The following is a 56,967-nucleotide window of genomic DNA, read 5'->3' on the forward strand; positions in this document are numbered from 1 at the left end:
CTATGGCGGGCCTTTCCAGACCTCTTCATCTACCTCGTTCTTTTGTAACTCCGTACAGAGTGTCCTACAACCCCAAGAGGCAAGCCTCTTGGTTTGGGCTAATCCGTTTCGCTCGCCGCTACTCAGGGAATCGCATTTGCTTTCTCTTCCTCCGGGTACTTAGATGTTTCAGTTCCCCGGGTCTGCCTTCTCATATCCTATGAATTCAGATATGGATACTGCTCCATTACGAGCAGTGGGTTTCCCCATTCGGAAATCTCCGGATCAAAGCTTGCTTACAGCTCCCCGAAGCATATCGGTGTTCGTCCCGTCCTTCATCGGCTCCTAGTGCCAAGGCATCCACCGTGCGCCCTTTCTAACTTAACCGTTAAAAAGAATCACTACGTGATATCTTGCATTACAATTGAATGTGAATGTCTACTTTCGTTATCTAGTTTTCAAAGAACAACGCATAGGACATGCTAACACATGCGTTACCACAGGATGTGGCGCATTTAGCAGGTGCTCCTATGTCTGAAGGAATGATCCTTCAAAACTAAACAAGATCTAAACGCACCTGTCTATAAGACCGCAAGGTCTTATATTCCGTATAATATCCTTAGAAAGGAGGTGATCCAGCCGCACCTTCCGATACGGCTACCTTGTTACGACTTCACCCCAATCATCTGTCCCACCTTCGGCGGCTGGCTCCAAAAGGTTACCTCACCGACTTCGGGTGTTACAAACTCTCGTGGTGTGACGGGCGGTGTGTACAAGGCCCGGGAACGTATTCACCGCGGCATGCTGATCCGCGATTACTAGCGATTCCAGCTTCACGCAGTCGAGTTGCAGACTGCGATCCGAACTGAGAACAGATTTGTGGGATTGGCTTAGCCTCGCGGCTTCGCTGCCCTTTGTTCTGCCCATTGTAGCACGTGTGTAGCCCAGGTCATAAGGGCATGATGATTTGACGTCATCCCCACCTTCCTCCGGTTTGTCACCGGCAGTCACCTTAGAGTGCCCAACTGAATGCTGGCAACTAAGATCAAGGGTTGCGCTCGTTGCGGGACTTAACCCAACATCTCACGACACGAGCTGACGACAACCATGCACCACCTGTCACTCTGCCCCCGAAGGGGAAGCCCTATCTCTAGGGTTGTCAGAGGATGTCAAGACCTGGTAAGGTTCTTCGCGTTGCTTCGAATTAAACCACATGCTCCACCGCTTGTGCGGGCCCCCGTCAATTCCTTTGAGTTTCAGTCTTGCGACCGTACTCCCCAGGCGGAGTGCTTAATGCGTTTGCTGCAGCACTAAAGGGCGGAAACCCTCTAACACTTAGCACTCATCGTTTACGGCGTGGACTACCAGGGTATCTAATCCTGTTCGCTCCCCACGCTTTCGCGCCTCAGCGTCAGTTACAGACCAGAGAGTCGCCTTCGCCACTGGTGTTCCTCCACATCTCTACGCATTTCACCGCTACACGTGGAATTCCACTCTCCTCTTCTGCACTCAAGTTCCCCAGTTTCCAATGACCCTCCCCGGTTGAGCCGGGGGCTTTCACATCAGACTTAAGAAACCGCCTGCGCGCGCTTTACGCCCAATAATTCCGGACAACGCTTGCCACCTACGTATTACCGCGGCTGCTGGCACGTAGTTAGCCGTGGCTTTCTGGTTAGGTACCGTCAAGGTACCGCCCTATTCGAACGGTACTTGTTCTTCCCTAACAACAGAGTTTTACGATCCGAAAACCTTCATCACTCACGCGGCGTTGCTCCGTCAGACTTTCGTCCATTGCGGAAGATTCCCTACTGCTGCCTCCCGTAGGAGTCTGGGCCGTGTCTCAGTCCCAGTGTGGCCGATCACCCTCTCAGGTCGGCTACGCATCGTTGCCTTGGTGAGCCGTTACCTCACCAACTAGCTAATGCGCCGCGGGTCCATCTGTAAGTGGTAGCTAAAAGCCACCTTTTATAATTGAACCATGCGGTTCAATTAAGCATCCGGTATTAGCCCCGGTTTCCCGGAGTTATCCCAGTCTTACAGGCAGGTTACCCACGTGTTACTCACCCGTCCGCCGCTAACCTAAGGGAGCAAGCTCCCATCGGTCCGCTCGACTTGCATGTATTAGGCACGCCGCCAGCGTTCGTCCTGAGCCAGGATCAAACTCTCCATGAAGTTTGATAATGACTACGCACACTCAAATGTGCGATTTATTCAATGAATTAACAGGTACGTTTTGTCTTGTTTAGTTTTCAAAGATCATTTCCGCTCCTGTCCGAAGCGACTTTATTAGTATAACATTTTCAACAAGGAGTGTCAAATGTTTTTTTGTTTTTTCGTCGCTGCTGCTTTCAGTTCAAAAACCGTTCCGCTAACAGCGACGCTTAATAATATATCACCGTTATAAATTAGTGTCAACACTTTTTTTAATAAAATATCCTCGATGAAAAATCTTTTGGCCCTTTGTCTCAATCGGCTTTACTCCGACTAAATCCTTTTCAGCCAAGAACTCCAGTATGACTCCCAGATCTGCCGTGAAATACTTGAGATCCGGATGCTTGAGAAGATCGGCAAATTGCCAAACCGCTTTTTCATCCATGACATTGAGAATATGGGCGGCCCCGATTTCGGCTTTTGAATGAATGAGAAAATCACTTGCGAGGAATAATAACTCCAGTCGTTTTTGCAAGCTTTCATTGCTCTCAATTAATTCCTTATACAATTTATATACCTGAGGTTCCATGTGGCGGACTTGGTTCCATACCGTAACTTCAGGGTGAAAACCTTTATCGATCACTTCAATTCTGGCCAAATGATGGAGGGCGTGTACGATGGAATTGTAGGCGTCCAAAAATTGACCATCTTCAAAAAACGATTTTCCTTCTATATATCTTCTGATTAATTTCCCGTATTCAAGTCCAATTTTTAGTTTTCTTTCTGAAAACGGAAACGTATTGAGCTGCTCAATCAGTTTGGCGATAAATTCGTTTCGGTCGAAAAGCACCTTTCCGTTGAGGACCCAGTCTATGATTCTTCTATTTGTTCCGAGCAAAATCCATTCCTGAAGCTGTTCAACAGAAATAATATGAAGAGAAGCCGTTTTTCCATCGAACTCATAATGCTTCACAAATACAGGGTCTTCAGCCTTATTAACAATTATCAACAATGCCGCATCAAAATTATCTGTGGCAGATGAGGTTTGATTTCTCCTCTCAATCAGCATGACAGCGAGTGTGTCAGGGCGGCTTGCTCTTTCTTGGTAAATCGGACGGAGAAGATTTTCCATCACCATTCCTCCAATACGATGTAAATACGTTGCTTAAAAGCTTCTCTCTTGTTTCTACCTATTTCTACGAGCCAATAAAAACTCCTTTATTTTGAAAACACATTGAATTATTATAATCAATTTCCCCAAAACTCTCTATAGAAATTTTCCAATTGATTCGTTTTAATTAAAGAATAACACATCTTTGATATGCTATATTAGAGACAGGGGGATGGATATGGCCAAATACTCTAGTAAAATCAACAAAATCAGAACGTTTGCGTTGAGCCTTGTATTTATAGGCTTCATTATTATGTATGTCGGGATCTTTTTTAGGTCCTCGATCCTCTTGATGTCGGTGTTTATGATCTTGGGGGTATTGTCTATCTTGTTGAGTACAGCGGTTTATTTTTGGATCGGCATGCTTTCAACGAAAGCGGTTCAAGTTATCTGTCCAAACTGTGAAAAACCGACCAAGATTTTAGGCCGGGTTGATATGTGCATGCATTGCAGGGAGCCTCTGACACTGGACAAAAACCTCGAAGGAAAAGAGTTTAACGAATCGTATAATAGAAAGTCTCAGTAAATGCTGCAACAAAAATAAGCTGACCGTTAAAAAAGCGGCCAGCTCTTTTTAATGGCTTTCTTTTTTGTCGCATTCCTGACATAAACCGTATATCTCCAGTCTATGGTGACTGACTTTGAATCCTGTCACATGTGAAGCAAGCTGCTCCACTTCGTCGAGGCCGGGATAATGAAAGTCGACGATTTTCCCACAGCGTTCGCAAATTGCGTGATAATGCTCGGAAGTCACGAAGTCAAACCGGCTGGAGGAATCTCCGTACGTTAATTCCTTAACGAGCCCTGATTCCTTAAAAACCCGCAAATTGTTGTAGACCGTTGCTACGCTCATGTTTGGAAATTTCCCTTCCAGAGCTTTATATATATCATCTGCAGTTGGATGAGACATAGAATTCACGAGAAATTCCAGAATGGCATGACGTTGAGGAGTAATTCGCACCCCGGTTTCCTTCAACGCTTCCAACGCTTCTTTCAGGTTATGTTCTGCCATCGTCATGCACCTCTCTTCTAAAAAAAATTCTTACATTATAACGTTTATAATTAGTGTAACTCCTGATCAGAATCTTTGTCAATTCCAATCCCTGTGAAAAAGCTATTTTCAAGGCGAAAAAGGCCGCTATGATCAGCATGGCCGATCAGACAGACGAATATGAGCGTAAAAAGAGACCAAACTAAAATACAGTCCGGCCTCCCCCCAGAGCTTTATGCTTCCGCGATTTCTTTTACTGCTTGAAGCGCTTCTGCGACATGGTCTTTTACCTTTACTTTCCGCCACTCTTTCACAAGACGGCCTTCTTTATCAATCAGGAATGTCGACCGTTCGACACCCATGTATTCCTTGCCGAAATTCTTCTTCAGCTTCCATACGTCAAAGCTTTCAGCGAGCTTGTGTTCATCATCGACGAGCAGCAGAAACGGCAGATCGTGTTTTTGCTTGAATTTTTCATGTCTTGCCTGATCGTCAGGGCTGACTCCGATGATGACGGCATCAAGTTCAGCAAAGCTTTCATGGCGATCTCTGAAATCGCACGCTTCCGTTGTGCACCCCGGCGTCATATCTTTCGGGTAAAAATAGAGCACGACATACTTTCCTTCAAAATCCGACAGCTTTACTTTTTCTCCGTGATCGCCCAGCAGTTCAATATCAGGCACCTTTTGTCCAATTTCAACAGTCATTGTTTTGCCTCCTGTTATGTTTAATCGCTTGCTTTCCCCCATTATAAAAAACAGCGCCCTCTTGTTCAAATGTTCGGCGGCTTCTTTTTTGCGCTCTGTCCACCTCGTGTTACAATATAGAAATAGATAAAAGGTGCAGAAATGAGGAGGATATTATGCAGCATACTCAATCTGAAAAGCTTCATGAAGAAGCTCTTCAACATATAGTCGGAGGCGTCAACAGCCCCTCAAGGTCTTACAAAGCTGTCGGAGGAGGTTCTCCAGTCGCGATGGAAAGGGGAAGCGGCGCTTATTTTTGGGATGTGGACGGCAACAAATACATAGACTACCTTGCCGCATACGGACCTATTATTACGGGTCACGCCCACCCGCATATCACGAAAGCTATTCAAACAGCTGCTGAGAACGGGGTGCTTTACGGTACGCCGACAAAGCATGAAGTGACATTTGCCAAGATGCTTAAGGAAGCGATTCCTGCCCTGGATAAAGTGAGATTCGTCAATTCGGGAACGGAAGCCGTGATGACGACGATTCGCGTCGCCCGGGCCTATACAGGCAGAACGAAAATCATCAAGTTCGCTGGCTGCTACCACGGCCATTCCGATCTTGTGCTGGTGGCGGCTGGTTCAGGACCGTCAACGCTCGGCACACCTGATTCCGCCGGTGTTCCAAAAAGCATCGCAAACGAGGTGATTACCGTTCCTTTCAATGATATCGACAGCTACAAAGAAGCGCTCGATAAATGGGGGGACGATATTGCGGCAGTTCTCGTTGAACCGATTGTCGGAAACTTCGGGATCGTTGAACCGAAAAGCGGATTTCTCGAACAGGTCAATGAACTGACCCATAAAGCAGGAGCGCTTGTCATCTACGATGAAGTCATTACCGCTTTCCGCTTTATGTACGGCGGCGCCCAGGATCTTCTTGGCGTCAAACCTGATTTGACGGCGCTCGGCAAAATCATCGGCGGCGGCTTGCCGATCGGCGCCTACGGAGGCAAAAAAGAGATTATGGAACAAGTCGCACCGCTCGGACCTGCTTATCAAGCGGGTACGATGGCGGGGAATCCGGCTTCCATCCTCTCAGGCATCGCCTGCCTTGAAGTGCTGAAAGAAAAAGGCACATACGAAAAACTTGACCGCCTCGGCGCCATGCTTGAAGAAGGCATCCTGGGGCATGCCGAAACCCATGGCATCAATATCACTGTCAACCGTCTTAAAGGCGCGCTCACCGTATACTTCACGAACGAAAAAGTCGAAAACTATGAGCAAGCCGAAAATACGGACGGAGAAATGTTCGCGGCCTTTTTCAAACTGATGCTTGAGCGCGGAATCAATCTTGCGCCTTCAAAATATGAAGCATGGTTTATCACCACCGCGCACACAGAAGAGGACATTAAAGCCACGCTTAATGCCGTGGATGACTCATTTAAACAATTGAAACAGCGCATGTAAAAAGAGAGCGGGTCCGCTCTCTTTTTTATCAAATGCGGAGCACTTTGGAAACACGGTGAACAGGCACTTTCCGCCGGCTTGTTTTTCTTTTTTGTCAATGATTTGTTTTTTCTTAAAAATGGGTTGAATATTTCGGAAGATCGCTGTATATTACTTTATTGTTTGGCAAATTAACAGAGAGGGAATGTTCAATACAATTCATTTTCTGTAAGGAACGAATTTTATTATAGAAAGGGATGCAAGTACAGCCTAATGAAACTTGGTGCCCGTATTTTCAAAACAGGCATTGCCATTACGCTTGCGCTTTACCTAGCGTCTTGGCTCGGCCTTCCGACTCCTGTCTTCGCGGGAATCGCAGCTATCTTCGCGATACAGCCTTCGATCTATCGTTCATTTTTGACGATTGTCGATCAAGTGCAGGCGAACATTATCGGAGCTGCCACAGCCATTATTTTTGGACTTATTTTTGAACCCAGTCCGATCATCATCGGATTGACAGCAGTAATCGTCATTACGATCAACTTGAAGCTGAAGATCGAGAATACAATTTCGATCGCTCTTGTCACCGTTATTGCGATATTGGAGAGCTCCGGCGACAACTTTTTATGGTTTGCCTTGGTGAGAACCGGAACGGTTATTTTAGGCGTATTGTCTGCGTTCTTGGTCAACCTGGTTTTTCTGCCGCCTAAATATGAAACGAAGCTCGTCAGCCATATTGTTGAAAACACAGATGAAGTCATTAAATGGATCAGATTGTTGACGCGAAAGACAACGGAACATTCCATGCTGAAAGAAGACATTGAAAAACTAAAAGAAAAAATGATGAAGGTCGACCACCTTTACTTGCTTTACAAAGAAGAAAGAAGCTATTTAAAACGGTCCACCTATGTAAAACAGCGAAAGCTCGTACTGTTCAGACAGGCGATCATTGCATCCAACCGTGCGCTTGATGCTCTGAAAAAGCTGCACCGGCTTGAAAACGAGTTTTATCACATGCCTGAAGAATTTCAAGAAACGCTGGTCGAAGAGCTTGATTATCTTCTCCATTGGCATGAGCGAATTTTAATGAGATTCGTCGGCAGGATCAAAACGCAGGATCACGTCGATCTTCACGAAGAAGGAGACGTTTACAAACAGCACTTGACCGAATCATTCCTGAAAAACCAGGACAAATTAAAAGAAGAACTGTTGGACTACAATATGCTGACCATTATGGCGAGCACTGTAGAATACCGAGAACAGCTTGAGCATTTGGAAACCTTGCTCTCAAGCTTTCAGACGTACCACAAAGAAGACAGCGAACTTGAGGTTGAGGAAGAGTAAACCGGTTAACGAATATGTTAACCGGTTTTTTATTTTCCTTCCTTCATTTTCGGATCAAGGGTGTCGCGCAGGCCGTCTCCCATCAGATTAAAGCCGAGGACAGTCAGCATGATCGCAAATCCCGGAAAAAATAATGTCCATGGGGCCTGCGCCAAATAAGGCCTGGCATCTGCAAGCATTTTTCCCCACTCGGGGTTCGGCGCCTGCGCCCCCAACCCTAAAAATCCGAGCGCCGCCGCTTCTATAATCGCCGTTCCAATATTCAGTGTCGCTTGAACGATTACTGGTGCCATGCTATTGGGAAGAATGTGTTTAAACATCATCCTCATATTGGACATCCCGACAGCTCGCGCTGATAAGATATACTCCTCCTGCCTGATGCTGAGCACTTTTGAACGAACGAGCCTGCCAAACGTCGGAACGTTGATGATGGCGATGGCAATCAGGGCATTTTCAAGGGAAGGCCCGAGAATCGCAACAATGGCGATCGCCAGCAGAATGCTGGGAAACGCGAGCATGATATCAAACAGCCGTGAAATCAATGCATCAGCCCATCTGCCGTAAAAACCGGCGATCAGCCCTAACAGCGTCCCCACCAAGGCCGATGCCAGACAGGAGAAAAAGCCGACCCATAAAGACAGCCTCGCACCGTACAGCACCCTTGAAAAAATATCCCTGCCAAAGTCATCTGTTCCAAAAAGGTGTTCCGCAGACGGAGCGGCAAGCCTGTCTGACAGTGACTGGTCGTTTATTCCGTAGGGTGCGATAAGCGGCGCGAAGATGGCCAGCAGGATAAACAGCGCGACTAAAATCGTGCCGGCGGCCGCCAGTTTATGCTCAAAGAACCGCCGAATATGTTCAGCCAAAGGCGAACGCACCTTCACGTCCTCCCTCTGCTGTTCATTTTGAAGCACAACCACATTTCCCGCCTCCTAATATTTAATTCTCGGATCGATGACGGCGTACAGCAGATCAACGATGAAGTTAATCATGACGAAGATGAAGGCGATCACGAGGATGCCCGATTGGATAACCGGGTAGTCGCGGTAGCTGATCGCATCATAAATGTACCGGCCGATACCGGGCCAGGCAAAAATCGTCTCCGTTAAAATTGCGCCGCCCAGTAACAGTCCGGTTTGCAGGCCGATGACAGTCAACACCGGAATGAACGCATTTTTTAAACCGTGCTTATAGATGACGAAAAACATATGCACGCCTTTTGCTTTTGCCGTGCGGATATAATCGGACTGCAGCACCTCTATCATGCTGGCTCTTGTAATTCTCGCAATGATCGCGGCGGGAATGGTGGCAAGAGCGGTTCCCGGCAGAATCAAGTGGCTGATGACCTCTCCAAACTGATCAAATCTTCCGTGCATAAGGGTGTCCAGTGTATGAATGTAGGTAATGGCTTCGACCGGATTTCTGACATTCTCCCTTCCCGTTGTCGGCAGCCAGCCGAGCTCGATCGAAAAAAACCACTGGCCCATCAAACCGAGCCAAAAAATCGGCATCGACACGCCGATTAAAGCAACCAGCATCGCGATATAGTCGAATACCGAGTTCTTAAACCACGCGCTGATGATTCCGGCGTTCACGCCTACAAACACTGCGATCAGCATAGCGAAAAAAGCGAGCTCGAGAGTGGCGAACAAATATGGCTTTATTTCTTGCGTAATCGCCGCTCCCGTGCGGATTGATGTCCCGAGATCCCCCTTCAGCAAATCCCCGATATATCTGGCGTATTGCACATACCACGGCTGATCAAGTCCGAGCTGGACGGTCAGCTGCTGCACCGCTTCCTTTGTCGCCCTCTGACCGAGAATAACCTGGGCGGGGTTGCCGGGAATAAAGCGGATGATCGAAAAAACGACCAGTGTCATGCCGATGAGAACGGGGATCAGCATGGCCGTCCGTTTTAAACAGTACGCAAGCAATGGCTGTCACCACCTATTTAAACTCTACGCCGGACAATACTTCACTCCCTGTCGGGTGCGGAACATATCCGTCGATATCTTTTGAACCGGCCAAAATCGGTGTGGAATGGACAAGCGGAACCCAAGGCGATTCTTCATGGAGGAGCTCCTGCGCATCTTGATACAGTTTGTTTCTCTTCTTTTGGTCAGGGTCTGACTGCGCCTCGATTAAGATGTCATGAAGCTCGTCATTGCTGAAGTACGTATAGTTGTTACCACCGATATTATCTTTATCAAGCAGCGTATAAATAAAGTTGTCCGGATCTCCGTTGTCGCCGGTCCAGCCCATTAAAAACGCATCAGCTTCCCCTTTGCTCACCTTATCCAAATACGTCGCCCAGTCGTAAGTGACGATTTCTGCTTTGACGCCGATTTTTTCAAAACTTGATTGAATCACTTCAGCTATTTTCATACCGTCCGGCATATACGGCCGTGGAACAGGCATTGCCCAAAGCTTCATTTTAAACCCGTCCGGGTAGCCGGCTTCTTTTAAGAGTTCTTTTGCCTTTTTTAAATCATACGGATATTCCTTAATCTGATCGTTGTACCCTTCAAGCGATGGAGGGAGAGGATTTTTGGCAGATTCGGCGAGACCTCCGTAGAAGGAATCGATAATCGCCTGTTTATCAACAGCATGGTTCAGCGCCTGGCGGATCAGCTTATTGTCAAAAGGCTTTCTTGTTGTCGTCATTCCGAGATACCCGACGTTCATTGAAGGCCTTTCAAATATTTTCAGATTGGCGTCTGCTTTGATGCTTTCGATATCAGACGGATTGACGCCATCCATTAGGTCGATTTCGCCCGTCTTCAATGCATTTAAGCGGGCTGAGTTTTCAGGAATGGCTCTGAAAATGATCTTCTGCAATTTCGGTTTGCCTTGATCCCAATAGTCTTCATTTTTTTCAAGGACGATCCGGTCGTTCGGCTTCCATTCGACAAATTTGTAAGGGCCCGTGCCGACAGGGTGCTCCCTGAATTTTTCGCCGTATTTTTCGATGGCGGCAGGACTTGCAATCCCGAATGAAGTCATGGCAAGGTTCTTTAAAAACGGCGCTTGCGGGCGTTTTAAAATGAACTGAATCTTATGGTCGTCGAGAACTTTTATATCTTTGATGACATGCCCCTCATCTTTCTTATAGCCTCCGAACATGCCGTAGTAAGGAAATTTTTCTTCATCCCCGTTCATCCACCGCTCAAAATTGTATTTGACGGCTTCTGCATTAAAATCCGTTCCGTCATGGAATTTCACGCCTTTTCTCAGCTCCAGTGTGTAGGTCAAACCGTCATCTGAAGCGTCCCATTTCACCGCGAGGCCTTCCTTCAGCGTTGTGTCTTGTTCTCCGTAATTCAGCAAGGTTTCAAACATATTGATCGTCACTTTAAACGCTTCGCCTTCTGTCGTGGTGATCGGATCAAGCGATGTTGAATCACCGCCTCTGCCAATGATCAGCGTATCTTTTCCGCCGTTCGTCCCTCCGTCGTTCTTTCCGCTTTCGTTACCGGAGCATCCCATTAAAAAAGCGGAAACAGACAGAATCATTCCCAAACAGATCAGCCAGCTTTTCTTTTTCATCGTACAGCCTCCTTATTGGTAAAATGGCATGCGGCATAATGCCCGTCCGCAGTCTCTTCAAGAGGCGGCTCCGCTTCCAGGCAGACGGCTGCCCGCTTCATGCATCTGCTGTAAAAAGGACAGCCCTTTTCACTCATGCGGGGCGCGGCAATATCCGGTGCCGTATGAACCGCTTCTCCTTTGCCGATGACCGGCACTGCCGCTAACAGCGTTTCTGTATACGGGTGTTTCGGTTCTCTAAATAACGCGTCGGCGTCCGCCATCTCGACGACCTTTCCGAAATACATTACGGCCACCCTGTCGCTAATATAGCGAACGACTGCGAGATCATGAGAAATAAACAGAAACGTTAAATTGAATGCCTCCTGCAGATCAGACAGCAGATTTAAGATCTGCGCCTGAACGGAGACATCAAGCGCGGAAACAGGCTCATCAGCTATGATTAATTTGGGCTTTGTGATCAGCGCTTTTGCAATGCCGATCCTTTGCCTCTGACCGCCGCTGAATTGGTGTGCATATCGGTCGCCATATGAAGCATCAAGGCCGACAATTTCAAGCATCGAGCGAACGACTTCTCTCCTTTCCGCCTTCGTTCCGAGTTTATGAACGATCAGCGGTTCCTCCAAAATATCCTTTATTTTCATGCGCGGATTTAACGAAGCGTACGGATCTTGAAAAATCATTTGTATATGTCTTCTCATGTTGCGAAGCTCTTTTGCATCAAGGCCGGTCATCTCCCGCCCGAGAAATGTCACCGTTCCAGAAGTCGGTTCGGTCAGCCGCAATATCGATTTTCCCAAGGTTGATTTTCCGCAGCCGGATTCCCCGACGATCCCTACGATTTCGCCTTTTTTGACTGACAGTGTAACACCATCCACCGCTTTCACGATTTTCTTGCGGGACACGCGGTAATACGTTTTCAGCTCTTGGACACTCAGCAGTTCGTGATTCATGTTAAAGCACCTTCCTCTTCGTAGAGAAAGCAGCTTACAGCATGATCATCCTTCAGCCTGTTCAATCCGGGCTCCTCCTCAATGCAGCGTTCGTGTTTATGAGGGCACCTCGGCGCAAACATACAGCCTTTTTTAATCGATCCCGGCTTCGGCACCTGCCCCTCAATCGAAGACAGCCGCTCAGATTTGCCTGTGAATGCGGGAATAGAGGCGAACAAGCCTTTTGTATAAGGGTGTTTCGGGCTGTCAAAAACAGCGGTGACACCGCCCTCTTCAACGATCCGGCCGGCATACATGATCATCACGCGTTCACATGTATTGTGAACGACGCCAAGGTCATGGGTAATGAGGAGAATGGCTGTGTTAAATTCGGCATTCAGTTTTTTCAGCAGGGACAGAATCTGGGCTTGGATGGTGACGTCGAGAGCTGTTGTCGGTTCATCGGCGATCAGCAGTTTCGGTTTGCATATTAATGCCATTGCGATCATGACCCGCTGCCTCATGCCTCCCGACAGTTCGTGGGGATGCTGCTTCATCAGCTGGTCCGCCCTCGGCAGGCCGACGGTATCCAGCATTTGAACGGCTTTTCTTCTTGCTTCTTTTTTATGAATATTGATATGGCTGGAGAGTGCTTCTATTAGTTGATCGCCAATTGTAAAAAGGGGATTGAGGGAGGTCATCGGCTCTTGAAAAACCATCGCGATGTCATTGCCGCGCATCTGTCTCCATTCTTTTTCAGACTGCATGAGAAGGTCTTTGTTTTGAAACTTGATCCGGCCCGTCGTCCGGGTGTTTGCGTTCAGCCCCATTAAAGCCAAAGAGGTGACGCTCTTGCCGCAGCCGGACTCTCCGACGACTCCCAAGATTTCTCCGGGATGGAGATCGAAAGAAACGCCTTGCACAATCGGGGTTTCGGACTTTTTCTTTTGAAACGAAATCGATAAATCCGATACTTCAAGCAATTTTTCTTTTGTCACTTATACACCTCCGGAGCTTGTATTTTTTAAATTGTATTTAAACGAGATAGGAAATATGTACGAAATTTACAGGGAAAGAAAAAGCCTGACATCCGTTCGGCTTCAAACGAAAGTCAGGCTTTTTGCGGTTTTAGTTTAATTTTTGAATGGTGAATAAATGCTTATAGTGGCCGTCGCGGCTCATTAGTTCGTCATGTGTGCCGATTTCCGCGACACGTCCGTTTTCGATGACAACGATTTTGTCAGCGTGGGTAATCGTCGACAGTCTGTGGGCAACGATAAAGGTCGTCCGGTCTTTTGCGAGCTTTTCCATCGCTTCCTGGATATAGTGCTCGCTTTCAAGGTCAAGCGCTGACGTCGCTTCATCCAAAATTAAGAGTGGCGGGTTCTTCAGGAACACCCTGGCGATTGATATCCGCTGTTTTTGGCCTCCGGACAGCTTGACGCCCCTTTCTCCGACCTTTGTATCATAGCCTTGCGGCAGTTCCATAATAAAGTCATGGGCATTCGCAGCTTTTGCCGCTTCAATGATGTCTTCCATCGAAGCTTCGGGATTTCCGATCGATATGTTTTCGCGTACCGATTCGCTGAATAAAAACGTATCCTGAAGCACCATGCCGATTTGGTTTCTAAGGCTCTGCGCCTGATAATCGCGCACATCGATGCCGTCGATCTCCAGGCTTCCGGCTGAGACATCGTAGAATCTCGGAATGAGGCTGACAAGCGTCGATTTCCCGCCTCCGCTCATCCCGACAAGCGCGACCGTTTCGCCCCGTTCGGCTTTCAAAGAAAGATTCTTCAGAATCATTTCTTCCGATTTTTCGTATTGGAAGGAGACGTTTTTAAATTCTACAATTCCTTTTAACCGCTCTGCTTTTACAGCATTTGGCTTATCTTTTAATTCATACGGTTCATCAATAAATTCAAACAGCCTGTCCATCGATGCGATCGACTGCGTCAATGTTGTCGATGAATTGATCAGGCGGCGCAGCGGGTTGTAGAGGCGTTCGATATATCCGAAAAACGCCACCATCGTTCCTACAGTAAGGGACCCGTGAATCACATGATAACCCGCAACCGTAATGATGATCAGCGGAGCGAGGTCTGTAACCGTATTGACGACGGCAAACGTTTTGGCATTCCAGGCCGTATGGCGGATTGCTTTGCCAAGAAAATTCCCGTTCTCGTGATCAAATTGCTTCTGTTCATAATCCTCGATTGCAAAGCTCCTGATAACAGGCATCCCCTGAACCCTTTCATGAAGGTGGCCCTGTACTTCGGCCAGCGCCTGGGAACGTTCTCTCGTCAGCTTTCTGAGCCTGCCGTAGAAGAATTTAACAGACAGTCCGTAAAGCGGAAACAGCACGATCGAAATAAGCGTCAGCTTCACATCCATCGTCAGCATGATGGCGATGGCGATAAAAATCGTCATCACGTCAAGCCATACATTCATCAACCCGATGATGACAAATTCTTTCGTCTGCTCGACATCGTTGATGACCCTTGAAATGATTTCTCCTGCGCGGGTGTTCGCATAATACCTGAGGCTCAGCTTTTGAATGTGTGCAAACAGCTTGTCCCTGATATCATAAAGCACCTTGCTTGCCGTCCACTGCGCGAAATACTGCCGATAGTATTCGACAGGCGGCCGAAGCACCAAAAAAATGGCGAACATAACCGCCATTACCATGAATAATGTGGATGTTTTTTCTTCAGCGGTCCCGCTCCCCTGGATGATGTCGTCCACGACGTATTTCAGCAGAAACGGGATGACCAGCGGAATAGAAAATTTAATAATACCGATTAAAACCGTCAAAACGATTTTCCATTTATACGGCTTCACAAATTCCATGTACCTTCTGATTACCCCCACACGTCTTCCCCCCTCTATATCTTGATGTGTGAGTACACCGCAAAAAACCTGTTGTTCTCAACAGGTTTTTCAGGATTATTTTGTATAATGCAAATACCGTTCATACCAAATATCAATAAATTCAGATGCAAACGGGCCTTTTCTTTGGTGAATCCAGTGCAGCAACGTATTTAAGTGGTACCTTAATATGCCGTCGATTTCCTTCGGATAATTCATCGCCTTTTTATGATCCGCGTACTCATCTTCATCAAGAATATGATACGTCATATCCGGGAAGACTTTTACGTCTAAATCATAGTCGATGTATTTGATGGCTTCATCGTCCAAAGCAAACGGCGAGCTGATGTTGCAATAGTAATAAATCCCGTCTTCGCGAAGCATGCCGATGACGTTAAACCACTGCTTTGCATGGAAATAACAAATTGCGGGCTCTCGCGTCACCCATGTCCGGCCGTCAGATTCTGTGACCATTGTCCGATCATTGGCGCCGATGATGCACAATTCCGTTGCTTTTAAAATCGTTGTTTCGTTCCAAATCCGATGAATCTGCCCATTGTGCTTGTAGCTATGAATTTGAATGGTTTCTCCTTCCTTGGGAAAGCCCATGTTTTCTCCCCTACTTTCTTTGCAAAAGCCTTACAAGTCAGTGTGTCACATCGCCTGTCCGACAGTTCTTTTATTTATTATAACGTTTGAAAATAAAAAATGAAAATAAAACAGCCACTCCTGAACAGGAATGGCTCTTTTCTAAAAAACGATAAAGAGAGGCTCATGCTTCGATTCTTTGATAAGCCTGAATCACCTGCTCTGTCTGCTTTTGGAACAAATCCTGAATTTGAGCAAGATCTTTCCGCTTCTGGGATATATCTTCCCGGATCGATAAAAGCTGGGCTTTCTTTTCAAGGGCAGCCAGTTCTTTCTCAATTTTCTGGCATCTTTCAATCTCCGCTTGCAGATACAACAGCTTATCCATAATCTCCATCTGCCCTTGAACCAAGTTTTCAAATTCCGGCATTCGGGATCCTCCATTCTATGCTCTACTCCATTTATTGCCTAAGTAACATTTCTCTATACATGCCGGATGTCCTTTGACTGATTCTGGCTAAGATTCGGAAGTTTTGTCGGATCAAATAAGAAAAGAAAAAAGCACCTCATCCGATGGTGAAGTGCTTTTTCCTGTTTCAGTGATTAGCTGTTTTGCTGTTTTTTTTGCTCAGCTTGTTGGTTATTTTGTCTTACTTGCTGCGCGTCAGTTTCGCTGGCAAATTCAGTGCCGAACTGACCACCTTGTGCAGAAGCTTGGTTTTGTTGTCTTACTTTTTGTGCGTTTGTTTTGGATTGTTGGTTAGCCATTGTATATCACCTCCACGACCATTAGATTGTGCAGGAGGATGATATCCTATTCATTGAACGCGAAAAATTTATACGAGCAGTGAGCGGCCGCCATCAATAATGATCGTCTGTCCGCGGATCATGTCCGCTTTCCCTGACGTTAAAAACTCCACCGCATCGACCATGTCGCTAATCTCAACCATGCGGCCGGCAGGCGTATTTTGCCGGGCATCTTCCAGCAGTTCTTCGCGGTTCGGAAAATGCTTCAGGGCGTCTGTATCGATCGCGCCTCCCGATACCGCATTGACGATGATGTTTCTCTGTGCAAGCTCAACGGCAAGATATCTCGTCAATGATTCAAGCGCAGCTTTTGAAACGCCGACAGTCGTGTAGTTTTCCAAATAACGGATCGAACCGAGCGAACTGATGCTGACAATATGGCCGCCTCCCGTTTTCTCCATCAGCTTTGCCGCTTCCTGTGCGCAGAATAGCAGAGCTTTCGCATTGATGTTCATCGTCCAGTCCCAATGGCTTTCCTCAAGCTCCATGACGGGGCGCAATACGCCGGATGCAGCATTGTTAACGAACACGTCCAGTCTGCCGAACGCTTCCTCAATTTGCTGAAACATATCTTTTATTTTCGCCGGCTGTCCGACATTCGCCTTGACGACCAATGCTTTGACACCGAGCTTTTCGATTTCTTCAGCCGTCTCAAGGGCCGCTTTTTTGCTTCTCGCATAGTTGATGACGATATTGTAGCCGTTTTCGGCAAGCCTCAGGGCGGCTGCTTTGCCGACACCGCGGCTGCTACCTGTAATAAGGGCACATTTTCTTTGTTCCATCTGTCATTCATCTCCTAGTATAATGATTGAAAATCTGATAAAAAATAGCTCATAACACGATCAAAAAGGAGGCATTCGCCTTATGTACGTAGGACGCGATATGAGCGAGCTCGACCACACGCCGAAAAACGAGTGGAAAGATGCGGAGCTACTTTATTTTCACCACGCCTTCCAGCAAATCATGCCATTCCTCAATGAAGAAGGGCATGCCGAGTACCTGGAGGTTGTGAAAGAAATCCAAGCAAGAGGCGGACTGCACCGCCAGGAAGCCGATTATACGCACGGCACCACCATCCAGTACGACTAACGGGCAGCATGCACAGTCAAGCTGCCTATTTCATATACATATTCCATATTTTCTGATGTGAAACCGGGAAGGCATATTCAGCAAGCTCTTCTTTCGTGACCTTTTTAAAGTATGAATCATCCGGTTGATTGAGCGTTTTCCCGAAAAAAACAGAAATGTTCCAGACAAGGTGTGTAAACACGTGTTCTACTACCCCTTCAAGCGGACCGATTTCGGCTTCTATTCCGGCCTCTTCTTTCAAGAAGACCGCAAGCTGCTCGCGCTCGTGCTTCAGGCCTTTCTGCGTTTCTGTGTTCGGGAATTCCCAAAGGTTTGCTAAAAGGCCTGTTGCCGGTCTTTTATGGATATAGATGTATCCTTCTTCATCAGTCAGGACAACGGCTGCAAGGGTTTTGACCGAGGGTTTTTTCTTTTTGCTTTTCACCGGAAGCTCTTTTTCACAGCCTTCTGCAAAAGCAGAACAGTGCTCTCGGACGGGACAGAGAAGGCATGATGGCGATTTCGGCGTACAGATGACAGCGCCCAGTTCCATCAGCCCCTGGTTAAACTCGGACGGTTTTTCTTCAGAAATAAACGCTTCGACAATTTTTTCAAACTGGGTTTTGGTTTTAGGCTTTGCGATATCATCCCATACGGAAAGAATCCGTGACATGACCCGCATGACATTTCCGTCCACCGCGGGGACCGGCTGATTGTAGGCGATGCTCAGCACCGCTCCTCTTGTGTAAGGGCCGACACCTTTTAAGCTGCCGAATTCCTCTTTTGAAGGAGGAACCACTCCTCCGTATCGTTCGTGAACTTCCCTGACAGCGCTCTGCAAGTTCCGAACTCTTGAATAGTATCCCAGTCCTTCCCAAGCTTTAAGCACTTTTTCTTCGTCGGCTTCAGCGAGCGCTTCAACGGTCGGGAACTTTTCGATAAAGTTGTTGAAGTAAGGAATCACCGTGTCGACTCTCGTCTGCTGAAGCATCACTTCTGACACCCATACCTTATAAGGGTCGCTGTCTGAGCGCCAAGGCAGATCCCGTTTTTCTTGCTCATACCAAGATATTAAATCTTCTTGAAATTGTTTGATGTTTTTTTGCTCTAATTTCTTTTGCAGATCCATCATGAAACTTCTCCTTGCCTGTGCACGTCACATTTGCATACCGATCTTTTGTTCCTTCGGCTTTTTGTTGTAAACTATATGCATATACGATAACATGTTACATTAAAAGTGAAGAAAGCAAAAGCGTTAAATATTTCAGGCAAGGTCCGTCGTTCGTTCTGTTTTTGGAAAATATAAATGATTTTCTAGCACCATTAGGGGAGGTCACCAATGGATACTGGCACACATGTTGTCATGGGCGTTGCACTCGGAGGCATCGCGACGCTTGATCCAGTTGTCGGAATGGACCCATCAATGGCTCAGGCCGTGATGATTGCGACAATCGCCGGATCTCAGGCTCCGGATATCGATACCGTTTTGAAATTAAAAAACAACGCTGTTTATATTAGACACCATAGGGGATTCACCCATTCCATCCCCGCTGTTCTCGCCTGGTCGCTGATGATTCCGGGCATTCTCATGCTGTTTTATCCCGAAGCCAATCTGCTTCACCTGTGGCTTTGGACCCTTGCCGCGGTCGCGCTTCATGTGTTCGTGGATATTTTTAATGCATACGGAACACAGGCGATCAGACCTTTTTCAAGGAAATGGGTAGCGCTCGGCTTGATTAATACATTTGATCCGTTTATTTTCGTCAGCCATCTCATAGCCATCGCCTTTTGGCTGGCAGGCGCGCATCAAGGCTATACATTTTTAGCTCTTTACATCGTCTTGGCCGGTTATTATTTGGTGAGGTATTTCATGCAGAGGAAAATCAAGCATGAGCTCTGTGAAAAAATCGATGATATTGAAGAAATCATTATTTCGCCTACGATGAAATTCAGACAATGGCGAATCGCCGTCAAAGCAAAATCGGCTTTTTACGTCGGACGAAGCATGGACGGAAATGTCGTGATCGTCGACACATTCAACAGGGTCCCTGTGCCGGATACAGACGTGATGAAAGCAGCGAAACAGGATAAAAACATTTCGGCGTTTCTTTCGTTCTCACCGGTTTACAAATGGGAGATCGATACGTATAAGGATCATTACGAAGTCCGCTTTATCGATCTGCGATACCGCAGCAAAGGACACTACCCTTTCGTGGCGATCGCACACATCGACAGGGACACTCTCGAATTAATCACCTCCTATACGGGATGGATTTTCAGCGAGGAAAAACTTCAGAAAAAATTAAAGCTTGGCTCTGTTTAAGAGCCAAGCTTTTTTCTCCTTCTGCCGTACCAGATTCCGATGATGAGGCTGATGACTGTAACGGCCAAGGTAGCTTTGAAGTAAGGCGGGTAATAAACGAGCCTGATGTCGTTTTTCCCTTTTTCTATGGAAAATCCGATAAACGCGTAATTTGCCTTTTGAACGGTTTGCGTTTTTCCGTTTACAGTGACTTCCCAGCCTTTTTCGTACGGAACCGGCAGCACCATGTAACGGTCTCCGTTTTGATTGTCAAAGCTGATGGACACTTGATTGTTCCGCCAGTCCAAGTCGGCGGCCGGCGCTTTTTGGGCGGCCGCTTTTTTCAGCAATTGATAGTCTTCCTGGTGCAGTCTCAATTGGTCCAATTGATATTTCCCTTTTGGCAGCCTGATTGAAATTTTATCTGTTTTCGGCACCCTGATCGTTAAATCGTAAACACCTGTTTTGTAAATCGACTGGTTTGACTTTCTTGATGTTACATAATCATTGACCCGTAAGTTGAAGAACTGGTCTTTTGCAAGGCTTTTTAAATAAAATCCGACATAATAGTCGCCTTCTTTCGGAAGCCCGCCTTCAGGAATGAGATCGATGCCGCCGTTTTCGGCCGTGACGTCGAGGACGCCGTTATGATAGCTCGCCCCTTCGGTTTTCAGCTTCGTCTGCTTCATCAAATCAGGAACGCTCGGCGGCTGCTCTTTTCCATCATCGCCATTCTCAAGCACGATTCCTTCAAGCATCGCATGCTCCCGCGCCAAAACAGGCGCATCTGCTAAATCTTTTTCCGTAAATACCGTTCGTGCCGTCCGGATAAACGACAAGGTGTATTTATTTTTATAAACTGTGTAGTTCTCTGATTGATCCGTTTTGATAAACCCGTACGGAACATTGGCGGCATTGTCTTTTTCCGTCATGTAATACTTGCCGTACAGCAGACTGTACAAGTTGGCCCGGTCGCCCATCGATGCGTAGCGGCTGACGCTTTCTCTTCCCATATCGATTTGAAGATCTTCCCAATAAAACAGAAGAAGATCGCGATTGAGAATGCTTGAGTAGGCGCTGAAGCCGTTAAAATCCTGCATCAGCGGAGTATTGTTGCGCACGCCGTTCATCCAGTCGATCCTTGTATACGGGTCACCGGCATCGTCTTTTCGAATGTTATTCAAGAGGCGGCGCTGTTCTTCGCCATTGTACTCATTGCTGGTCAAATAGCTTTTTGTGACGTTTTTAATGCCGCTTGACTCAGACAGAACATACTTTTGATACGTGTTCGCCACAAGAACGGACGATAATAAAATGCAGACGTGCAAAAAAAGCTGCGATTTCTTATATTGAAATCCCGCCGCTGTAAATATGGCGATTGTCAGGAACAGAAGCACAACAATGCTCCAATTTTGCATAAGTGATAAATCCAAGTCTTTCCGCCAAATGACCGCAATATAAATCAGAAGGACAAGCAGGATAGACCATATCATTTCTTTCCGCCTGATCTTTTTCAGTTCGGTCAATCCTGCGGCCGCCGCTCCCCCGATCGTAAAAGCGAGCAGGTATTCAAAGCGGTTCTGCGGAGCGGAGAAACCGTTGAACGCGCTTGCCGCAAGCGGGCTGTAATGCAGAAGCACAAGCAGCACACTGATTGAGGCAAACAGCCTGAACGTTTTATTTTTATAGAAAGAAAATGCGAACAAGAACAGCATAAAGACAGCCGGCAGCAAGACAATGCGGCTGGAAAACAGAATGTTGTCCGTCAGATCGTATACAGCGACAGATTGATCATATGGCGGCCGTAAATTGTTTAAAAATCCGTAAACCGCAGGCACAAAGGAAACTGCGCTGATTCCGAAAGAAATCAGGCATGAAACGGCGAACATCTTGAATTGTTTCCACCTCGGCGCCTCCTTTTCCGGGTCAAGCCTGATCAGCCAGCGGAAGATGATGTAGATCGCAATGAATATCAAGTTGATATAGGCAAAATAAAAGTTATTGATCAGCGTCAAAGAACAAGCCGTAATAAACAGCCCTGTCCGCTTTTCCCTGATGACTTTCTCGGCTCCGGCGACAAGCAGCGGCAGCCACAGCATGGCGTCGCTGAAAAATTCCCAGAACACCGTGTGCCTGAAATAGATGACCGACGTGCCGTACAAGACCGCACCCGTAAAGGCGGCAGGCTTGTCTTTCACCATACCGTTTAACGCATAGGCTGCCGCTAAAATGATCAGGCTGAGCTTGATGACACTGATGAATACGGCGGCCTGCGCCCAAAACAAAGGGTCCGCATCCCCGGCTAAATGCAATAGCTGCATCAGAAAAACGGCCGCGAATGAAGCGATGAAGACAAAAGACGTCGTGAAATAATAGCCGAGCTGGCTGTAGATGCCACCCCCAAGACCGAAAGAATACGAATAAAAGAAGTTCCCTTGTTTGTATTGTTCAAAAAGAAACGACTTAAAAATGATCATTTGTGCAAGTCCGTCACCGTTCCCAGTCATATAGCGGCCATGCGCCCATTCATACAGAAAAAAGGAATGAGCGGCCAAGGAAACTGCAACGCTTGCGATCACAAATAGAAAAACTGTTTTCTTCATACTCTTCCCCTGTCTTTTTTCAAAATCTTCCCTGTCACTAAAAATGTCAGAGGAACGGTTAAAAACATGGAGACAAGCGGAGCTGCCTCACTGTTCATCTTAAAAAAATTCACAAACGTGTAGACGAACAAAGAAGACACCGTCAAATTAAACAGCTGTGTCAGCGGAAATTGCAAAAACTTTGCCAGCGTCGGCTTGATTTTAAATGTAAAATAGCAGTTCAAGAAAAAGGAAATCACAAGGCTGACGAAAAAAGCGGCAATATGCGAAACCATATAATTCAACTGAAGCAAAACATGCAGCAGCAAATAAACCGCATAATAATTCAAAGTATTCACTACGCCGACTACGGCAAAGCGAATAAATTCAGGATTCACGATTTTCATGAGTTTCTCCATGACCGATGTTTGCCTCCTGTATTAAGTAATGAGGCCGCTTTTTCGTCTCATAATAAATTCGCCCGATGTATTCGCCGATGATTCCTAGGCTGAGAAGCTGGACACCGCCGAGAAACAGGACGGCGGAAATAATCGTAAAATAGCCGGGAACGATCACACCGTATTTCAGGATTCTGATGAATGTCGCCGCGATATAAATAAGCGATAGAAAAAGGATAAAAATACCCGCGTAAAAACAAATTCTCAGCGGTCTGTTGTTGAAGGAGACAATCCCGTCGATTCCATAGTTCAACAAGTGGCGGAACGACCACTTGGACTTTCCGTTTTTCCTTTCGACATTCTCGTAATAAACAATCTTTTGGTCAAAACCGATCCAGCAAAACAACCCTTTTGAGAACCTGTTACCTTCGCTCAGTTTCAACATCGCACTGACGGCTTTTCTGCTTAAAAGACGAAAATCGCCGACGCCGTCCCTTAAATCAACTTCTACCGCATTGTTGATAAAGCGGTAATAAAGGGACGACAAGTAGGAGCGCACAGGGTTGTCTCCCTTTCTGTTGCGCTGGGCGACCACTTGATCATAGCCTTCCTCATACCCTTTAATAAAATCGTGCAGGAGGTATGTCGGGTGCTGCAAATCCGCATCCATCACCACCACGGCATCGCCGCGGGCATGCTGAAAACCGGCAAGGATGGCTGCCTCCTTGCCGAAATTCCGTGAAAACGAAATATATTTCACACGCTCGCTTTTTTCGGCTAGTTTTTTAATTTCCTCCAATGTTTGATCAGTGCTTCCATCATTTATGTAATAAATTTCGTAATCATAATCAATGGATTGAAATTCGTTCCTCAACGATTCATAAATCAATTTAATATTGCTTGCTTCATTGTATGAAGGAATAATGATTGAAACGAATCCTTTCTTCACTTAAAGGCACCTCTTTTGGACATAATAAAATTGCATCCGGCATCCGTTTGGCAGGATACTTGCATCTAGCCGCTTCCCACACAACAAAAGGAAAACTGTGGGCATGCTGTACTATTTTCTACAAGATTATTTTGTCATTATATCAGACATCTATGAACAAGTGGTAAAAAAATGATATTGCTTTAGGATCAAACAGGATATCATAATGGTTTTTCCATATTACTACATTTTTCGCGTTGGATCATATTTTTCCAAATTCAAGCCCGGCTCTTCTCCAAAAACCAAAGAAGCCGCAAGAGAACCTGCATAAGGACCGATTGTTAAACCGGAGGGACCAAAGCCCGCAGCCGCAATCAAATCTGTTCCCTTGATATGTCCGAGCAAAGGGAGCAAGTCCTTTGTCATCGGGCGAAAACCGACTCTGACTTCTCCGACTGTTGCATGATGCAGACCGGGCGCTGCAGACAGTGCTTCCTGCAGGACTTCATGCAAACCTCCCGCCGTTATTCTGCAGTCGAATCCTGAGCCCGTTTCCCTTGTCGCTCCTGCGACGACCCGAGAATCGGCAAATGACACAATGTAATGGTCAGTATCAGGCAGTATGACCGGCCAGCTGTCCGTATTTTCACCGGGCAGCTTTAAATGCGCGATCTGACCGCGCTGTGGTTCCAAAGGCAGCTTTATCCCCAACGGCCCTAGCAATTCATTGGCCCAGGCGCCGGCTGCCAATATCACCTTGTCGGCCGGAAAAAAACTGTCGTCCACATGAACACCTGTCAACCGGCCGTTTTCGCATGACAGCTTCGCTTTCCCATTCCTCATAACGGCTCCATGTTTTTCTGCAGCCCGGAGGAGAGCGTTTCGAAGCAAATGGCCGTCGACTCTGGCTCCGCTCTCTGCATAGACGGCTTCCAGCCCTTCTGCAAGCGGAGGAAAAAGCTTTCTTGCCTCAGCGTTCGTTAACCGGGCGATTTGACCGGCTTCTGCCTCGCGGCGCGTAAGGTCTCTTAATTTTCTTTCTATTTGATCGAGTGCTTCACGATTGGTGCTGACGCGGAGCGCGCCTATTTTAGCGTATCCCAGATCGGCCTCCCCGTCCTCTTCCAGTTGAGAAACAAGCGAAGGATAATACGAGGCGCCCGCCAATGCCAGGCGGTACCAGTCTTCGCTTCTGGAAGAAAACCACGGGCAGACGATTCCCGCTCCGGCCTTTGTCGCCTGGCCTTCACGCCCTTCATCTGCCACCAGAACCCGGGCTCCTTTTTTCGCAAGATGATATGCGGCGCTAGCACCGGCAATCCCAGAACCAATGACAATCGCTTTCATGCCATCATTCCTTTCTAAAGAAATGCTTAATGAAGCAGCCCGCGGTCTCCTGAGAACAGATCCTGGTAAGAAGGCTTATCATTTTGAAATAAATGCAACCTGCTGCCATAGTGCTCAATCCACTCTTTGACGACACGCTCTGTCAGCTCTTTTCCTCTGTACGGGTGGCCGGCCTTTGCAAATGTCGCCTCGAAATCCCCCCACAGCAGTTCAACCCATGTTCTGGCTTGTGCGTAACTCAGCATATGATTTTTTTCAAGAAGCGCATTTGTCAGCTTTTCAAAGTACTCTTCCACTTGGCTTTTCCCCCTTTCCCTAAGGAAAAAACTTTCTTTTTGAAAACGTCGTCCTTTTCATATACTAACCTTACGTCTTCCGAACCGAAGACGCAAACATTATGGACTTGATTGGAGGAGCCTAAAAAGAGATGCGAAATAAATCAAGAGGCTTTCCGAACATGAACAACAATAAATTTGAAGGCGAGCCCCGGGCCAAAGATGATTTTGCTTCAAAGCGCCCTGACGGAAGCACAAATACTCATCCGCAAGAAAGAATGAGGGCTTCCGGCAAACGCTAAACTTTTCTGGGATGGAGTGATTTCTTTTGTGTGCAAATCGCAAACCGTATACAAACGATTTTAACCAGATGAAAACGCAAAACTATCCGCAGCCATGGGCAAACACAAAGCATGCGCGCGCACAGGTGAACGGAGAAACGCAGCAGACTCAGGACCTCATCATTCTCCAGCGCAACACGCGCATCCGGACAAGATAACATTTATGAAAAGGGTTTAAGCTTTTGTCTTAGCCCTTTTCTTTTAATAAAGAAATCGGCAGAGCCTCTTCATGATCCGGTGACGAAAGACGGTATCCCCAGGCGAAGACGCCGTTTAAATAGCGGATATGGAAATCGTCGCCCCCATCTTCAATTTCGTATACATTGCCTGCTTTAAAATCGGCCGGATCAAGAAGGTATGCCTTCGCCATCGCGATTTTCCGTTCGTGGACGGCCAGCTCATTCACAATCCCCATTTGTTCTGCTTTTCTTGCCTTTTCAGTCAGACCCGCGATTTCCTGGTGCAATTCGTGTGCAGTCATTTCACTGTATCTTTTCTCCATATTCTCATCCCTTTTCATCTAAAAATTGGTCAATCAAGTCGATTGAAAATCCTTTTCTGAACAGATACTGTTTGACCTTCATTTTCGTTTCGTATGATCCGTCATAACCGTACCTCTTCATCGCTTTTTCCCCATGCTTCTCAAGCGCTTCTCTTTCAGCGCTGTCGTCGTTTTCGTAATCCGTTTCCTGAAGCGCGACCGAGATGACATCGAAGGAGAATCCCTTTCTGACAAGGTGCTGTTCGATGGCCTGCTTCGTCTCTTTAGAGGACAGCTTTTTTTCTTTTTTCAGCACTTTTTCCGCATGCTTGACCGCGGCCTCGACCTGATCGGAAAACGAAAACGAACTGAGCGCTTCCTGAATCAGTTCATCATCGATCCCTTTCAATTTGAGCTCTCTGAATAGGACATCGGGGCCTTTACCGCTCGTTTTTCTATGGGTGCTGACATATGCAGCCGCAAATTCGCGGTCGTCCAAATATTTATAACTGTTAAGCATATGCAGAATTTCTGTAATTGCCGAGTCTGCGACGCCTTTTTTCTTGAGATGGTCTTTGACTTCCTTTGTCGAGCGCATCCGGTATGACAAATAATCGAGCGCTTTTTTGAACCCTTTTTTAACATCGTCTCCGTACTGAATCTCGATGATATCAAGCTCATCAAGCTCTTTGCCTTTTCGCAGGTCAAACTTGACGAGCACGTCCAGGTCGACGCTGAACGCATATTTTTCATCCAGAAAAATATTGACCCGCTCTTCATTGTTTTTCTGGGCAGAAATCTTTGTAATATATGGCATAAATAACTCCCTTCTTTTGTTTTCTTCTTTTACAATAAGGTTAATGATCATGAAAGGGAGGAATCATGATGAAGATTGCGATTGCCGGCGGGACAGGTTTTATCGGCAGGCATTTGACAAACGCCTTAACCGCCCGGGGACATCACGTCTATATTTTAACAAGAAAACCGGCTGAAACCGAACAAAAAAACATTTCTTACGTTCTCTGGCAAAAAAACGGCGCCCGCCCTGAAACAGAGCTGACCGATATCGATGTTTGGATCAATTTGGCCGGAAAATCGCTTTTCGGCCGTTGGAATGAAAACAAAGGAGGAGATCGCGACAAGCCGCCTCCGCTCCGTGCAGGAGTCCGCCCGCATCATACAAAGTCTTCAAAAGAAGCCGAACACCCTCATTCAGGCGAGCGCAGTCGGAATTTACGGAACCAGTCTTGAACAGACATTCACAGAGGAATCCCCCGCCTCAGCTGAGGATTTTTTAAGCAGAACGACAGCTTCGTGGGAAAAAGCAGCCGAACCAATCGAAGCGCTGGGCACCCGCACCGTCTGGATGCGTTTTGGCATGGTGCTCGGAAAGGACGGAGGCGCGCTCCCGAAAATGGCGCTCCCTTATCAATTATTTGCAGGTGGACGCATTGGCTCAGGGCAGCAATGGGTGCCGTGGGTTCATATCGAAGACGCCGTCGGCATGATTTTATCAGCGATTGAGCAGTCGCGGATGTCCGGCCCCGTTAATGTCACGGCACCGAATCCCGTTCAGATGGACACATTCGGACAAACCGTCGCGAAAGTAGAAAAACGCCCCCACTGGCTCCCGGTGCCCGAATTTGTGATAAAAGGCGTCCTCGGAGAAATGAGCATGCTCGTGCTGAAAGGACAGCGCGTCCTCCCGAAAAAAGCGCTTCAGAACGGCTATCATTTCTTATATCCCGATCTGGAAGATGCCCTGCATAACCTTTTGACATAGAAGGCGTTTTCCAGCGAAAGCCTTGTAGCTTTTCCTTTCCCAGCCGCGTAAAATGTAAGTATCTTTTAGCAGCATACACGTACAGGGAAGGCAAATGGTGCGCCACCAGGTCTCTGGTTTTAGTGGGTTCGATTCCCACCCCGAATTTTTTAATGGATGTGCAAGATACGCGGACAACTGTTTCCGCTAATTAAAAAATTCCGAGGGTGGATTCACGCGTCCCGTTCTGCTGTAAAAGCCGCCCTCAAACTAAGGAGGGGCTGCCATGCTGAAGAAACGGGAACTGACCGACTGCTATGCACTTTTTGAACTGATGATTCATCCGGATGTCTTCCCTTTTGTCAGAAATAAAGCGGAGACGATTGAAGAGTATATGTTTCATGTCAAAAACATGATCGAAGAGGAAGAACAGGGAAAGCTGATTTCGCGAACAATACTTGATGAATGGGAAAACCCGATCGGCTGCATCAGCTTGTATGAAATCGAAGATCAAAAAGGCTTCCTTGGCACGTGGCTCGGCAAACCTTACCATGGAAAAGGCTTTAACCAGCGGGCGAAAGACGCGTTTTTTTGCGAGCTTTTTTATGAAAAACAAATCGAAGCCGTTTTTATGAAAATCAGAAAAACAAATATGCGCTCCCTCAAAGCAGCTGAAAAGCTCCCATATGCCGTCAAGTCTGATCTTGACTGGATCGGCAGCGACACATTTCACCTGTATGAAATCCCGAAAGATTTGTACACGCTGTACAGCATGAGAACATTCGAGGAGGAAAACCACCGGTTAAAAGAAGCTTAATACTTGTATAAATGCCGCTGAAACGGACAGCCTGTGAATAACTGAGGTTTTTAGGAGGCTTGAAAAGATGGCTGACAAGAAAAAACGGGAGCGTTTTAAATCCTCTCTGAACAAGACGCAGGAAGTCAGATATTCGCGCGAATTTAAAAGGGCTGAGCGCGCCGCAAGGGAAAAATCGTAATGCATAGCGGGAGCCTGATCAGCGAACAATAAGGCTTGACAGGCCGATTATTGATGAGGAGTGATCATATGGGCAGAAATGCAATCCACAAAAACCGTGACAAAAACAAGCAAAAACTCCCTCAAGTTCCTGATCAGTATAAAAGAGAAGCTGACGGAGTGTACGAAGAATATTCTGCAGAACTCGCCGATCAGGATGACCGCGAAGCACAAGCCCGCATGCAGGCAGCTGATAAGCGCGCGGAAAAGCGGCAGTCAAAATAATAATCGAGGCCCAGGTTTCCTGGGCCTCATTCTTTAAGTTAATTCAGTAAAAAGCTGTGCGGCCGGGGTCCTGTGCTTCGCTTCAGGAATTTCCGCAGGATATCCGATCTGCAAGAGAGCTGCTACCCGCTCATCGCGCTTCAGTCCCATTAACCTGTGCAATGTTTCATGAGAGAGAACTTCCCCGCTCTTCCATACCATGCCGATGCCTTTTTCCCAAGCAAGCAGCTGCAGATTCTGGATCAAACAGCTGACGGCTGCAAAATCATCTCGTCTGACCCGTTCGTTTTCGTCTTCTTTCATAATAACGAAGAGAAAAGCCGGAACGCTGAGAATATGCTCCCTGAACTTATTGATTTGTTCTTCCTGCATATTCGGCTTGAGCTCTTTAAACGCCGCTTTTAAATTGTCGGCATGCTTCTTTTTCCCGCTTTCCGTCCCGATATAAATGAACCGCCACGGTTCTGTCAGCTTGTGGTTCGGAGCATAAACCGCATCTTCCAAGAGTTCCAGCACCACTTCTTTCGGCACCGGATCCTGTTTAAACTTTCGAATCGTTCTTCTATTTCTGACGCAATCTCGGATACTTTGAATTTCCAGCGTGTCGTTCATGTGGCCGCCCCCTTAAATGAAAATGATTATCATTGTTGATTATAATGTTTACCGCTTGTGTTTGCAATGATCATCACTCGTTAAAAAAGGCGGTACCTGTTTTACACCTCAAAGCTTTGCTTTTCAGCAAACACAGCGGTTCCTGTCATACGCACTTTCATGATGCCGTTTTGTTCCGCAACTTCGATTTTCACTTTCCCGTCTTTTCCGATTTCCTGGCCCTGTTCAATCAGAAAATCAGTCCGGTCCTCTTCACAGAATTCCTTTCCGTACGTTTTCATATAAGCGCCCATCACTCCTGATGCCGTTCCTGTGACAGGATCTTCACTCGTTCCGGAATAAGGCGATGAAAAATGCCTGCCGTGAAGCTGACAATCCCGATGGATCGTCTCCAGGCAAAACGGATGGACAGACGCCCGCGGCATCTCTGTTAAAACGTTGGGGAATTCAGCTTGAACGGGCTTCATCCTGCGGATCGCGGCCAAGTCTCTCACCGGCACAAGCAATGTCCATATCCCTGTGCTTCCGTAAACAATGGGCAATGCTTCATGAAAGTCCGCTTCGCTGATCCCTAGCGCTTCCGCCAGTTGGCTTCTGCTTCCAGTGAAAGGCTGAAAACACGGCGGCGCCTGCTCCAACGTCACCAAAAACCGCCGATTGTCATCAGAGGCGGTATACACGGAAAGAACGCCCGCTTTTGTTTCGACCTTCAAATCCGCCCCGGCTTCGATCTCGCCTTTTTCCAGAAGCGCATAAAGAGAAGCAACAGTCGCATGTCCGCATAGATTCATTTCATGGCCCGGCGTAAAGTAGCGGATCCTTATGTCGGTCGACTCGCTCGGCAGGAGGAAAGCCGTTTCGTTATAGCCTGCCCATTCAGCGATCTTCTGCATCTCTCGATCGGTCAATCCGTCTGCTTGAAGCACGATGCCAGCCGGATTTCCCTGACCCGCCGTCTTTGAGAATGCGTCATATCTTAATACTTCAATTTGCTTCATTTTGATCCCCCATTTGTCGATTCGGTCCTTCCCTTCCAATCATTTGCAGTATACCGCCTTTCAGTGCTTCTTACAATGGCAATCTAAAAAAGACCGTTTTAAAAAACGGTCTCACTTTGTTCTCCTTCCGATCAGCCTTGTCACAAGGATCATCGTTACCGGGAGAGATCGGTTTTTCCGATAGGCTAAATATTTTCCCCGCCAAACCGGTTTATATTTTTCTTTAAAAGACCGCAGTCCGCTGAAACTGTACATGTAGCTGACATTGTTGAAAATCACGGCGGCTAATCGCTCCGTCCAGAACGACTGAAACGATGTCCCTACATTCGATAAAGGGGCCATTCCCATATTGAAGGCCGTGTAGCCCTGTTCTTTTCCCCATTGAAATAAATAGATGAACAGTGCATCCATGATTCCTTTTGGCGCTTTCTTCGAATAGCGCATCAGATCGATGGATATTTCCCCTTCGCGGTACATCGGCATGATATTCATAAACGCGACAATCTCGCCTTCTTGGCTTTTTAAAACGGCAATCGGCGCTTTTTGCAAATAATCTTCTTGAAAAAACCCGAGCGAAAAGCCTTTTTCTTTTTTGCGGCCAAGCCATTCATCAGATACCTGCCTCAACTCATTGAGGAATTCTCTCGAAAACGGCGGCTGTTCGACATGGAATGTATACCCTTCCCGTTCAAAACGGTTGTAAATCGCCCTTAATCCGGCCCGCTTTTTTCCGCTGATTGTAAAGGTGTCAAGGTCGACAATCGCCTCTTCTCCAAGCTTGAAAAAGCGGTATCCGAAATCATGATAGAGCGCCATGTCTTCTCGTTCGATCTGATAGAAAATGACAAGATACCCTTTTTGGTCAGCCGCATGGAGGAATTCTTTGATCACGAGTGGAAACGAGTCTTCCCGGCCGGACGGGTCGCCGAGCACAACGAGGCGCTGGCCGACTTTGGCGAATTGAATCAGCGCATTCCCGTCGCTTGAATAAAAAAACCGCTTGTCCCCCAAAAAGCCTAAATGGCTCAAAGCGTTGCCGCCTTTTTCTTCTAGGAATACCTCCAGTTTCTCCGGATCAGGCTCTTCACCGATCTCTTTCGTTTTCCTGTTAAACGCCCAGATGAAAACAGCGAAATACAGCGGAACGAAAAATAACGCAAAAAACGTCGCGAAGTCGACATGGCGTTCACTGTGAATGAAATAATCTTTTACGAGAATATGGCCGAGCGCCTCCCAAATGTTTGAAGCGATAATATTGTAATTCAACAAAGTAAAGAGAAAGATAAAAGTTCCCCATGCGATTTGCCCGAATGTGTAGACAGCCCGCTCTCTTGTAAACTGCCCCCTCAGCAAGACAAACAGGGCAAACACCACAGGAATCATGAAAACCGCGCTAATATTAAAGCCTTTAAAAAGCGTGAACAGAAAGGCAAACGCTAAAGCGGTCAGCGTCATATAATAAGATCTCTTTGTCCTCCGATAAAGCTCCAGCGGCAGGATCAGCAAAATCAAGCCGAAACTGAGGGACACGCCGTTAAAAAACACGAGCATGTACTTCGGAATATTCGGTATCAATGTAATCCTGTCAATCGGCAGTGCCACAGATGCGATCACAATCGCTCCGCTGCAAAATGCGATGACTGAAAGCGAGCCGTTCAACAGTCTGAATAGCAGCGCTCTATGTAAAATCAACAGAATATTGGTCGTTTCTATTGCCGGGGCAATAATCGGCTTTTCTTCGAGCTTCTTCATCGTATTCCCAGTCAAATCGGCTGCTGCAAAAATAAGACCGAACACAAAAGGGATAAACGAATAGGCGATCCGGTAGAGCACAACCGCCGTCAGAGTGATTTCCTGATCAACACCTAGCTGGCTCATCCCGACCAAAAAAAGCAGGTCGAACGAACCGAATCCGCCTGGAACGAGACTGATCATTCCGGCTACAGATGCAATCGTAAAAACGCCGATGACGGTTTTTGTGTCCAATTCAACGCCCATCGTCACAAGGGAATAATACATAACCGCTGCAGCGGCAAACCACTCGATCACCGATGCCCCCAAATAAGAAAAGAAGACCGAAAGCCGCATGCCGTTTTCGGCTCCTGCGCTTCTCTTCTTTTTGATCATTAAAATGACGGCCGCACCTGGAGCGATCATTGCCGTACCGATAACAGCCAGCAGCACCCACGTTTTTTCTGTAAACAGATCCCCGGCAGGCAGAAACCCGGCAAGGACGAGAAGGCTGAGGACAGACAGCCCGAGAAGAATCGAAGACGCAAGCCAAGCGATCCCCCTGATCAGCTTCTTCACATCATCAACATGCTCTTTGTAAAGGATCGTTCTCAATCCTGCACCTGACAATCCACCGAACCCGAGAACATTGTTAAGTGAGTTGGCGATCCATGACACCTTGATCGTTTTCCATTTCGAAACCTTCATTCCGAGGGAGCGGACCAGAACAAAATCGTATAATGTCATCGCCAAAATGGCGGCAAGTCCGAGAAAAACTAGGATAAACAAGTCAACCCGATTAATTTGATCGATAATCAAAAATGTTTCTTTAAAAGACAGCCCGGCCAGTTCTTTTTTCGCTTGAAAAAAGACGAACAAAAGAACAGCCGCCGGAAACACGATCCTTAAAATCCCCAGCGCATTTTTTTTCATGAAAAACCACTTCTCTCTAATCACAGGATACATCCATCACGTTTTGGGTGATAACTTATATATCTTACCTTAATTTACCGGCTAGAAAAAGCAAAAACCAACGATTCCGCTGTTATGTTAGTGTTAACAATCCCCTCTGAAAACAAACGGTAAACAAAAAACGCGCCGAGGCGCGTTTTTTTCAGTTCCAACCCATTCTTTTTCGAAGTGCAGTAATATGGGCAATATGGTGGTGTGAGTGCCACACATAGAGAGCGAGCGCTTGATACAGCTTCATTTCCTCTCCTGTGTCAGGATAAACGTACGCTTTTTCAAAATCCGTTTCTGTCAAAGATTCAAAAAGAGCGGCCCAGCGCAGATGCAGCGTGTTCAAAAGCGCCAGCGACAAATCCGGATCGAGCGTTCTGGCATCGGCAAGTCCGGCCCAATTCTGTTCGTCAAACGTGCGAATCAAAGGCGCCTCCTCTGTCAGCGCCAACTTGCTTCGAATATAGCCGTTCATATGGCTGTCGGCGAGATGGTGAACGACTTGCCGGACAGTCCAGCCTCCGGTCCGGTACGCTGTATCAAGCTGTTCTTCATTTAGTCCCGCCACCGCGCTTCTCAGGAGATGCGGCGCTTGCTTCAGGTCCCCGATCCATTTTTCCTGTTCACTTTCGTCCGCTTCAAGCGGTTTGGAAAAGGTACCGATCGGATATTTCAACTGATCCATTGTCTGTTCCTCCCCTAGTCGCAATACACTTCATCATGCTTTCCAAAAAGGTATTCGATCTGTTCATAGGTATTCCTTGCTTCCGATAATTCAGGCAGATTCTCCAATGAGAAAAAACCAAGGTTTTGCGTTTCTGTCCCCGCTTCCGCCTTGCCTCCGACAATTTGACAGGCAATAAACAGTTTATAGATGTGGAAGGCGGAAGGAGGATGGTTGTGGCGCTTTTTATCCATGACCGCCAAAAGTTTTTGCGCCTTAACCTTCAAACCTGTCTCTTCAAGCGTTTCTTTAACCGCGATTTCTTTCGGTGTAAAGCCGATGTCTGCCCATCCGCCTGGCAGCGCCCATTTACCGTCAGCTTTTTCCTGGACAAGGAGGAGCTTATGATCTTTAAAAATCACGGCTCTCACATCGACTTTAGGCGTTTGATAGCCGGATTCTCCGGCAAAAAGCTCTTTCACTTTTGAGAAATCGGTTTCCGCATAATCGGCAATGATTTCGCAGCTCAGCTCGCGAAGCCGCTCAAAACGTTCACGATCAAAGTCATCTTTTGTATAGGCAAGCCCCGCCTGGGCGATGGCTTGAATTTCCTTTGCCCAATCCAGCCATTTCACATCCTTTGTCATTCGCTGATCCCCCGATCTGCAGGAGCTATAGACCGGTAGACACGGTCAAGCCATTGCGTGCGTTTTTCTTCAGAGCTGTCTTTCACGCCGGCAAACAGCAGTCGCCTTACCCGCCGTACGCCGCAAAACTTCAACATCACATCTTTAACCGTGACCCAGTCGGCATCCCGCCGCCAAAACCGCAAATACCATGACGGAGCATCAGCCGTATAGTAAACCGATGCTGTTCGCGCCTTCAGCAGGCCTTTTGGCAGCTTTCCTTGATATGTATAGGCTTCTCCGGCGGCAAAAACGCGGTCAATAAATCCTTTCATGATCGCCGGCATTCCGCCCCACCAAAGCGGATAAATGAAAATCAGATGGTCGGCGTTTTTGACAATTCTTCGGTATTCGGCGGTTTCCGGGTCGTGCTTCATATCAGAACGCCTTTTCTTTTCATCAAATAAAAGAACGGGATCAAACCGGTCTTTGTACAAATCAATGACATCATAAGAATGCTTACCGTCCTCAAGCGCCTTTATGACTTGATTTAAAATGGCTCCGTTGAAACTGTTTGGATTTGGGTGTGCATATATAACGGCAGTCTGCATATCGCTTCCTCCTTTTCGTCCTTTGATGGAATTATATTGTTTATTTTGCAGAATTTAAAGAAAATGAACTTGGATCGAACATGATATGAAAAACCCTTTCCTTTTGAAAAGCCGGAAAGGGTTTTCTGTTTAGTTTGCCTTTTTCAGATCTTCATTCAGTTCTTTCATGATCGTTCCGCCGCCATGCTTCTCCCATTTCACGACTGCTTGATCAAAGCTTGTTTCATTGATTTCCCCGAGAATAAATTTGAATGTGGCATCATCCATGATTTTCTTCAATTCTGTTCCCCTGTCCATCTGTGCGGCAGAATACAGCGGTTCGGCCGGATTCTGGACTGCGATTGCCCGGTTGTCCTCCTCAAGCTTTTCATTTTTGGCGCGGAGCGGATCTTCAGCGCTTTTTAAAGCTTGTTTATTGATACCGATCAGCTGGTTTAACGGCTGAATTTCCGCTTCCCACAGATGGTAGTTTTCCTGTTTTCGAAAATAGCCGCTTTCGCCTTTCTTTTCATAGTGTACGCCTTCTATTCCATACAACATTAAATTGTTGAGGTCTTCTTCTGCGATTCTGTCAAAAAACGCGAGGATTTTTTTGACCTCTTCTTCAGTCTTGACGCTTGATTTCGAAATGGCGAACATCCCGCCATGCCCGCCGAGCGCCCATGTTCGCTCCTTGCCGTCGGGGCCCTTGATCCGGTTTGCGATATCAAGCTGAAAGCCTGGGTTCAAAGCGAGTCCCTGATCACGCAAGTTCATGGCATCGCTCAGCGCGCCGATATAGATTCCCGCTTTTCCCTGAATCACTAAATCCTGCTGCTGCGTTTTGCTTGTCACCGCAAAGTCGCGGTTCATCAGGCCTTCTTCATAAAGCTTTTTCATATATGCCATTGTGTCTTTATAGGCCTCATGTTTAAAATAAGGGAACAGATTTCCGTCTTCATCCGTTCCCCATTCATTCGGTGCGCCAAAGTACGAAGCCAGGGTTTTAAACGCTCCGAAGGTGAGATCATTGCGGTCGGCAAGACCGATCGTGTCGTCTTTTCCGTTTTGATCGGGGTCCTGTTCTGTGAATGCTTTTGCTATTTTGTAAAGGTCATCAACGGTTTCCGGCATTTCCAATCCGAGATTGTCGAGCCAGTCTTTCCGAATCACGACTCCCTGCCTGGCCATCGGCCTTTCTCTATAAATCCCGTAAACTTTGCCATCAACCGAGATATTTTTTAAAATGGTTTTATCAAGTTTTTTTAAATTCGGATAGTCTTTTAAATACGGACCGATTTCCCAGAACATTCCCGACCGCAGCGCGCTGACAACCGCTGAATCTTCAAGATCAGGCAATGTCATCACTTTAGGCATGCTTCCGCTTGCAAGCGTTGTATTGATTCGCTCTTCTTTTGTTGAATCCGGAACCCAGATGAGCTTCAGCTTTGTATTCGTTTTATCTTCAATGATATCGAGCGCCTTCTCCTTCGGAGGCTGCGGCGTATGGAGCGGTACGAGCCAATCGATTTCAAGCGCCCCGTCCTCTTCTGTTGACGCCTTTTGCTGAGTACAGCCCGCTGAAAAAACCAAAATCAAGATCAGGCAACATAACTTTTTCATATGATCCCTCCCGCTTGATAAGAAAACGCTTTCAAGGAGGAATGCCCGACATGCTCCATCCTAAATATTTCATAGCCGAGCATTCTTTTTCGATTCAATATATGCAGAGAAAAGGATTTACCGAGATGAACGCGCCGCATGTTCATGAAGGCTATGAACTGTATTATCTGCTCAGCGGAGAACGCACGTATTTTATTAACCAAAGCGTCTATACCGCGGAAAAAGGCTCGATGATCATCATCAACCCCCATGACCTCCACCGAACGTCAAGCACGGAAGTTCAAGAGTTTGAACGCATCCTGATTAATTTCTCCCACGAGTTCATTGAACCTTTGCTTGAGTGCAGCCATTATCGGCTGCTTCCGTTTCCGGAAAACCAAAATTTCATCGCATTTTCCCTCCGCGAACAGGCGGCAGTCGAACATCTGCTGATGGAGATGAAGAAGGAGTGCAAGCTGAAAAAAGAAGGACATGAAGATGTCGTCAGGGCGCTGCTGTTTCAGCTGCTTTTTTCCATTTACCGGAGCCTTGCGGGCGGCGGACGCAATCAAACACGACCGCTTCACCCAATGGATGAAAAAATCTCGGAAATCGCCGCATATATCAATGGCAGCTTTCAAGAAACGATGACGTTAAACGGGCTGGCCGGACAATTTTATATCAGCCCATCCTATTTAAGCAGAGTGTTTAAAAAAGTGACCGGCTTTCATCTTCAGGAGTATATCCGGCACATCAGAATCCGCGAAGCGAAAAAACGGCTTCGTGATACAGACGAGAAAATATTGGACATCGCCGCAGATACCGGTTTTAAACATATCAGCCATTTTAATAAAGTGTTTAAAGAAATCGTCGGCATCCCGCCGCTTCAATACAGGAAAAAAAGCAGAGACATTTAATATGCCGTATAACGGAACCAGTCAAAATCAGCGGCGGCCTTTCTGCCGCTTCCGCCGTTATTGGCGAATACCCCGACCATCGTTCCCGTATGTCCCTTTGCATCACGCGACCCCTCATCGCTTAAGAAACGGGCGTCATCGGTACCGCCTGCGTGATGCCAATGCTTCCCTTCATAACTGTAGTAGAAATCCCTCTTTTGCTTATTGATGACAGCTTTTAATAACAGCGGGCCGGCCTCGGCATGTTTTTCCCCCAGCGTTTTTTGGAAGCCGGAGCGATTTTCCTCGACCTTGATCTTTAATCCTTCTTCATAGGTCAGGCAGCATTTCAAATAATTATTCGTGCTATAGTAACAGACGATCCCCGCTTGCTCTCCGGACGCCGAAGGTGAAAAGTCGAGTTTCACGCCGGCGCTGTATTGGTGGTGCTTTTCCCTTCTGACGATCGTATTTTTTGCACGGATGTCGTGTAAATCCCAATCACCTGTCCACAGCCTGAGATATCCCGGTCTTTCGATCAAAGACCAGCCGGAATGGTCGGGATTTCTGACAAACTGCCAGTCAAGACCGAGCGTATCATCGTCAAAATCGTCGAAGTTCTTTTCCTCCCATTTGACCGGAAGAAGGTTTGGAGCGCGCTGAACCAGGCTCGGGCCGTTCAAACTGTTGATGACAAACCAGCCGTCATCCTTCCATTCGACGGGATCCAAAGCGGTCTCCCTGCCAACCGTTGTATAGTTTCCCTCATTGGGCCGTCCGCATAGATACACCGCCCACCATTCTCCATTCTGGGTTTCAACGAGCTTGCCGTGCCCTGCTCTTTGAATCGGAGCATCCGGGTCTGTCTGCGTTAAAATCGGATTATATGGACAGGGCTCATAAGGACCGTACAAATGCGTTGAGCGTGCTGTCGTGATCGAGTGGGAATATCCGGTGCCCCCTTCTGCCAATATCGCGTAATAATAACCGTCTTTTTTCAGCAAATGCGGCCCTTCTGGCGCTCTTCTGCCGGTCCCTTCCCAAATCTGAACCGGCTCGCCGGAGACTTCTGTGCATTCGTCATTTAAAGGAAAGAGCGTGCAGGCAGGACTAAGCAGCATATAGTGCTTCCCGTCGCCGTCAACGAAGTGAGAAGGATCGATGCCGCTGCCTTCATCAATGAAAACAGGCTTTGAATAAGGCCCTTCAGGGCGGCTCGACTTGATCATGATCTGCCTGCGGATCAGCTTTCGGCCGTTGATGACGGTTGGTCCGTTCAGCCTGTGTGTCGCGAAAATGTAGAAGGTTCCGTCATGATACGAGATATCTGGCGCCCAAATGCCGTGCGAATCGTTGATATCAGACAGGTCCAATCCGTCATTTTCCGTGATTCCGTGGCCGATGATCCTCCAATGGACTAAATCTTTAGAGTGGGAAATAACGATTGCCGGGAAATACTGAAACGTTGAGTTCACCATGTAATAATCTTCCCCGACTCTGATGATTGAAGGATCTGGATGAAAACCGGTCAACACCGGGTTCGTATATGTGTGTTCACTGTTCATGGCATTCCCCCCCTGCCGGTTCGACACTGAACCAATCGATATCGCACCAGCCGTCCTGTCCGTCTGCTCCCCCGGTATCGGTGCAATATACACCCGCTTTGGCACCTGTCCACAGCCCGGAAACAGCCTGAAACGAATCACCAATTTGTGTGAAATGACGCTGATCCATGCTGTAGCTGAAACGGCAGACCGCCTGTTCATCAACAGTCACGCGCAAATAGACCGTTTCCGCATGTACGCCGCGCTCTTCTGTTTTGACATCTTCCTGTTCACCTTCCATACGGCCTTTGTATACAGAAAGCCGATAACCGTTTTCCAATTTCGAAAAGCCGAGATAGGAATATTCCCTTCCCATAACAGTCAAGCCGGCCAGCATAGTGTCCGATAAGGCGTTTAGCGACAATTTGACCGTTGCTGTAAAGCCTGGCCCCGAAAATTTCTGCATCAGAAGGTTTGGCAGGCGGCTCAGTTTGAACGGATGCAGGATGCCGCGGCTGTACAAGCGAAGCCTGCCGGGACTGGCGCTGAGAGAGTACCATTCTTGCTTCGGATTCGCTTCCCATTGCCAATGAAGCGCAAGGCGATCTGAAGAAAAATCATCATTGGCATGGTCAAAGGGCTGTTTTCTTTCTTTGGCGTTCGTCTTCGGCTTTTCCCATTGCAAAACCGGTTCACCGATTCCGTCGCCGTTTATGTCTTCTCCCATCAGCGGCCAGCCGTCGATCCAGCGGACAGGTTGAAGGTGCACAACTCTGCCGAATGCTCCGCAATCTTGAAAGTGGATAAACCATGATTCTTCGGAATCTAGTTCAACCCAGCCTCCCTGGTGCGGACCGTTAATGACCGTATTTCCTTGGTGGAGGACAACCTTGTCTTCATAGGGACCGTAAATCTGCTTGCTCCGCAAAACCGTCTGCCAGCCTGTCTTCACCCCTCCGGCCGGGGCAAAGATATAATAATAGCCGTCTTTTTTATACAGTTTCGGCCCTTCAATCGTAGGGTGATTCATCGTGCCGTCAAAGACGATCTCTCCATCGTCTTCCAAAGCCGTTCCGTCTTTTTTCATCCGGCAAAGATTCAGCTTGCTCTTGATTCCGATTCTGCTGTTTGCGTAGGCATGAATCAAATAGGCATTTCCGTCGTCATCCCAAAATGGACAAGGATCAATCCAGCCCTTCGTCTTTTTGACGTGTATGAGAGGCTCCCATCCTTTAAACGGATCTGATGTTTTGCTCATGAAGATTCCTTCATCAGGCGTTGCGAAATACACCCAGAATTCCCCGTTATGGTACCGAATGCTCGGCGCCCATGCTCCTTTTCCGTGAGCAGGGGCCTCGTATTCGCCGAAGGGGAGCTCGTCAAACACATGGCTGATCAAAGACCAATTCACCAAATCTGTCGAGTGCAAAATGGGAATTCCGGGAAAACAGGAAAAACTTGAGGCCGCCATAAAAAAGTCGCTGCCTTTCCGAACGACATCCGGATCTGAGTAGTCCATGAACAGAACGGGATTGCAAAACCGCCCGCGGTCAATGTTCGGATTCCAGACAGGCGGATGTTTCGCCTTACCAGTCAGGCTTTTTGCCATCAATTCTCACCCCTGTTTCATTTCCAGATTTTCAAATTCATGTTAGCATAGCTGCTGCCCCTGAATCTTTGTTATTGATGTCTGTTTTTTCTCATTCTTTGCTTTTGTTGTCCTTTGATTGAATGGCATAAAAAAAAGGCGAAACTAAAGTTTCACCTTTTCAAACGGTCAATCTGATATCAATGCCTGAAGCCGGGTCTTGAACAAACCAAGCGTTTTCTTGATGGTCAACGGCATAACCTGAGCTTTTCAGTTTTTGTACGATGCGGTCAAGTTCCGTTTGACTCGGGAGAAGAACCGTGTAATACGCCATGCCTGCCGCATCAAGTGGAGCAAAAGGCGCATGTTGTCCGGCCCAGATGTTTAATCCGATATGATGATGGTAGCCTCCGGCAGAGACGAAAAGCGCTGACATGTGTTGATAATCTCCCGTGATATCAAATCCCAGTACAGAGTGGTAAAATTCTTTCGCCTGCTTCAAATCTCTGACGTGAAAATGGACATGTCCGATTTTTGTTTCAGGGGGAAGACCTTGCCATTCGTGACCATCGGCTTCTTCAAGAAGACCTTGGACATCAACCGGTTCGGTGCCCATCACGTAGTTCCCCAGGTCATCACGCTTCCATCCCTCGCGCGGACGGTCCCGGTAGATTTCGATTCCGTTTTGATCAGGATCTGACAAGTAAAGCGCCTCGCTGACAAGGTGATCTCCCTGGCCGAGTTCGATACCGGCGCGGATCAAATGCTTCACAGCCATGCCGAGCTGCTTTCGGTTTGGAAGCAAAATAGCAAAATGATAAAGGCCTGCTGCCGATCTTTCAGGGAGCACAACAGCATTTGGAATCTCCTCAATGATCAAAAGCGGATTTTTCCCGTCAACTGTGAACTCCGCCGTTTTGCCGTCCCGTTTTAATACTTGAAAACCGATCACATCCCTATAAAAAGAAACCGATCTTTCAAGACGGCTCACCTTCAGCTTGACATAGCCGAGCTTAGTGCCCGGGTGGATTTGCTGTGACATCTGTTTTTCCTTCTTTCCTTGATTTCAGGATGATTTCCCCAAGGGACAGCATGCGGCTTCCGCTCAAGCCCAGGTATACAGACATTGCAAGAAGCGTTACATCTAATTCATAGCCTGCGCCTCCATCCGTTCCCATGAAACCAGCGGATAGCTTAACAGTGAAAATGGCTCCCAGCATGACAATCGCAAATAAAAGGCCAATCACACGTGTACCGAGCCCGAGAATCATTAAAGCCCCTCCGGCCAATTCGATAATCGCTACGATATAGGCGAGAAAGCCCGGAATTCCGACACTGCTGAAAAATCCTACAGTATTTTCAATCCCGCCTTGAAATTTTGAAAGCCCGTGAAGCAAAAATGTAAGACCTGTAACCAAACGTAAAATAAATGCACCTAATTCGTATTTGTTGTTCATTATTTTCTCCTCTTTTTCAATTTTTATTTTAAAGACCAATGACGAACGCCAACTTTATCCATCTATCAACATATCATCCGTATGAGAATCCAGCATTTTCCTCCTTTTTTCGTTCGTTACTTACTTTGTGTAAGTTAGTATATATAAATAACAAACTTACGTCAAGACATTTTATGAGCTTTGCTCATTCATTGATATACCGTTATAATAGACCTAGAGAGGTGAGGAATATGAGCCTATCATCTTTATGTCCGAAATTTGAAAAAGGAATGAAAATGATAAGTCAGCGCTGGAACGGATTCATCATTCACCAGCTTCTTAACGGCCCGCAGCGGTTTTGCCATATAGAATCTTCCCTTCCCATCAGCGGAAGGCTGTTATCCGAAAGATTAAAAGAACTCGAACACGAGGGCATCATCCACCGGCACGTGTATCCAGAAACACCGGTGCGGATCGAATACTCCCTGACTGAAAAAGGACAGGCGCTTGAACCGGTCCTTAAAGGAATGGAAAAATGGTCGCAGGAATGGATCGATCTGGACAATGCCCATGAACGGGAAAATCATTAGAAAAGGCGTGCATCTCGGGTGCATCGCCTTTTTGTTTTGCCGCTTTCATTTTATTCCGCATATTTTTCAGCTGAATCCCCATTCCCCGCCTTTTTAACGCTTGCCTGAACATCAATTTTTAATCCTCATATATTAAATAGGGAAAGATGACGAAGATATCCTGAGAGGAGAAAGAAATGCGGAGATGCTTGAAAATATTAGTTTTGATTAAAACGTTTTGGAAGACCATGCCCAAACATGAAGTAAAGTATAAAATGATGAAATCTCTGGAGGAGTTTGCCGAAGTCATGTATTGGCATACAGACGGCTATCTTCCGGATATATTGGACAAAATTCAATTTCGTCCTGATTTCATTTTCCATTACGACATTGCCTACGGCTTCTCATTGTCCCCTAACATTAGGGGGCTCAAGGATACAAACATCCCCACCGGCGCGTTTGTAATCGATTCTCATTTTAATAAACAGATCAGAAGCAGCTATTTCGAAGAAAACCAAATTGATTTAATTTTTTCAGTGACAAAAGAGCATTTTTTAAATGAATTCCCCCAGTACAAAGAAAAATTCAGATGGGTCCCATGGGCAGTTGATCCAGAAATATTCAAGGACTGGAAGTTGAAGAAAACGATAGACTATTTGCTCATGGGACTTGTACATGAAGGAAACAAAAGATACCCCCCAAAAGGAAAATACCTTTTTAGGGAGGCTGTACTTCAGACGATGAAGCATGAAGAAGGGTTTGTTCACCACCCTCATCCCGGCAATGTCATAACTGACGAAGAAGAAATCAAGCAGGCTTTTTTGAATGAAAAGTATGCCCAGGAATTGAATAGGGCAAAGATATTTTTCACGTGCGGTAGCGCCCTCCGCTACCCGCTGTTAAAATTTTTTGAGGCCCCTGCCTGCAGAACGCTGTTGCTGGCGGAGCCAAATCAAGATATTTTCGATCTTGGCTTTAAAGACGGCACCCATTTCATTGCTTGTGAAGTTAAAGACTTTTATGACAAAGCAAAATACTATCTTCAAAACGAAAAAGAAAGGCAGCGTATCACTGACAACGGCTACCGTCTCGTTCATTCACAGCATACCTATCATGCGCGTGCACAAGAAATAGTAGACGCGATAATAGATTTTTTAGAGCAGCAGGAACGGTGATGAATTGATCCATTTTTCTTATCCGGCGGGATTCTTCCCGCACGCATTTTCTTTCCAGACATATATTTCTATTACTGATGATTTAAAAGATTTCGAGGTGAAAAACATGGGAACGGAAATGCCCGCTGAATTTTATGATCAATTTATTGACCGACATCTGATTCCACTTGAAAAAAGCCCTTGGAGAAAGGTGTATGAAGAAGCTGCACGTTTATTGCCGGAGTCCAAAGATGAAACGATTGTTGATATCGGCTGCGGCACAGGGAGATTCGCAAAGCTTTTATTTGACAAAGGATACAGAAAGTATTTAGGCATCGATTTTTCCAAAGGAATGCTTGAAGAAGCCAAAAGGTATAATCCCTCGTTTACTTTCATCGAAGGGAATGTATATGATGAGGCGATCGTCCGGATGTTGCAAAAGTATCATGTTTTTGTTTTGCTGGAAGTGTTAGAGCATATAGAGAAAGACAAAGCGTTTTTATCAAGTCTTCCTCAAGGGAGCGATATGGTGATTTCTGTGCCTAACTACGATTCGCGCGCCCACGTCCGCCACTTCAAACATATTGACGAAGTCATCGAAAGATACGACGGCATATTGGATTTTCAGAACAGTGAAAAAGTCGTCATTAAAACATCTGAACGGCTGAAGAATGAAATTTACCTGCTGAACTGTAAAAAAAGATAATAATTGGCATGTAGCGAGCTAATGCGGATAACCTGTGAAGCGTTAGCTTGTCTCTGCATCAAAAGAGCATCCCCCAGTCGCACATGCAAGTCTCTGCAGCTTGCATTTGTCATTTCAGGAGATGCTATTTGCCCCGGCACAATTATGATTGATTCAGCAGTTTCTCAACCCTTTCACGGACTTGCGGAACCGAGAGACCGATGATAATTTGCAAGGCTTTTCCGTTTCTGACGACACCGTGAACGCCAAAGGACTTAAATGTACTGTCCGGCTCCACTTTTGACTCGTCATACACGCTGACTCTCAGTCTTGTCGCACAATTCGTCACTTCAGCAATGTTTTCCTTTCCGCCGAGCGCTTTAATGCAAAGAACTGCCTGATCGGTCTCAGCAATTTCCTGCGACGCAGAAACCTCTTTTTCGGATTCTTTTTTCGCCTTGTAATCTTTTTTTGAATAAAATTTTGTCTCCTGCTGCTGGTCTTTTTCACGCCCCGGTGTGGCAATATCCAATTTTAAAATCAAGAACCTGAATACGAAGAAGTAAATGGCGGTGAAAGACAAGCCGATCAAAATTTGAAAAACATAAGTGCTGCCATGCTGATGAAACAGAGGTATCCAGTTGAGCGTTAAAATCTCGATTAAACCGCCGCCCATATTTCCGACCACCCCTGCAGCATACATCAAGGTCGCCATCGTCGCGGCCAAGAGACTGTGCACGAAAAACAGCAGCGGCGAAATGAACAAAAACGTAAATTCAATCGGCTCCGTGATCCCCGCAATCACCGCTGTCAGCGTGATCGGAATCAGCAGACCGGCAACGATTTTCTTCTTCTCTTTTTTGGCTGTTACATAGATCGCGAGCGCGATTCCCAGAATTCCGAAGATTTTAGAGTTTCCGTGGAGCGCGAACCCGCCTTGAGGAAAGAGTTCTTTCAACGGCACAGAGCTTGCTGAGAACTCGCTGAGATGCTGCGCCCAATAGGTGACAATTCCGCCTTCAACTACAGCCGGGCCGAATACAAATGGCGTGTAGATGAAGTGATGCAGGCCCGTAGGGATCAAAATTCTTTCCAAAAATGTGTAAACCCATACGCCGAAGGCTCCTGAGGCGATAAGGAAGCTTTGCAGCGACGCAATGCCACCCTGCACCATCGGCCAAATCCACGCGGTCGCTAGTGCTACCGGAAGCATAATCGCGAATGAAATGATAACGACGAATGAAGAGCCTTGAAAAATCCCTAAAAAATCGGGCAGCTTCTTATCAAAGTAGCGGTTGTGGATATAAACGACAATCGATGAAATCAGAATCGCCCCGATAATGTTCGTATCAAGGGTTTTGATGCCGGCAATTTCCGCAAGCCCGCTTGTTCCTCCGGCTTCCTGAGTCATATCAACACCGAAAAAATCGCCCCATACAGTCAAAATGGCGCTGACAAAATAATTGAAGGTCAGATAAGTAGTAAGCGCTTCCAAACATGCCCGCGCCTGCGCTTTTTTCGCCAGTGCGATCGGAATTCCGACCGCAAACAGCAGCGGCATTTGCCTGAAGACGGTCCAGCCGCCTTCCTCAAGGATATACCAGAATTGATACCAAAAGGTGTCCTGACGGGCAAGCGATCCCATCAGCTGCTCATTTTTAAATAATGTGCTGAGGCCTACGACGATCCCGGCAAAAGCAAATAGCAAAACCGGCACAAACATGGCGCTTCCGAACCGCTGTACTTTTTGCATCAATGTGAATCCCCCCTGTTATTCCTGATTTTTCTTTTCTTCAGCATAGTCGACATAACTGCGAAACAGCGCTTCCCCAACGAGAAAAAAGGGCGCAAAAGCAGTCAGCTCTGTTTTTGGACAAACCGTCACCGTCTGGCTCGGCGCATAGAGATTGTAAGGAGTGAGCTGGGCGAGCAGATTATTTTTCAAATTGGTTAAAGAGATAAAAGGAATTCCCTTTGCCGAGAGAGACTGTGCCTGCGGAATCAGCGACGGGGTTTCTCCTGACAGCGAAATGATGATGATCAGATCGGCCGGGCTAAAATCAGGAAACATAAGGTCGAAATCGATTTGATCTTTGATCACCGTCAAATAACGGTGCTGAGAAACAAACATTCGCTGCAGCTCATAAGCGCACGTGGTCTGAGCCGTACCTGAACCATAGACAAAAATGCGGTCTGCTTCGTCAATGAGCTGACACATCTTTCGCAAATCCGTATTTTTCAAATACTTCATGCTCGCTTCCATATCCCTCATGAGGCTTTCAAAGGAACGGCAATCTTCCCGCTCTTCTTCCCGTTTCTCGGCCTCCCATTTCAGAAACACCCTGAACTCGCTGTATCCGCTGAAATCCAGTTTTTGTGAAAGTCTTAAAATCGATGTGCGGGATACATTGCACTTCTTTGCTAATTCGTTGATGCCCAGCTTGTAGCAAGTGTCTTGATGGTTCAAAATATATTTCAATACATGAAAATCGTTTTCATTCAATTTTTTATAATGCTTGTTCATTAATTCTTCCAACTGCATCATTTTCACCCCATTTATTCTCTGTCTCTATTATATAAAATACGAGAATAAATGGGAGATATGCCTGGGCTGACCGGTATGGCTCAGGAGCCCAGGCGTTGTCATCCTTAAAGCGACGGCTGAAGATTTTCCGCGGAAAGCTCCGGCCAATATGCTTTGTTCGCTTCAATCAGATCATCGAGAATCAGTTTGGCTGTTCTTGCATTCGGCACGGTCCGCGACAAAATCAGGGCCTGCCAAAGTTTTTGATACGATTTTTCAATCCAAGCTTCAACGACAAGCTTTTCAACAGACACCTGCTGTTCCATCAGCCCTTTTTGGAACTGCGGTATCTTGCCGATTGTGATCGGCTCCGGACCGTTTTTGCCGACAATGCAAGGTACCTCAACCATCGCCGATGAATCGAAGTTTTGGATCGCTCCGTTATTTTCAACGATTAAAAGCATCCGTTCACCGGTATTAAACGCAAGGGCGCGCGCAAGGTCGACAATATATGAAGCATGGTCATCAATTTTGATTTTGCTGCCGGCGCTGGATTGGGCTTTTGCGATTTTTTCACACTCGCCGAAAATGAATGTCTCGCGCCCTTCCATTACTTCGTTCGCCCGCGTAAATTCAGGGTTTGATTTTTTCACCATGTCATCGGGATAAAAATAATATTGCAAATACGTATTTGGAAGCGTCTCAGGGTCGAGTTCATATACTTCCCGCGCTTTTTTGAACGTGTCGTTCCAGCTGGCCTCAGCCTTTTCATGTTCATGTTCCGGAATATAGCCGAATTTCCTGACATGCTCCTTGATCGCCGGCATCAGATCGTTGCCGTCTTTGTCACAGATTGACGTCCACCAGCCAAAATGATTAAGACCGTAATAACGGACGACCATCTCTTTCCGCGAAGACATCCCGAGAATTTGAGCCATCCTGTCTTCGATACCGATCGGCATATCGCAAATGTTCAGCACTTTTGATGTCGGCCGCAGCCTTCTCGTCGCTTCGGCAACGATTGCAGCCGGGTTTGAATAGTTCAGCATCCACGCATCAGGTGAATAAGTTTCCATATAATCAATGAGCTCAAGCACGCCGCCAATCGACCTCATCCCGTACGCAATTCCTCCGGGTCCGCACGTCTCCTGGCCGACGACTCCGTATTTCAGAGGGATTTTTTCATCGAGCTCACGCATTGCATATTTGCCGACTCTGATATGAGCCATGACAAAATCAACATCGGAAAACGCCTCTTCCGGATCGGTTGTCGCTAAAAATTGAATGTGCGGAGCCCTTTCTTTAACCAACACTTCACAGGCGCCGGCTATCTTGTCTTGCCGCTCTCCATCATTGTCATACAATTTCAGCTGACGGATCGGGAAATCATCCAGATTGTCCAAGAGCATCAATACAATCCCCGGGGTAAATGTGCTTCCTCCGCCTGCAATGACAATCGAATACGTTTTATCCATTTTTAAAGCCCCCTTATAAGCGTTTACAATTTACTTATATCATGCTGAAGGAGCCGTTCCAACAGGTTCGGGGGAGACAGTTCCTATACTCGCGTTCTGTTTATTTTCCCGAAAAACGGGAACTTTCCCGGCCGTTTTATGTCGTGTAGAATAAAGGCAATCCACCTAAATTGGAGTGTGTTGTTGATGCTGATCGCAATCGGTTTATTTTTACTGGCGGGCTTGGCTGAAATCGGCGGCGGCTATCTCGTATGGCTGTGGCTGAGGGAATCCAAACCGCTGTGGTACGGGTTAACCGGAGGGCTGACTTTAATCATTTACGGCATAATCCCGGCTTTTCAGGCGTTTCCATCGTTCGGGCGCGTCTATGCCGCGTACGGAGGCGTATTTATTGTTCTGGCTGTGCTTTGGGGTTGGCTGGTGGACAAAAAAACCCCCGACCTCTATGATTGGGCCGGGGCTGTGATCTGCTTAGCGGGTGTCAGCGTTATGCTTTGGGCGCCGAGAGGCTAAAGGTTATATTTTCGAAGCCGCTTGTAAAATGTGCTTCTTGGAATTCCGGCCAGCTTGGCCGCTTCGGACACATTTCCATTCGTTTTTTGCAAAGCTTCCATCATCGTTTGTTTTTGAACACGTTCTCTGAATGTGAGACGGTCTTCTTCAGAAGGTGCGCCGCTTTTCCAATCGAGTCCGTCCAGCACCGCGCTGTATTGGGACGGGTCGATCAGCCCGCCGTCCGGAAATAAAACCCTGAGCCTTTCAAACGTATTAAAGAGCTCACGGACGTTTCCCGGCCAATGATATTCTTGAAGCCGCTTGAAAAAAACCGGCGGAAACTCGGCCTTCCACTCGTGTTGTTGTTGATAGTGGCGGAACAAATCAGGTATGTCCTCTATGCGCTTTCTGAGCGGCGGTATTTTTACGGGGTAAACATGAAGGCGGTAATACAGATCTTCACGTATCTTTCCTTTTTGGAGAAGGTCTTTCAGATCACGGTGTGTTGCTGTGATGATTCTGATGTCAAGCGGAACTTCACGGGTTCCGCCGATCGGAGTGACCTTCCGCTCTTCGATGATCCTTAAGAGCGCCACTTGCATCTGATAAGGGATCTCGCCGATTTCATCGAGAAAAATCGTACCGCGGTGAGCCTGTTCAAACTTTCCTTTTGAACCGCGGCGCTTTGCTCCTGTAAATGCGCCTTCGGCATAGCCGAACAATTCGCTCTCCATCAAGCTTTCAGGAATGGCGCCGCAATTGACGGCGATAAAAGGGCCGTTTCTCCGTGCGCTTGCCTGATGAATGGCCCTTGCGGCAAGTTCCTTTCCGGAGCCTGTTTCCCCCCATATGTATACATTCGCATCCGTCTTAGCCGCAAGCCTCATGTCGTTAAGCGCCTGCTGAAACGCCCGGCTTGTTCCGGTTTCTCCCGGATAGATGAAACGGGATACGAGCGATGGGGCTGTTTTATTGCGGGACACTTCAGCGAGTGCAATCGACTTTCCGAGGGGCCTCCCGTCTTTGGCGGAGAAAATCGTCTGCTTGTGCACCCCGGCAACCCCCCGCTCATACAGATCATTGACATTCATTCTCCTCCAGTCGGAAAAACGTTCCCGCACCGGTCTGCTTGCGGCTACGATTTTTTCTTTTTCATTGCAAACGATAAACGACTGATCCGAATCGATTTTTTCAAGACAATGGCTGATGAGCTCCGCTTCGTTTTTTTTCGTGTACACGCTGACCTCGCGTTCGATGGCGTGTGCGGCAGTAGCAGCCATCCCAAGCATAAAGGGATGCCTTCTATCCGTGAGACAGGAAATATCGATCAAACCCATAACGGTGCCGTCTTCATCGCGAATCGGTGCAGCAGAACAGCTCCAATGGTGAGAGGCGACCGAAAAATGCTCGGTCCCGTGAATGGTGACAGCTTCGCCGATTTCAAGTGCGGTTCCGATGGCGTTCGTGCCGACTTCTGTTTCCGTCCAGCGGACCCCTTCAACAAAATTGATTTTTTTCGCCTCTTCAAGCGTCCTCCGGCATCCGGCCATGCTTAATACGTACCCGTCGGCATCGATCAGGAGCGCCATCATTTCCGACTCTTTTAATTCACGGCTGATATTGTGTAAATAAGGCAGGGCGATATCGAGAAATAACGAGTGTTTCTTTTTTTGAGCGTTGAATAAATCCTTTTTTAAAATTGACTGTCCTTTATCTAAATACGGATTTACATTTCGGCTTTTGCAGCGGTACCATGATTCCATGACTCTTTTGTTCAAGCGGGCCTGGTCAAGGAGCCCTTCCTGAACAAAGCGTTTCCACGTATTTAAATAGCAGGGCGTCGGATTCATTCCATCCTCTCCTAATGCTTTTTCCTCATTATATTATAAAAGCGCTTTCAATATCGATAAAAAAAACTCCGCACTTTTCCGCTGTGCGAAGTTTTCCCTTATTCAGCAGTGAATGGCCTGACCTGCGGCTTGCAGCAAAGCTTCGTGAATCGTTTCTGAAAGAGTCGGATGGGCCGCGATGAAGTGCTCCATTGCGTCTGCCGTCAGCTCAGCATGCATTATCACGGCTGCCTGGCCGATCAGTTCGGTTGCTCCCGGACCCACGATCGAAACCCCGACAATTTCCTGATACTCCGGCTCTATGATGATCTTGACCTTGCCGGCAGTCTCATTTAAAATAAGTGCTTTTCCGTTTGAAGAAAACGGAAACTCTCCGATGCGAACATCCCCGTAGCGCTCCCTCGCCTTTTTTTCATTTAAGCCGACGCTTGCAATCTCAGGCGAAGTATAGATGCAGCGCGGTATGATTTCACTGTTGACCTTCATGTCTCGGCCTGAAGCATGGGATGCGGCGACGGTTCCTTCGTGAAAAGCGGCATGCGCCAGCTGAACCCCGCCTGTGATATCCCCGCACGCATAAATATGCGGGATGTTTGTCTGCATATGCTGGTTGACATGAATCCCTTTCCTGTCATATTTGACTCCGATATGCTCAAGCTTCAGATCAGCAGTCCTCGGCTTTCGGCCGACAGCGACAAGACATCGGTCCGCTTGAATATTAAAGCTGTCATCGCCATTTTTCAGAAAGATGCGCTGCCGGGCAGGATCAAGACGATCCACTTGTACAGATGTGAAAACACGGACGCCGGACTCTTCGAGACTTGTGCGAAGAAAGGCGGCAATATCCGCATCTTCCTCAGGTAAAATCTGTTCCGCCTGCTCGGCTATGATTACGTTTGCTCCAAGCCTGCTGTATATACTGGCAAATTCACAGCCGATGATTCCTCCGCCAATGATAAAAATCGTTTCAGGGATGGACGGCAATGACATGGCATCTCCGCTGTGGATAATCCAGCTCCCGTCAAAAGACGCAAAAGGCAGTGCGGCAGGTGCCGCCCCTGCCGCTATAATCACATGCCCGGCATTGACCACATCCTGTTTTCCGTCCTTTTCAACAAGTATGTCGTGTTCGGACAAGAACGATGCTTTTCCTTGCAGCACCTTGATTTTGTTTTTATTCATCAAATATTCAATACCCCCGGCAAGCCGCCGAATGATCTCTCTTTTACGGTTTTGGACGGCCTGCCACTGAACCGTCGGGCTTTCACCTGACAGTCCGATGCCGAATGCACCGGCGGACTTTACTTTCTCGAACATATCGGCGCTTTCAAGAAGCGCTTTTGTCGGTATGCATCCTTCATTTAAACACGTCCCTCCGAGGGGGCCATCTTCAATCAGGATGACTTCTCTGCTATTCTTGGCGGCTGTAATCGCCGCCACGTAACCCGCCGGTCCCCCTCCTATAATTGCAAGTGTCACAGTCTATCCACCTTCTCTCTATAAAAGAATTGATGCCGGATCTTCCAAATAGTTTTTCACATCTGAAAGGAATGCTGCAGCAGGCGCACCATCAAGCGCGCGGTGATCAAAAGTCAGACTGAGCGGCAGAATGGCGCCCTTTGTCAGTTCTCCGTCATGATAAACGGGTGCCGAATACATTTGGCCGACTCCAAGTATCCCGGTTTCCGGCGGATTCAAGATCGGGGTAAAGTGCTCGACACCATATGCGCCGAGGTTTGTAATCGTAAATGTCGATCCTTCTATTTCATCGTGTAGAAGCCGGCCTTCCCGCGCTTTTTTGGCGTACCATTTGATTTTCTTGGCCAATTCGATTAGCGGGAGCCGCTCGGCATGGCGGATGACAGGAACGGCCAGTCCTTCGTCCAAAGCAGCGGCCACTCCTAAATGAACATACTCAAAGGTCGCAAGCCTTCCGTCTTGATAAACACTGTTCATGGCCGGATGCTCCAAAAGCGAAAAAACAACTGCCCTGGCGGCAAAATCAGTGATCGTCAGCTTCGTATCATATCTGGATTGAGCTGTTTCATTGAGCTGCTTTTGCAGGACTTTTAATTTCGTGATGTCCGCTTTCATCGTAATCGTCAGCTGGGCGCTGTTTTGCAGGCTTTCCGTCATTCTTGCGGCAATCGTTTTTCTCATCGGGCTTGCCGGCGGACGATCTTCAGCCTTATCCGCCTGCTTGTTCGGCCGGTCGGGAAGCGCCTGCAACACATCCGTTTTCGTAATTCTGCCCCCGGGCCCTGTGCCTTTCAGCGTTTTGATGTCTATATTTGCGCTTTGTGCGATTTTGCGTGCAGCCGGAGAAATTTTAATCCGTTCTTTCGGGGGATCCGGCTGTTTTGTTTGGCTCTCCGGCGTTTGTTCGTTTTCATTCCCGATCTGGCAGATGACCGTCCCCGGCGGCACTCCCTCTCCTTCGGACACTTTGATGTCCAACACGGTTCCGTTTGCCGGAGATTCGATTTCCATTTCAATTTTTTCTGAATTGATGCTGGCAATGCTTTCTCCTTTTTCAACGGCTTCACCGACTTTTTTATTCCAGACGGAAACCGTACCTTCTTTCATCGACATCCCCAATTTCGGCATGACAACCTCGACAGCCATGTTCTCCTCTCCTTTCCAATCTTTATAGCGTATGTGTTGAGGTTTCTCCGAGCATCTCAAGCACGGTGTTCACAACTTTTTCCGGTGTCGGTAAATACAAGTCTTCAAGAGGCGGTGAAAATGGCACCGGCGTATGCGGAGCCGTCACCTTTTTAACCGGTGCGTCAAGCGAATCAAATCCTTTATCTGCTGCCAATGATGCGATATCCGCGGCGATGCTGCATCTCGGATTGGCTTCATCGACGATCACAAGCCTGTTTGTTTTTTCTACAGATGCAAGGACGGCCTCTTCATCAAGCGGCGAAAGACTCCTCGGATCAAGGACTTCGGCTTCGATTCCCCGCGTTGAGAGCTGTTCCGCCGCTTGAAGCGCCGTATGAACCTGTTTGCCGACTGCAACAATTGTTACATCAGCGCCTTTCCGCTTGATATCGGCTTTTCCGATCGGAAGCGTGTAATATTCTTCCGGTACATCGCCTGTCATGTTGTACAGCGTTTTGTCTTCAAAAAAGATAACCGGGTCCTGATCCTCAATCGCAGCGAGCAATAATCCTTTCGCATCATACGGGGTCGACGGCACGATCACTTTCAGTCCGGGAATGCTTGTAAATAGGGCATACAAGCTTTGCGAATGCTGGGCGGCTGCCCTAAAGCCGGCGCCGTGGGTCGTCCGGATCGTAATCGGAACTTCCGCTTTGCCGCCAAACATGTAGCGGAATTTCGCTCCCTGGTTCAGCACCTGGTCCAAACATGTTCCGATAAAATCGTTAAACATCAATTCTGCGATCGGCCTTAAACCTGTTGAAGCCGCTGCCATGGCTGCGCCGATGTACCCCGCTTCACTGATCGGCGTATCAAGGACGCGCTCCCGTCCAAATTCCTGAACAATCCCTTTCGTGACACCGAGCACACCGCCCCATGCTTCATCATCCTGCAGATGATCGACATTCGCTCCTCCTGCGACATCTTCCCCCATCAAAATAACGTGATCGTCCTTTCTCATCGCAAGCTTGATCGCTTCATTCAATGCGGCTGACATGCTGATTTCCCTCGTCATGTTTCCTTCCCCCTTCATGAATTAATAGGATACATATACATCCGTCAGCAGTTCGGTTTCCTCCGGATAAGCGCTTTTTTCGCTGAATGCGACCGCTTCCTTCACCGCTTCTTCAACTTCTTTTTCAATCCGCGACTGCTCTTCTTCGCTCATCAGCCCTTTTGCCAGCAGTTCGCTTTTGAACACGGCAATGGCATCTTTTTCTTCCTGATGAACCGCCTTTTCTTCATTTGTTTTGTAGCGCTGGGCATCTCCTTCAAAATGGCCGTAGTTCCGGTATGTCATACACTCAATGAGCGTCGGTCCTTCTCCGTTTTTGGCACGCTCTATCGCCCGGCCCGCAGCCTGGAAAACCGCGACCGCATCTTTTCCATCCACGCGAATGCCCGGAATCCCATAGGCGGCCGCACGATCTGCGATCGACTCGCAGCTTGACGCATAGGAAAACGGCGTCGCTTCGCCATATCCGTTGTTTTCGGCGACAAATATGACAGGCAGCTTCCAGATGGCGGCAAGGTTGATCCCTTCGTGGAACGTCCCCTGGTTGTTGGCGCCGTCACCAAAAAAGCAAACGCTTACATTTTTAGTCTTTTTATACTTTGCAGTGAGGGCAGCTCCGCAGGCCAAGGGAAATCCCCCGCCGACGATTCCGTTTGCGCCAAGCATCCCTTTGTCAAAGTCTGCGATATGCATCGATCCGCCTTTTCCTTTGCAAAGTCCTGCAGATTTTCCGTATATCTCGGCCATCATCCCCTTCAAATCGCACCCTTTTGCAATGCAGTGCCCATGACCGCGGTGTGTGCTCGTGATGGTGTCTTCGTCATTCAGATGGGCGCAAACGCCCGCAGCGACCGCTTCTTCTCCGGCGTAAAGATGGACAAAACCCGGCAGTATCCCTTGAGCAAACAGCTGATGAACCCGATCTTCGAAATGGCGGATTTCCAGCATTTTTTGATACATCCACACCGCTTTTTCCTTTGTCAGTGCCTCTTCCATATGAAAAAACCTCCTGTCTTTTTTTACTCACACGTTATGATGCAAGAATCGTGCCAGCTCTCCGACGCGAACATAAAGCTCTTTTCAGTCGGACATCCTTCCAGAACAAGAGACAAAACGAGACAGGTGTCTCAATTTGTCTACTTCGTCAGTTGCGGAAATGTCCTTGCCGCAGTTAGAATGAACGGTAGAGACGAAGGAGGTTTTTTTCATGAAGAAAGCGTATGTTTTTTTAATCGACGGATTTGAAGAAATTGAAGCGATAGCAACGATTGATATTTTACGGAGGGCTGAAGTTGATACCGTCACCGTCTCGCTTGATCCATCCCGCAGCGTGAAAGGCGGGCATGACATTGTCGTCGAGGCAGACGTCATGTTTGAGGATGCGGATGTTCAGGAAGCGGATATGCTGATTCTTCCGGGCGGAAATGTAGGCAGCAAAAAAATGCTGGAACATCAAGCTTTGCATAAGACGCTGACAGAAGCGGCGGATGCAGGAAAATATGTTGCCGCCATATGCGCCGCAACGATGACGCTCGGAAAAACGGGGCTTGTCAGCGGAAAAAAAGCGACCTGCTATCCGGGAGTTGAAGAACATTTGACAGGCGCGGATGTCACTGCAAATGAAAATGTCGTCGTGGATGGAAACATCATTACTTCCAGAGGGCCGGCGACCACGATCCCATTTGCCCTCAAGCTTGCCGAATTGCTGAACGGCAAAGATAAAGCCGATGCAGTTGCAAAGGGAATGCTCGTCTGCTAAGACGGCCTTCCTCTTTTTTATCCAATAAAAGAACGGTATTGACATCATAAATCTGAAAAGATATGATATTAAAAAAGTAATTCCGTAAAATCAATAATCGTAATCTCATGTAAAAGAGCTTTAGCATTCGGCTATAATCCCATTATGGTCGCGTGAAAAAGCAATCTTTACCATGCATGACATTAACATTTTGATAGGACGGTATATTTCATTTTCCCTATCTTCGTGTATAAGGAAAAGAAATATACCGTTTTTCAGGAGGATA

55 protein-coding genes, 2 rRNA genes and 2 pseudogenes (1 of these 59 cut by a window edge) are annotated in these 56,967 nt (G+C 47.2%); 17 read left to right on the forward strand and 42 right to left on the reverse strand.

The features are described from left to right. The 3 genes from H2R00_RS10485 to H2R00_RS10495 form a co-directional block, all read right to left on the reverse strand. A 23S ribosomal RNA gene (locus H2R00_RS10485) occupies positions 1-366 on the reverse strand; it reaches 2,558 nt to the left of the window's first position. 236 nt (positions 367-602) lie between these two features. Continuing rightward, positions 603-2,151 (reverse strand): 16S ribosomal RNA (locus H2R00_RS10490). Together the 16S and 23S rRNA genes form the textbook arrangement of a ribosomal RNA operon. A 226-nt stretch (positions 2,152-2,377) precedes the next feature. Further along, positions 2,378-3,262, reverse strand: coding sequence for a nucleotidyltransferase-like protein (locus H2R00_RS10495; protein WP_145653007.1), 885 nt, complete (start codon positions 3,260-3,262; stop codon positions 2,378-2,380). A 217-nt stretch (positions 3,263-3,479) separates the two neighbouring features. Between H2R00_RS10495 and H2R00_RS10500 the strand changes: the two genes are divergently transcribed. Next, positions 3,480-3,827, forward strand: coding sequence for a YgzB family protein (locus H2R00_RS10500; protein WP_076789318.1), 348 nt, complete (start codon positions 3,480-3,482; stop codon positions 3,825-3,827). A gap of 48 nt (positions 3,828-3,875) precedes the next feature. Here H2R00_RS10500 and perR read toward each other — a convergent pair whose 3' ends face one another. Together perR and bcp are read right to left on the reverse strand one after the other, a co-directional pair. Further along, entirely contained in the window at positions 3,876-4,313 is a 438-nt protein-coding gene (gene perR / locus H2R00_RS10505; protein WP_003179961.1) for a peroxide-responsive transcriptional repressor PerR, read from the reverse strand. Positions 4,314-4,525: 212 nt separating this feature from the next. After that, on the reverse strand, positions 4,526-4,999 hold the full coding sequence (bcp, locus tag H2R00_RS10510) for a thioredoxin-dependent thiol peroxidase (RefSeq protein WP_003179960.1): 474 nt from the start codon (positions 4,997-4,999) through the stop codon (positions 4,526-4,528). 155 nt (positions 5,000-5,154) lie between these two features. On the opposite strand from bcp, the gene H2R00_RS10515 reads away from it, so the two are divergent. Both H2R00_RS10515 and H2R00_RS10520 read left to right on the forward strand, forming a co-directional pair. Next, complete coding sequence (locus H2R00_RS10515) at positions 5,155-6,453, forward strand: glutamate-1-semialdehyde 2,1-aminomutase (RefSeq protein WP_182070987.1); 1,299 nt, start codon at positions 5,155-5,157, stop codon at positions 6,451-6,453. A gap of 252 nt (positions 6,454-6,705) precedes the next feature. After that, on the forward strand, positions 6,706-7,776 hold the full coding sequence (locus tag H2R00_RS10520; RefSeq protein ID WP_154996935.1) for an aromatic acid exporter family protein: 1,071 nt from the start codon (positions 6,706-6,708) through the stop codon (positions 7,774-7,776). A 29-nt stretch (positions 7,777-7,805) separates the two neighbouring features. On the opposite strand, the gene nikC is transcribed toward H2R00_RS10520, so the two are convergent. The 10 genes and pseudogenes from nikC to fabL all read right to left on the reverse strand — a co-directional run bounded on the left by nikC (position 7,806) and on the right by fabL (position 17,299). Beyond that, on the reverse strand, positions 7,806-8,696 hold the full coding sequence (gene nikC, locus H2R00_RS10525; protein WP_154996933.1) for a nickel transporter permease: 891 nt from the start codon (positions 8,694-8,696) through the stop codon (positions 7,806-7,808). Positions 8,697-8,708: 12 nt separating this feature from the next. Next, the gene (locus tag H2R00_RS10530) at positions 8,709-9,710 is read right to left on the reverse strand and encodes an ABC transporter permease (RefSeq protein ID WP_182070988.1); all 1,002 of its coding nucleotides are present in this window, start codon (positions 9,708-9,710) and stop codon (positions 8,709-8,711) included. Between the two features lie 13 nt (positions 9,711-9,723). Next, a complete protein-coding gene (locus tag H2R00_RS10535; RefSeq protein WP_154996929.1) occupies positions 9,724-11,322 on the reverse strand; it encodes an ABC transporter substrate-binding protein in 1,599 nt (532 codons plus the stop codon). Beyond that, positions 11,319-12,275 carry an ABC transporter ATP-binding protein gene (locus tag H2R00_RS10540; RefSeq protein WP_154996927.1) on the reverse strand — a complete coding sequence of 319 codons (957 nt, stop codon included), beginning with the start codon at positions 12,273-12,275 and terminating at the stop codon, positions 11,319-11,321. The genes H2R00_RS10535 and H2R00_RS10540 overlap by 4 nt, the downstream gene beginning before the upstream one ends. Continuing rightward, positions 12,272-13,252, reverse strand: a complete 981-nt coding sequence (locus tag H2R00_RS10545) for an ABC transporter ATP-binding protein (RefSeq protein WP_154996926.1) — start codon at positions 13,250-13,252, stop codon at positions 12,272-12,274. Before H2R00_RS10545 ends, H2R00_RS10540 begins: the two co-directional genes overlap by 4 nt. 130 nt (positions 13,253-13,382) lie before the next feature. Next, entirely contained in the window at positions 13,383-15,125 is a 1,743-nt protein-coding gene (locus H2R00_RS10550) for an ABC transporter ATP-binding protein (RefSeq protein ID WP_182070989.1), read from the reverse strand. Between the two features lie 75 nt (positions 15,126-15,200). Next, complete coding sequence (gene ntdP, locus H2R00_RS10555) at positions 15,201-15,731, reverse strand: nucleoside tri-diphosphate phosphatase (RefSeq protein WP_003179942.1); 531 nt, start codon at positions 15,729-15,731, stop codon at positions 15,201-15,203. A 163-nt stretch (positions 15,732-15,894) separates the two neighbouring features. Beyond that, positions 15,895-16,140 (reverse strand): YgaB family protein, encoded by a 246-nt coding sequence (locus H2R00_RS10560; protein WP_003179940.1) that lies wholly within the window; start codon positions 16,138-16,140, stop codon positions 15,895-15,897. A gap of 173 nt (positions 16,141-16,313) precedes the next feature. Further along, a pseudogene (locus tag H2R00_RS10565) lies at positions 16,314-16,463 on the reverse strand (gamma-type small acid-soluble spore protein); the annotation flags it as partial. 83 nt (positions 16,464-16,546) lie between these two features. Beyond that, positions 16,547-17,299: an enoyl-[acyl-carrier-protein] reductase FabL gene (gene fabL, locus H2R00_RS10570; RefSeq protein WP_154996922.1), complete on the reverse strand. Its 753-nt coding sequence runs from the start codon at positions 17,297-17,299 to the stop codon at positions 16,547-16,549. An 82-nt stretch (positions 17,300-17,381) separates the two neighbouring features. On the opposite strand from fabL, the gene H2R00_RS10575 reads away from it, so the two are divergent. Continuing rightward, positions 17,382-17,606 (forward strand): mother cell protein YfhS, encoded by a 225-nt coding sequence (locus H2R00_RS10575; RefSeq protein WP_154996920.1) that lies wholly within the window; start codon positions 17,382-17,384, stop codon positions 17,604-17,606. 25 nt (positions 17,607-17,631) lie between these two features. On the opposite strand, the gene mutY is transcribed toward H2R00_RS10575, so the two are convergent. Next, complete coding sequence (gene mutY / locus H2R00_RS10580) at positions 17,632-18,717, reverse strand: A/G-specific adenine glycosylase (protein WP_182070990.1); 1,086 nt, start codon at positions 18,715-18,717, stop codon at positions 17,632-17,634. Between the two features lie 207 nt (positions 18,718-18,924). Between mutY and H2R00_RS10585 the strand changes: the two genes are divergently transcribed. Further along, entirely contained in the window at positions 18,925-19,908 is a 984-nt protein-coding gene (locus H2R00_RS10585; protein WP_154996917.1) for a metal-dependent hydrolase, read from the forward strand. Here the strand turns inward: H2R00_RS10585 and H2R00_RS10590 are convergent. The 5 genes from H2R00_RS10590 to H2R00_RS10610 form a co-directional block, all read right to left on the reverse strand. Next, entirely contained in the window at positions 19,905-22,490 is a 2,586-nt protein-coding gene (locus H2R00_RS10590; protein WP_182070991.1) for a YfhO family protein, read from the reverse strand. The genes H2R00_RS10585 and H2R00_RS10590 overlap by 4 nt on opposite strands. Then, entirely contained in the window at positions 22,487-22,888 is a 402-nt protein-coding gene (locus H2R00_RS10595) for a GtrA family protein (RefSeq protein ID WP_154996913.1), read from the reverse strand. The genes H2R00_RS10590 and H2R00_RS10595 overlap by 4 nt, the downstream gene beginning before the upstream one ends. Next, on the reverse strand, positions 22,857-23,816 hold the full coding sequence (locus tag H2R00_RS10600) for a glycosyltransferase family 2 protein (protein WP_154996911.1): 960 nt from the start codon (positions 23,814-23,816) through the stop codon (positions 22,857-22,859). Before H2R00_RS10600 ends, H2R00_RS10595 begins: the two co-directional genes overlap by 32 nt. A 222-nt stretch (positions 23,817-24,038) precedes the next feature. Then, on the reverse strand, positions 24,039-25,142 hold the full coding sequence (locus tag H2R00_RS10605) for an NAD(P)/FAD-dependent oxidoreductase (protein WP_182068950.1): 1,104 nt from the start codon (positions 25,140-25,142) through the stop codon (positions 24,039-24,041). 26 nt (positions 25,143-25,168) lie between these two features. After that, positions 25,169-25,438 carry a YfhJ family protein gene (locus H2R00_RS10610; RefSeq protein WP_154996907.1) on the reverse strand — a complete coding sequence of 90 codons (270 nt, stop codon included), beginning with the start codon at positions 25,436-25,438 and terminating at the stop codon, positions 25,169-25,171. Positions 25,439-25,569: 131 nt separating this feature from the next. Between H2R00_RS10610 and H2R00_RS10615 the strand changes: the two genes are divergently transcribed. Together H2R00_RS10615 and H2R00_RS10620 are read left to right on the forward strand one after the other, a co-directional pair. Beyond that, entirely contained in the window at positions 25,570-25,719 is a 150-nt protein-coding gene (locus tag H2R00_RS10615) for a small, acid-soluble spore protein K (RefSeq protein ID WP_003179924.1), read from the forward strand. Positions 25,720-25,787: 68 nt separating this feature from the next. After that, the gene (locus tag H2R00_RS10620; RefSeq protein WP_369878957.1) at positions 25,788-25,916 is read left to right on the forward strand and encodes a YpzG family protein; all 129 of its coding nucleotides are present in this window, start codon (positions 25,788-25,790) and stop codon (positions 25,914-25,916) included. A gap of 29 nt (positions 25,917-25,945) precedes the next feature. On the opposite strand, the gene H2R00_RS10625 is transcribed toward H2R00_RS10620, so the two are convergent. Then, a complete protein-coding gene (locus H2R00_RS10625; protein WP_003179919.1) occupies positions 25,946-26,260 on the reverse strand; it encodes a YfhH family protein in 315 nt (104 codons plus the stop codon). 4 nt (positions 26,261-26,264) lie between these two features. Next, on the reverse strand, positions 26,265-27,056 hold the full coding sequence (gene recX, locus H2R00_RS10630; protein ID WP_154996906.1) for a recombination regulator RecX: 792 nt from the start codon (positions 27,054-27,056) through the stop codon (positions 26,265-26,267). A gap of 68 nt (positions 27,057-27,124) precedes the next feature. Here recX and H2R00_RS10635 point away from each other — a divergent pair. The 4 genes and pseudogenes from H2R00_RS10635 (at position 27,125) to H2R00_RS10650 (ending at position 29,262) form a co-directional block, all read left to right on the forward strand. Continuing rightward, positions 27,125-28,022, forward strand: a pseudogene (locus tag H2R00_RS10635) (TIGR01777 family oxidoreductase). 265 nt (positions 28,023-28,287) lie between these two features. Beyond that, positions 28,288-28,818, forward strand: coding sequence for a GNAT family N-acetyltransferase (locus H2R00_RS10640; RefSeq protein ID WP_182068951.1), 531 nt, complete (start codon positions 28,288-28,290; stop codon positions 28,816-28,818). Positions 28,819-28,885: 67 nt separating this feature from the next. Next, entirely contained in the window at positions 28,886-28,999 is a 114-nt protein-coding gene (locus H2R00_RS10645; RefSeq protein WP_154996904.1) for a YfhE family protein, read from the forward strand. Positions 29,000-29,067: 68 nt separating this feature from the next. Beyond that, on the forward strand, positions 29,068-29,262 hold the full coding sequence (locus tag H2R00_RS10650; protein ID WP_020450618.1) for a YfhD family protein: 195 nt from the start codon (positions 29,068-29,070) through the stop codon (positions 29,260-29,262). A 33-nt stretch (positions 29,263-29,295) separates the two neighbouring features. Here H2R00_RS10650 and H2R00_RS10655 read toward each other — a convergent pair whose 3' ends face one another. From H2R00_RS10655 to H2R00_RS10685, 7 genes are all read right to left on the reverse strand, one after another. Then, on the reverse strand, positions 29,296-29,874 hold the full coding sequence (locus tag H2R00_RS10655; RefSeq protein WP_154996902.1) for a nitroreductase family protein: 579 nt from the start codon (positions 29,872-29,874) through the stop codon (positions 29,296-29,298). Positions 29,875-29,975: 101 nt separating this feature from the next. After that, positions 29,976-30,872, reverse strand: coding sequence for a PhzF family phenazine biosynthesis isomerase (locus tag H2R00_RS10660; protein WP_182068953.1), 897 nt, complete (start codon positions 30,870-30,872; stop codon positions 29,976-29,978). 111 nt (positions 30,873-30,983) lie between these two features. After that, a complete protein-coding gene (gene mprF, locus H2R00_RS10665; RefSeq protein WP_182068955.1) occupies positions 30,984-33,536 on the reverse strand; it encodes a bifunctional lysylphosphatidylglycerol flippase/synthetase MprF in 2,553 nt (850 codons plus the stop codon). A gap of 181 nt (positions 33,537-33,717) precedes the next feature. Next, positions 33,718-34,248: a YfiT family bacillithiol transferase gene (locus H2R00_RS10670; RefSeq protein WP_154996896.1), complete on the reverse strand. Its 531-nt coding sequence runs from the start codon at positions 34,246-34,248 to the stop codon at positions 33,718-33,720. 14 nt (positions 34,249-34,262) lie between these two features. After that, the gene (locus H2R00_RS10675; RefSeq protein ID WP_154996894.1) at positions 34,263-34,874 is read right to left on the reverse strand and encodes an NUDIX hydrolase; all 612 of its coding nucleotides are present in this window, start codon (positions 34,872-34,874) and stop codon (positions 34,263-34,265) included. Further along, complete coding sequence (locus H2R00_RS10680) at positions 34,871-35,464, reverse strand: NAD(P)H-dependent oxidoreductase (RefSeq protein WP_182068957.1); 594 nt, start codon at positions 35,462-35,464, stop codon at positions 34,871-34,873. Before H2R00_RS10680 ends, H2R00_RS10675 begins: the two co-directional genes overlap by 4 nt. A 129-nt stretch (positions 35,465-35,593) precedes the next feature. After that, positions 35,594-37,066 carry an extracellular solute-binding protein gene (locus H2R00_RS10685; protein WP_182068959.1) on the reverse strand — a complete coding sequence of 491 codons (1,473 nt, stop codon included), beginning with the start codon at positions 37,064-37,066 and terminating at the stop codon, positions 35,594-35,596. A gap of 50 nt (positions 37,067-37,116) precedes the next feature. Between H2R00_RS10685 and H2R00_RS10690 the strand changes: the two genes are divergently transcribed. Continuing rightward, positions 37,117-37,962, forward strand: a complete 846-nt coding sequence (locus tag H2R00_RS10690; RefSeq protein ID WP_154996890.1) for a helix-turn-helix transcriptional regulator — start codon at positions 37,117-37,119, stop codon at positions 37,960-37,962. Here H2R00_RS10690 and H2R00_RS10695 read toward each other — a convergent pair. The 4 genes from H2R00_RS10695 to H2R00_RS10710 all read right to left on the reverse strand — a co-directional run bounded on the left by H2R00_RS10695 (position 37,959) and on the right by H2R00_RS10710 (position 42,530). Further along, the gene (locus H2R00_RS10695) at positions 37,959-39,506 is read right to left on the reverse strand and encodes a glycoside hydrolase family 43 protein (protein WP_182068961.1); all 1,548 of its coding nucleotides are present in this window, start codon (positions 39,504-39,506) and stop codon (positions 37,959-37,961) included. The two genes, H2R00_RS10690 and H2R00_RS10695, sit on opposite strands and share 4 nt — an antisense overlap. Then, complete coding sequence (locus H2R00_RS10700) at positions 39,496-41,094, reverse strand: glycoside hydrolase family 43 protein (RefSeq protein ID WP_182068963.1); 1,599 nt, start codon at positions 41,092-41,094, stop codon at positions 39,496-39,498. Before H2R00_RS10700 ends, H2R00_RS10695 begins: the two co-directional genes overlap by 11 nt. Positions 41,095-41,254: 160 nt before the next feature. After that, positions 41,255-42,115, reverse strand: a complete 861-nt coding sequence (locus tag H2R00_RS10705; RefSeq protein WP_182068965.1) for a VOC family protein — start codon at positions 42,113-42,115, stop codon at positions 41,255-41,257. Continuing rightward, positions 42,087-42,530 (reverse strand): DoxX family protein, encoded by a 444-nt coding sequence (locus H2R00_RS10710; RefSeq protein ID WP_154996882.1) that lies wholly within the window; start codon positions 42,528-42,530, stop codon positions 42,087-42,089. Before H2R00_RS10710 ends, H2R00_RS10705 begins: the two co-directional genes overlap by 29 nt. A 230-nt stretch (positions 42,531-42,760) precedes the next feature. Here H2R00_RS10710 and H2R00_RS10715 point away from each other — a divergent pair, with 230 nt between their 5' ends. From H2R00_RS10715 to H2R00_RS10725, 3 genes are all read left to right on the forward strand, one after another. Further along, positions 42,761-43,099 (forward strand): winged helix-turn-helix transcriptional regulator, encoded by a 339-nt coding sequence (locus H2R00_RS10715; RefSeq protein ID WP_154996880.1) that lies wholly within the window; start codon positions 42,761-42,763, stop codon positions 43,097-43,099. Between the two features lie 176 nt (positions 43,100-43,275). Beyond that, positions 43,276-44,253, forward strand: a complete 978-nt coding sequence (locus H2R00_RS10720; RefSeq protein WP_154996878.1) for a glycosyltransferase family protein — start codon at positions 43,276-43,278, stop codon at positions 44,251-44,253. Positions 44,254-44,359: 106 nt separating this feature from the next. Then, positions 44,360-44,938 (forward strand): class I SAM-dependent methyltransferase, encoded by a 579-nt coding sequence (locus H2R00_RS10725; protein WP_154996876.1) that lies wholly within the window; start codon positions 44,360-44,362, stop codon positions 44,936-44,938. Between the two features lie 142 nt (positions 44,939-45,080). On the opposite strand, the gene H2R00_RS10730 is transcribed toward H2R00_RS10725, so the two are convergent. The 3 genes from H2R00_RS10730 to glvA all read right to left on the reverse strand — a co-directional run bounded on the left by H2R00_RS10730 (position 45,081) and on the right by glvA (position 48,916). After that, the gene (locus H2R00_RS10730) at positions 45,081-46,673 is read right to left on the reverse strand and encodes an alpha-glucoside-specific PTS transporter subunit IIBC (RefSeq protein WP_154996874.1); all 1,593 of its coding nucleotides are present in this window, start codon (positions 46,671-46,673) and stop codon (positions 45,081-45,083) included. Between the two features lie 15 nt (positions 46,674-46,688). Next, entirely contained in the window at positions 46,689-47,459 is a 771-nt protein-coding gene (locus tag H2R00_RS10735; protein ID WP_043925869.1) for a MurR/RpiR family transcriptional regulator, read from the reverse strand. A gap of 107 nt (positions 47,460-47,566) precedes the next feature. Then, positions 47,567-48,916, reverse strand: coding sequence for a maltose-6'-phosphate glucosidase (glvA, locus tag H2R00_RS10740; RefSeq protein ID WP_182068967.1), 1,350 nt, complete (start codon positions 48,914-48,916; stop codon positions 47,567-47,569). Positions 48,917-49,099: 183 nt separating this feature from the next. On the opposite strand from glvA, the gene H2R00_RS10745 reads away from it, so the two are divergent. Further along, entirely contained in the window at positions 49,100-49,429 is a 330-nt protein-coding gene (locus H2R00_RS10745; RefSeq protein WP_182068969.1) for a YnfA family protein, read from the forward strand. On the opposite strand, the gene H2R00_RS10750 is transcribed toward H2R00_RS10745, so the two are convergent. The 5 genes from H2R00_RS10750 to H2R00_RS10770 form a co-directional block, all read right to left on the reverse strand. Further along, positions 49,426-51,261, reverse strand: coding sequence for a sigma-54-dependent Fis family transcriptional regulator (locus H2R00_RS10750; RefSeq protein WP_182068971.1), 1,836 nt, complete (start codon positions 51,259-51,261; stop codon positions 49,426-49,428). The two genes, H2R00_RS10745 and H2R00_RS10750, sit on opposite strands and share 4 nt — an antisense overlap. A 102-nt stretch (positions 51,262-51,363) precedes the next feature. Beyond that, positions 51,364-52,740 carry a dihydrolipoyl dehydrogenase gene (gene lpdA, locus H2R00_RS10755; protein ID WP_182068973.1) on the reverse strand — a complete coding sequence of 459 codons (1,377 nt, stop codon included), beginning with the start codon at positions 52,738-52,740 and terminating at the stop codon, positions 51,364-51,366. 18 nt (positions 52,741-52,758) lie between these two features. After that, positions 52,759-53,886 (reverse strand): dihydrolipoamide acetyltransferase family protein, encoded by a 1,128-nt coding sequence (locus H2R00_RS10760; RefSeq protein WP_182068975.1) that lies wholly within the window; start codon positions 53,884-53,886, stop codon positions 52,759-52,761. Positions 53,887-53,908: 22 nt separating this feature from the next. Further along, a complete protein-coding gene (locus tag H2R00_RS10765; RefSeq protein ID WP_154996861.1) occupies positions 53,909-54,943 on the reverse strand; it encodes an alpha-ketoacid dehydrogenase subunit beta in 1,035 nt (344 codons plus the stop codon). Between the two features lie 21 nt (positions 54,944-54,964). After that, a complete protein-coding gene (locus H2R00_RS10770) occupies positions 54,965-55,939 on the reverse strand; it encodes a thiamine pyrophosphate-dependent dehydrogenase E1 component subunit alpha (protein WP_182068977.1) in 975 nt (324 codons plus the stop codon). Positions 55,940-56,150: 211 nt separating this feature from the next. Here H2R00_RS10770 and H2R00_RS10775 point away from each other — a divergent pair, with 211 nt between their 5' ends. Continuing rightward, positions 56,151-56,702 carry a DJ-1 family glyoxalase III gene (locus tag H2R00_RS10775; protein ID WP_182068978.1) on the forward strand — a complete coding sequence of 184 codons (552 nt, stop codon included), beginning with the start codon at positions 56,151-56,153 and terminating at the stop codon, positions 56,700-56,702. Positions 56,703-56,967 lie beyond the last annotated feature (265 nt).

Source organism: Bacillus haynesii (genome assembly GCF_014042035.1).
GTDB lineage: Bacteria > Bacillota > Bacilli > Bacillales > Bacillaceae > Bacillus > Bacillus haynesii.

Excerpts from the sequence above, each read along its gene's own strand:
- H2R00_RS10495 (WP_145653007.1), bottom strand. The coding sequence starts at position 3,262 with ATGGAAAATCTTCTCCGTCCGATTTACCAAGAAAGAGCAAGCCGCCCT.
- H2R00_RS10500 (WP_076789318.1), top strand. The coding sequence starts at position 3,480 with ATGGCCAAATACTCTAGTAAAATCAACAAAATCAGAACGTTTGCGTTG.
- perR (WP_003179961.1), bottom strand. The coding sequence starts at position 4,313 with ATGGCAGAACATAACCTGAAAGAAGCGTTGGAAGCGTTGAAGGAAACC.
- bcp (WP_003179960.1), bottom strand. The coding sequence starts at position 4,999 with ATGACTGTTGAAATTGGACAAAAGGTGCCTGATATTGAACTGCTGGGC.
- H2R00_RS10515 (WP_182070987.1), top strand. The coding sequence starts at position 5,155 with ATGCAGCATACTCAATCTGAAAAGCTTCATGAAGAAGCTCTTCAACAT.
- H2R00_RS10520 (WP_154996935.1), top strand. The coding sequence starts at position 6,706 with ATGAAACTTGGTGCCCGTATTTTCAAAACAGGCATTGCCATTACGCTT.
- H2R00_RS10535 (WP_154996929.1), bottom strand. The coding sequence starts at position 11,322 with ATGAAAAAGAAAAGCTGGCTGATCTGTTTGGGAATGATTCTGTCTGTT.
- H2R00_RS10540 (WP_154996927.1), bottom strand. The coding sequence starts at position 12,275 with ATGAATCACGAACTGCTGAGTGTCCAAGAGCTGAAAACGTATTACCGC.
- ntdP (WP_003179942.1), bottom strand. The coding sequence starts at position 15,731 with ATGGGCTTTCCCAAGGAAGGAGAAACCATTCAAATTCATAGCTACAAG.
- H2R00_RS10560 (WP_003179940.1), bottom strand. The coding sequence starts at position 16,140 with ATGCCGGAATTTGAAAACTTGGTTCAAGGGCAGATGGAGATTATGGAT.
- fabL (WP_154996922.1), bottom strand. The coding sequence starts at position 17,299 with ATGGAACAAAGAAAATGTGCCCTTATTACAGGTAGCAGCCGCGGTGTC.
- H2R00_RS10575 (WP_154996920.1), top strand. The coding sequence starts at position 17,382 with ATGTACGTAGGACGCGATATGAGCGAGCTCGACCACACGCCGAAAAAC.
- mutY (WP_182070990.1), bottom strand. The coding sequence starts at position 18,717 with ATGATGGATCTGCAAAAGAAATTAGAGCAAAAAAACATCAAACAATTT.
- H2R00_RS10585 (WP_154996917.1), top strand. The coding sequence starts at position 18,925 with ATGGATACTGGCACACATGTTGTCATGGGCGTTGCACTCGGAGGCATC.
- H2R00_RS10590 (WP_182070991.1), bottom strand. The coding sequence starts at position 22,490 with ATGAAGAAAACAGTTTTTCTATTTGTGATCGCAAGCGTTGCAGTTTCC.
- H2R00_RS10595 (WP_154996913.1), bottom strand. The coding sequence starts at position 22,888 with ATGGAGAAACTCATGAAAATCGTGAATCCTGAATTTATTCGCTTTGCC.
- H2R00_RS10605 (WP_182068950.1), bottom strand. The coding sequence starts at position 25,142 with ATGAAAGCGATTGTCATTGGTTCTGGGATTGCCGGTGCTAGCGCCGCA.
- H2R00_RS10615 (WP_003179924.1), top strand. The coding sequence starts at position 25,570 with ATGCGAAATAAATCAAGAGGCTTTCCGAACATGAACAACAATAAATTT.
- H2R00_RS10620 (WP_369878957.1), top strand. The coding sequence starts at position 25,788 with ATGAAAACGCAAAACTATCCGCAGCCATGGGCAAACACAAAGCATGCG.
- H2R00_RS10625 (WP_003179919.1), bottom strand. The coding sequence starts at position 26,260 with ATGGAGAAAAGATACAGTGAAATGACTGCACACGAATTGCACCAGGAA.
- recX (WP_154996906.1), bottom strand. The coding sequence starts at position 27,056 with ATGCCATATATTACAAAGATTTCTGCCCAGAAAAACAATGAAGAGCGG.
- H2R00_RS10640 (WP_182068951.1), top strand. The coding sequence starts at position 28,288 with ATGCTGAAGAAACGGGAACTGACCGACTGCTATGCACTTTTTGAACTG.
- H2R00_RS10645 (WP_154996904.1), top strand. The coding sequence starts at position 28,886 with ATGGCTGACAAGAAAAAACGGGAGCGTTTTAAATCCTCTCTGAACAAG.
- H2R00_RS10650 (WP_020450618.1), top strand. The coding sequence starts at position 29,068 with ATGGGCAGAAATGCAATCCACAAAAACCGTGACAAAAACAAGCAAAAA.
- H2R00_RS10655 (WP_154996902.1), bottom strand. The coding sequence starts at position 29,874 with ATGAACGACACGCTGGAAATTCAAAGTATCCGAGATTGCGTCAGAAAT.
- H2R00_RS10660 (WP_182068953.1), bottom strand. The coding sequence starts at position 30,872 with ATGAAGCAAATTGAAGTATTAAGATATGACGCATTCTCAAAGACGGCG.
- mprF (WP_182068955.1), bottom strand. The coding sequence starts at position 33,536 with ATGAAAAAAAATGCGCTGGGGATTTTAAGGATCGTGTTTCCGGCGGCT.
- H2R00_RS10670 (WP_154996896.1), bottom strand. The coding sequence starts at position 34,248 with ATGGATCAGTTGAAATATCCGATCGGTACCTTTTCCAAACCGCTTGAA.
- H2R00_RS10675 (WP_154996894.1), bottom strand. The coding sequence starts at position 34,874 with ATGACAAAGGATGTGAAATGGCTGGATTGGGCAAAGGAAATTCAAGCC.
- H2R00_RS10680 (WP_182068957.1), bottom strand. The coding sequence starts at position 35,464 with ATGCAGACTGCCGTTATATATGCACACCCAAATCCAAACAGTTTCAAC.
- H2R00_RS10685 (WP_182068959.1), bottom strand. The coding sequence starts at position 37,066 with ATGAAAAAGTTATGTTGCCTGATCTTGATTTTGGTTTTTTCAGCGGGC.
- H2R00_RS10690 (WP_154996890.1), top strand. The coding sequence starts at position 37,117 with ATGCTCCATCCTAAATATTTCATAGCCGAGCATTCTTTTTCGATTCAA.
- H2R00_RS10695 (WP_182068961.1), bottom strand. The coding sequence starts at position 39,506 with ATGAACAGTGAACACACATATACGAACCCGGTGTTGACCGGTTTTCAT.
- H2R00_RS10700 (WP_182068963.1), bottom strand. The coding sequence starts at position 41,094 with ATGGCAAAAAGCCTGACTGGTAAGGCGAAACATCCGCCTGTCTGGAAT.
- H2R00_RS10705 (WP_182068965.1), bottom strand. The coding sequence starts at position 42,115 with ATGTCACAGCAAATCCACCCGGGCACTAAGCTCGGCTATGTCAAGCTG.
- H2R00_RS10710 (WP_154996882.1), bottom strand. The coding sequence starts at position 42,530 with ATGAACAACAAATACGAATTAGGTGCATTTATTTTACGTTTGGTTACA.
- H2R00_RS10715 (WP_154996880.1), top strand. The coding sequence starts at position 42,761 with ATGAGCCTATCATCTTTATGTCCGAAATTTGAAAAAGGAATGAAAATG.
- H2R00_RS10720 (WP_154996878.1), top strand. The coding sequence starts at position 43,276 with ATGCGGAGATGCTTGAAAATATTAGTTTTGATTAAAACGTTTTGGAAG.
- H2R00_RS10725 (WP_154996876.1), top strand. The coding sequence starts at position 44,360 with ATGGGAACGGAAATGCCCGCTGAATTTTATGATCAATTTATTGACCGA.
- H2R00_RS10735 (WP_043925869.1), bottom strand. The coding sequence starts at position 47,459 with ATGCAGTTGGAAGAATTAATGAACAAGCATTATAAAAAATTGAATGAA.
- glvA (WP_182068967.1), bottom strand. The coding sequence starts at position 48,916 with ATGGATAAAACGTATTCGATTGTCATTGCAGGCGGAGGAAGCACATTT.
- H2R00_RS10750 (WP_182068971.1), bottom strand. The coding sequence starts at position 51,261 with ATGAATCCGACGCCCTGCTATTTAAATACGTGGAAACGCTTTGTTCAG.
- H2R00_RS10760 (WP_182068975.1), bottom strand. The coding sequence starts at position 53,886 with ATGGCTGTCGAGGTTGTCATGCCGAAATTGGGGATGTCGATGAAAGAA.
- H2R00_RS10765 (WP_154996861.1), bottom strand. The coding sequence starts at position 54,943 with ATGACGAGGGAAATCAGCATGTCAGCCGCATTGAATGAAGCGATCAAG.
- H2R00_RS10770 (WP_182068977.1), bottom strand. The coding sequence starts at position 55,939 with ATGGAAGAGGCACTGACAAAGGAAAAAGCGGTGTGGATGTATCAAAAA.
- H2R00_RS10775 (WP_182068978.1), top strand. The coding sequence starts at position 56,151 with ATGAAGAAAGCGTATGTTTTTTTAATCGACGGATTTGAAGAAATTGAA.